47 protein-coding genes (1 of these 47 only partly in view) are annotated in these 55,550 nt (G+C 54.5%); 30 read left to right on the top strand and 17 right to left on the bottom strand.

The window, feature by feature from the left end; all coding sequences use genetic code 11:
• Positions 1–195: 195 nt before the first annotated feature.
• Genes ACR0EO_RS20020 through ACR0EO_RS20005 form a run of 4 tightly spaced genes read right to left on the bottom strand, consistent with a single transcriptional unit; the run spans position 196 to position 4,520 of the window.
• Positions 196–1,167 (bottom strand): 2-hydroxyacid dehydrogenase, encoded by a 972-nt coding sequence (locus ACR0EO_RS20020; RefSeq protein WP_480692580.1) that lies wholly within the window; start codon positions 1,165–1,167, stop codon positions 196–198.
• A complete protein-coding gene (gene sucD / locus ACR0EO_RS20015; RefSeq protein ID WP_480692579.1) occupies positions 1,167–2,054 on the bottom strand; it encodes a succinate--CoA ligase subunit alpha in 888 nt (295 codons plus the stop codon). The genes ACR0EO_RS20020 and sucD overlap by 1 nt, the downstream gene beginning before the upstream one ends.
• A complete protein-coding gene (locus tag ACR0EO_RS20010) occupies positions 2,054–3,250 on the bottom strand; it encodes a malate--CoA ligase subunit beta (RefSeq protein ID WP_480692578.1) in 1,197 nt (398 codons plus the stop codon). Before ACR0EO_RS20010 ends, sucD begins: the two co-directional genes overlap by 1 nt.
• 28 nt (positions 3,251–3,278) lie before the next feature.
• Complete coding sequence (locus ACR0EO_RS20005) at positions 3,279–4,520, bottom strand: pyridoxal-phosphate-dependent aminotransferase family protein (protein WP_480692577.1); 1,242 nt, start codon at positions 4,518–4,520, stop codon at positions 3,279–3,281.
• A gap of 218 nt (positions 4,521–4,738) precedes the next feature.
• Between ACR0EO_RS20005 and ACR0EO_RS20000 the strand changes: the two genes are divergently transcribed.
• Positions 4,739–5,368, top strand: a complete 630-nt coding sequence (locus tag ACR0EO_RS20000; protein WP_480692576.1) for a response regulator transcription factor — start codon at positions 4,739–4,741, stop codon at positions 5,366–5,368.
• A 15-nt stretch (positions 5,369–5,383) separates the two neighbouring features.
• Here ACR0EO_RS20000 and ACR0EO_RS19995 read toward each other — a convergent pair whose 3' ends face one another.
• Complete coding sequence (locus tag ACR0EO_RS19995; protein WP_480692575.1) at positions 5,384–6,313, bottom strand: LysR family transcriptional regulator; 930 nt, start codon at positions 6,311–6,313, stop codon at positions 5,384–5,386.
• 320 nt (positions 6,314–6,633) lie between these two features.
• Between ACR0EO_RS19995 and ACR0EO_RS19990 the strand changes: the two genes are divergently transcribed.
• Positions 6,634–8,286, top strand: a complete 1,653-nt coding sequence (locus tag ACR0EO_RS19990; protein WP_480692574.1) for a BCCT family transporter — start codon at positions 6,634–6,636, stop codon at positions 8,284–8,286.
• Between the two features lie 110 nt (positions 8,287–8,396).
• On the opposite strand, the gene ACR0EO_RS19985 is transcribed toward ACR0EO_RS19990, so the two are convergent.
• The 4 genes from ACR0EO_RS19985 to ACR0EO_RS19970 form a co-directional block, all read right to left on the bottom strand.
• Complete coding sequence (locus tag ACR0EO_RS19985; RefSeq protein WP_480692573.1) at positions 8,397–8,960, bottom strand: TetR/AcrR family transcriptional regulator; 564 nt, start codon at positions 8,958–8,960, stop codon at positions 8,397–8,399.
• 180 nt (positions 8,961–9,140) lie between these two features.
• Positions 9,141–9,809 carry a cupin domain-containing protein gene (locus tag ACR0EO_RS19980; RefSeq protein ID WP_480692572.1) on the bottom strand — a complete coding sequence of 223 codons (669 nt, stop codon included), beginning with the start codon at positions 9,807–9,809 and terminating at the stop codon, positions 9,141–9,143.
• 35 nt (positions 9,810–9,844) lie between these two features.
• Positions 9,845–10,465, bottom strand: coding sequence for a glutathione S-transferase family protein (locus ACR0EO_RS19975; RefSeq protein WP_480692571.1), 621 nt, complete (start codon positions 10,463–10,465; stop codon positions 9,845–9,847).
• 122 nt (positions 10,466–10,587) lie between these two features.
• Complete coding sequence (locus ACR0EO_RS19970; RefSeq protein WP_480692570.1) at positions 10,588–11,475, bottom strand: LysR family transcriptional regulator; 888 nt, start codon at positions 11,473–11,475, stop codon at positions 10,588–10,590.
• 115 nt (positions 11,476–11,590) lie between these two features.
• Here ACR0EO_RS19970 and ACR0EO_RS19965 point away from each other — a divergent pair, with 115 nt between their 5' ends.
• The 5 genes from ACR0EO_RS19965 to ACR0EO_RS19945 all read left to right on the top strand — a co-directional run bounded on the left by ACR0EO_RS19965 (position 11,591) and on the right by ACR0EO_RS19945 (position 20,122).
• On the top strand, positions 11,591–12,214 hold the full coding sequence (locus ACR0EO_RS19965; protein ID WP_480692569.1) for a glutathione S-transferase family protein: 624 nt from the start codon (positions 11,591–11,593) through the stop codon (positions 12,212–12,214).
• Between the two features lie 66 nt (positions 12,215–12,280).
• Entirely contained in the window at positions 12,281–14,338 is a 2,058-nt protein-coding gene (locus tag ACR0EO_RS19960; RefSeq protein ID WP_480692568.1) for an FAD-binding oxidoreductase, read from the top strand.
• A gap of 115 nt (positions 14,339–14,453) precedes the next feature.
• Complete coding sequence (locus tag ACR0EO_RS19955) at positions 14,454–15,557, top strand: asparaginase (RefSeq protein ID WP_480692567.1); 1,104 nt, start codon at positions 14,454–14,456, stop codon at positions 15,555–15,557.
• Between the two features lie 279 nt (positions 15,558–15,836).
• Positions 15,837–16,961 (top strand): efflux RND transporter periplasmic adaptor subunit, encoded by a 1,125-nt coding sequence (locus ACR0EO_RS19950; RefSeq protein WP_480692566.1) that lies wholly within the window; start codon positions 15,837–15,839, stop codon positions 16,959–16,961.
• 56 nt (positions 16,962–17,017) lie between these two features.
• Positions 17,018–20,122, top strand: a complete 3,105-nt coding sequence (locus ACR0EO_RS19945; protein ID WP_480692565.1) for an efflux RND transporter permease subunit — start codon at positions 17,018–17,020, stop codon at positions 20,120–20,122.
• Between the two features lie 12 nt (positions 20,123–20,134).
• Here the strand turns inward: ACR0EO_RS19945 and ACR0EO_RS19940 are convergent, their stop codons facing one another.
• Positions 20,135–20,770, bottom strand: coding sequence for a glutathione S-transferase (locus ACR0EO_RS19940; protein WP_480692564.1), 636 nt, complete (start codon positions 20,768–20,770; stop codon positions 20,135–20,137).
• A gap of 188 nt (positions 20,771–20,958) precedes the next feature.
• Here ACR0EO_RS19940 and ACR0EO_RS19935 point away from each other — a divergent pair, with 188 nt between their 5' ends.
• The 7 genes from ACR0EO_RS19935 to ACR0EO_RS19905 all read left to right on the top strand — a co-directional run bounded on the left by ACR0EO_RS19935 (position 20,959) and on the right by ACR0EO_RS19905 (position 28,918).
• Positions 20,959–21,558 carry a helix-turn-helix domain-containing protein gene (locus ACR0EO_RS19935; protein ID WP_480692563.1) on the top strand — a complete coding sequence of 200 codons (600 nt, stop codon included), beginning with the start codon at positions 20,959–20,961 and terminating at the stop codon, positions 21,556–21,558.
• A gap of 144 nt (positions 21,559–21,702) precedes the next feature.
• Positions 21,703–23,286 (top strand): ABC transporter substrate-binding protein, encoded by a 1,584-nt coding sequence (locus ACR0EO_RS19930; RefSeq protein WP_480692562.1) that lies wholly within the window; start codon positions 21,703–21,705, stop codon positions 23,284–23,286.
• 59 nt (positions 23,287–23,345) lie between these two features.
• Positions 23,346–24,287, top strand: coding sequence for an ABC transporter permease (locus ACR0EO_RS19925; protein ID WP_480692561.1), 942 nt, complete (start codon positions 23,346–23,348; stop codon positions 24,285–24,287).
• Positions 24,284–25,135, top strand: coding sequence for an ABC transporter permease (locus tag ACR0EO_RS19920; protein WP_480692560.1), 852 nt, complete (start codon positions 24,284–24,286; stop codon positions 25,133–25,135). The genes ACR0EO_RS19925 and ACR0EO_RS19920 overlap by 4 nt, the downstream gene beginning before the upstream one ends.
• A 3-nt stretch (positions 25,136–25,138) precedes the next feature.
• Entirely contained in the window at positions 25,139–26,131 is a 993-nt protein-coding gene (locus tag ACR0EO_RS19915; RefSeq protein ID WP_480692559.1) for an ABC transporter ATP-binding protein, read from the top strand.
• Entirely contained in the window at positions 26,128–27,126 is a 999-nt protein-coding gene (locus ACR0EO_RS19910) for an ABC transporter ATP-binding protein (RefSeq protein WP_480692558.1), read from the top strand. Before ACR0EO_RS19915 ends, ACR0EO_RS19910 begins: the two co-directional genes overlap by 4 nt.
• Complete coding sequence (locus ACR0EO_RS19905) at positions 27,119–28,918, top strand: aminopeptidase P family protein (protein ID WP_480692557.1); 1,800 nt, start codon at positions 27,119–27,121, stop codon at positions 28,916–28,918. Before ACR0EO_RS19910 ends, ACR0EO_RS19905 begins: the two co-directional genes overlap by 8 nt.
• Positions 28,919–28,936: 18 nt before the next feature.
• Here ACR0EO_RS19905 and ACR0EO_RS19900 read toward each other — a convergent pair whose 3' ends face one another.
• Positions 28,937–29,824, bottom strand: coding sequence for a LysR family transcriptional regulator (locus ACR0EO_RS19900; RefSeq protein ID WP_480692556.1), 888 nt, complete (start codon positions 29,822–29,824; stop codon positions 28,937–28,939).
• A 114-nt stretch (positions 29,825–29,938) separates the two neighbouring features.
• Between ACR0EO_RS19900 and ACR0EO_RS19895 the strand changes: the two genes are divergently transcribed.
• From ACR0EO_RS19895 to ACR0EO_RS19850, 10 genes are all read left to right on the top strand, one after another.
• Positions 29,939–31,489 (top strand): NADH-quinone oxidoreductase subunit L, encoded by a 1,551-nt coding sequence (locus ACR0EO_RS19895; protein ID WP_480692555.1) that lies wholly within the window; start codon positions 29,939–29,941, stop codon positions 31,487–31,489.
• 14 nt (positions 31,490–31,503) lie between these two features.
• Entirely contained in the window at positions 31,504–33,912 is a 2,409-nt protein-coding gene (locus ACR0EO_RS19890) for a YbcC family protein (protein ID WP_480692554.1), read from the top strand.
• Between the two features lie 569 nt (positions 33,913–34,481).
• Entirely contained in the window at positions 34,482–35,138 is a 657-nt protein-coding gene (locus ACR0EO_RS19885; protein WP_480692553.1) for a spermine/spermidine synthase domain-containing protein, read from the top strand.
• A gap of 241 nt (positions 35,139–35,379) precedes the next feature.
• The gene (locus tag ACR0EO_RS19880) at positions 35,380–35,718 is read left to right on the top strand and encodes a hypothetical protein (protein WP_480692552.1); all 339 of its coding nucleotides are present in this window, start codon (positions 35,380–35,382) and stop codon (positions 35,716–35,718) included.
• A complete protein-coding gene (locus ACR0EO_RS19875; RefSeq protein ID WP_480692551.1) occupies positions 35,711–36,937 on the top strand; it encodes an HlyD family secretion protein in 1,227 nt (408 codons plus the stop codon). Before ACR0EO_RS19880 ends, ACR0EO_RS19875 begins: the two co-directional genes overlap by 8 nt.
• A gap of 31 nt (positions 36,938–36,968) precedes the next feature.
• Entirely contained in the window at positions 36,969–37,295 is a 327-nt protein-coding gene (locus tag ACR0EO_RS19870) for an ion channel (protein WP_480692550.1), read from the top strand.
• A 394-nt stretch (positions 37,296–37,689) separates the two neighbouring features.
• Positions 37,690–38,895 (top strand): YcaO-like family protein, encoded by a 1,206-nt coding sequence (locus ACR0EO_RS19865; protein ID WP_480692549.1) that lies wholly within the window; start codon positions 37,690–37,692, stop codon positions 38,893–38,895.
• Complete coding sequence (locus ACR0EO_RS19860) at positions 38,892–40,205, top strand: TfuA-like protein (protein WP_480692548.1); 1,314 nt, start codon at positions 38,892–38,894, stop codon at positions 40,203–40,205. Before ACR0EO_RS19865 ends, ACR0EO_RS19860 begins: the two co-directional genes overlap by 4 nt.
• 43 nt (positions 40,206–40,248) lie before the next feature.
• Entirely contained in the window at positions 40,249–41,544 is a 1,296-nt protein-coding gene (locus ACR0EO_RS19855; protein WP_480692547.1) for a gluzincin family metallopeptidase, read from the top strand.
• A gap of 153 nt (positions 41,545–41,697) precedes the next feature.
• Entirely contained in the window at positions 41,698–42,276 is a 579-nt protein-coding gene (locus ACR0EO_RS19850; protein ID WP_480692546.1) for a hypothetical protein, read from the top strand.
• A gap of 73 nt (positions 42,277–42,349) precedes the next feature.
• Here the strand turns inward: ACR0EO_RS19850 and ACR0EO_RS19845 are convergent, their stop codons facing one another.
• From ACR0EO_RS19845 to ACR0EO_RS19820, 6 genes are all read right to left on the bottom strand, one after another.
• Positions 42,350–44,092 carry a tetratricopeptide repeat protein gene (locus ACR0EO_RS19845; RefSeq protein WP_480692545.1) on the bottom strand — a complete coding sequence of 581 codons (1,743 nt, stop codon included), beginning with the start codon at positions 44,090–44,092 and terminating at the stop codon, positions 42,350–42,352.
• Between the two features lie 117 nt (positions 44,093–44,209).
• Positions 44,210–44,854: a GNAT family N-acetyltransferase gene (locus ACR0EO_RS19840; RefSeq protein ID WP_480692544.1), complete on the bottom strand. Its 645-nt coding sequence runs from the start codon at positions 44,852–44,854 to the stop codon at positions 44,210–44,212.
• A 193-nt stretch (positions 44,855–45,047) separates the two neighbouring features.
• Positions 45,048–45,992 (bottom strand): substrate-binding domain-containing protein, encoded by a 945-nt coding sequence (locus ACR0EO_RS19835; protein ID WP_480692543.1) that lies wholly within the window; start codon positions 45,990–45,992, stop codon positions 45,048–45,050.
• A gap of 40 nt (positions 45,993–46,032) precedes the next feature.
• Positions 46,033–47,040 carry an ABC transporter permease gene (locus ACR0EO_RS19830; RefSeq protein WP_480692542.1) on the bottom strand — a complete coding sequence of 336 codons (1,008 nt, stop codon included), beginning with the start codon at positions 47,038–47,040 and terminating at the stop codon, positions 46,033–46,035.
• Complete coding sequence (locus tag ACR0EO_RS19825) at positions 47,037–48,563, bottom strand: sugar ABC transporter ATP-binding protein (RefSeq protein WP_480692541.1); 1,527 nt, start codon at positions 48,561–48,563, stop codon at positions 47,037–47,039. Before ACR0EO_RS19825 ends, ACR0EO_RS19830 begins: the two co-directional genes overlap by 4 nt.
• A 43-nt stretch (positions 48,564–48,606) precedes the next feature.
• Complete coding sequence (locus ACR0EO_RS19820) at positions 48,607–50,160, bottom strand: UxaA family hydrolase (protein ID WP_480692540.1); 1,554 nt, start codon at positions 50,158–50,160, stop codon at positions 48,607–48,609.
• A gap of 83 nt (positions 50,161–50,243) precedes the next feature.
• Here ACR0EO_RS19820 and ACR0EO_RS19815 point away from each other — a divergent pair, with 83 nt between their 5' ends.
• The 6 genes in view from ACR0EO_RS19815 to ACR0EO_RS19790 are tightly spaced (at most 13 nt apart) and all read left to right on the top strand, a layout consistent with a single transcriptional unit that may run on beyond the window.
• Entirely contained in the window at positions 50,244–50,981 is a 738-nt protein-coding gene (locus tag ACR0EO_RS19815) for a GntR family transcriptional regulator (RefSeq protein ID WP_480692539.1), read from the top strand.
• Positions 50,978–52,030 carry an aldo/keto reductase gene (locus tag ACR0EO_RS19810; RefSeq protein WP_480692538.1) on the top strand — a complete coding sequence of 351 codons (1,053 nt, stop codon included), beginning with the start codon at positions 50,978–50,980 and terminating at the stop codon, positions 52,028–52,030. Before ACR0EO_RS19815 ends, ACR0EO_RS19810 begins: the two co-directional genes overlap by 4 nt.
• Entirely contained in the window at positions 52,020–52,448 is a 429-nt protein-coding gene (locus ACR0EO_RS19805) for an RbsD/FucU family protein (protein WP_480692537.1), read from the top strand. The genes ACR0EO_RS19810 and ACR0EO_RS19805 overlap by 11 nt, the downstream gene beginning before the upstream one ends.
• Positions 52,445–53,275: an amidohydrolase family protein gene (locus ACR0EO_RS19800; RefSeq protein WP_480692536.1), complete on the top strand. Its 831-nt coding sequence runs from the start codon at positions 52,445–52,447 to the stop codon at positions 53,273–53,275. Before ACR0EO_RS19805 ends, ACR0EO_RS19800 begins: the two co-directional genes overlap by 4 nt.
• A 1-nt stretch (position 53,276) precedes the next feature.
• Complete coding sequence (locus ACR0EO_RS19795; protein ID WP_480692535.1) at positions 53,277–54,389, top strand: fumarylacetoacetate hydrolase family protein; 1,113 nt, start codon at positions 53,277–53,279, stop codon at positions 54,387–54,389.
• A 13-nt stretch (positions 54,390–54,402) separates the two neighbouring features.
• Positions 54,403–55,550, top strand: the 5' portion of a protein-coding gene (locus ACR0EO_RS19790) for an aldehyde dehydrogenase (NADP(+)) (protein ID WP_480692534.1). Its footprint extends 355 nt past the window's final position; the window shows 1,148 of its 1,503 coding nt (coding positions 1–1,148); its start codon is at positions 54,403–54,405; the stop codon falls past the right edge of the window.

Here is a 55,550-nt window from a genome sequence, read left to right as displayed (position 1 = left end):
CTCGATCTCATCGCGCTGGCGACCCAGCTCGGATGTAATCGAGCCAAAAAGCTCAGGATCACGATCCGAAAGGGACTGGGTGAAAAAACCGTCGGTGCGGTGCGGGGCATTCACGGTGCAAATCTCCTGTAGAAGAGGGGCCAATGCCGCCGTTTTGGCCGCATGGGTGTTCATTTCCTGGTATTTCTGGTGGTCTCAGATCACCCGGTCGCGTGGCTCGAAGCCTTGGAAAAAGTCGCTGAGGTTATCCAGAACGCGGAACCCCATCGCCTCGCGCGCTTCACGCGTAGCACTACCCAGGTGCGGCAGCATCACGAGGTTGTCGCATTGCAGGAGATCCGGGTTAATGCGTGGCTCACCATCGAACACGTCCAACGCAGCTCCTCCGATCATGTCGAAGGATAGCGACTGAATAAGAGCGCGCTCTTCGATGACTTCGCCACGCGCCGTGTTGATCAGGAACGCGTCGCGTTTCATAAGGTCCAACCTGCGTGCGTTGATCATATGTCGGTTTGCAGCGCCTCCGGGGCAATGCAGCGAGACGAAATCGCAGTGCGGCAACAGCTCATCGACCGTTTCCACCTGCGTCGCGTTGCACTTGGCCAAAACGTCTGGTGCAATCGGACTGCGGTTATAGACAAGGATGTCCATGCCAAACCCGTGATGGGCGCGGCGAGCCATTTCCTGACCGATGCGACCATAGCCGATGATGCCCAGCGTTTTGCCGCTGACCTTGGTGCCGATCAGATGTGTGGGACGCCAGCCGGTCCAGTTACCAGCGCGTAATTCACGCTCACCTTCACCGGCACGGCGGGCTACCATCAGAAGCAGGGTCATGGCGATGTCGGCGGTGCATTCGGACAACACGTCGGGCGTGTTTGTCACGGTCATACCCAGCCCACGCGCCGACGGCTCGCAGATGTGGCTGTAACCGACGCCGTAGTTGGCGAGGATTTTCGTCTGTGCACCGGGCACATCCAAAGCTTCGGCGCTTAGTATATCCGTAACGGTGGGAAGCACCGCGTCATAGGATTTCAGCGCTTGCCGGATTTCGGCCGGGGACATTGGTTTGTCCCCGGTATTCAGCACTGCGTTATAGTTCTCGGCCAGCTGCGCCTCGACGGCGGCGGGCCAACGACGGGTAACAAGAACCGAGGGTTTAACCATCACGCAGCCTCCATCACGCGGGCGATCGTTTCACCGATTACGGCAGGGTTTTCAGCCACGGTCACGCCGGCGGCCGACAGGATTTCAACCTTCTCGCTGGCGCTTTCGCCAAAGGCCGAAATGATCGCGCCCGCATGGCCCATGGTGCGGCCTTTGGGGGCGGTCAGACCCGCAACATAAGCCACCACCGGCTTGGAGATGTGGTCGCGGATGTATTCGGCCGCTTCGGCTTCCTGCGGGCCGCCGATCTCACCGATCATGGCGATGATATGGGTGTCGTCGTCCTCTTCGAACCGCTGCAGGATGTCCTTGAAGGAGGAGCCATTGATCGGATCTCCACCAATGCCAACGCTAGTTGAAACACCGATCCCGCGCTCTTTAAGTTGTGCAGCAGCCTCATAGCCCAGCGTCCCAGAACGTCCGATGATGCCCACGTTGCCCGGCAGGTAGATGTGCCCCGGCATAATCCCCAGCAGAGCTTTGCCGGGCGAGATGGTTCCCGCGCAATTCGGTCCGGTCAGAACCATGCGTTTCTCTTTGGGATAACGATACATGTACCGTTTCACCCGGATCATGTCCTGCGCCGGAATACCGTCGGTAATGCAGACGCAATAGCGGATACCGGCATCCGCGGCTTCCATGATCGAGTCGGCCGCAAACGGCGGCGGTACGAAGACAAGGCTGGCGTCCGCGCCAGTTGCCTCGACCGCCTGTTTGACGGTGTCAAAGACCGGAACGCCTTCGACGGTTTCCCCGCCCTTGCCGGGTACAACACCGCCGACAACGTTGGTGCCATAGTTCAGCATGTCCTTTGTATGGAACCGCGCCATACGGCCGGTGATGCCCTGTACGATGACACGAGAGTCACGATCGAGAAGAATGCTCATTACACAGCCCTCATCTTGGTGCCTTGAGTAAGGTCGTTGCGCCATGCGCCCACGGCGCGTTCTGCGGCTTCCATCAGTGTGGTGGCGCGAATGATCGGCAGGCCCGATTTCGCGAGAATTTTCTGGCCTTCTTCGACATTCGTACCAGCCAGACGCACGACCACCGGGATGTCGATATCCAGCTCTTTCAGAGCCTGCACGACACCTTCCGCAACCCAGTCACAGCGGTTGATACCAGCGAAGATGTTGACGAGGATCGCCTGTACGTTTTCATCCGACAGAACCAGACGGAACGCCTTGGCCACACGCTCGGGCGAGGCACCACCACCGATGTCGAGGAAATTGGCGGGCTCACCGCCGGCCAGCTTGATCGTGTCCATCGTCGCCATCGCCAGACCGGCGCCGTTGACGATACAGCCAATATTGCCATCGAGACCGACATAAGACAGGCCACGATCTCCCGCACGGCTTTCCCGCGGGTCTTCCTGGCTCTTGTCGCGCAATTCGGCGATCTGCGGGTGACGGAAAAGAGCATTGTCGTCAAAGCTCATCTTTGCGTCCAGCGCCAAAACGCGGTCGTCACCAGTAATGACCAAAGGGTTGATCTCAACCATGGTGGCGTCCAAATCGCTGAAGGCCGAATAGCAACCTTGCAGCGTGCGCACCATTTGCTGAACCAGCTTTGGCTCCAGGCCCAGTTGGAACGCGATTTCACGCGCCTGGAACTCTTGCAAGCCCACCGCAGGTTCAACGATTGAGCGCACGATGCTGTCCGGACGTTCCGCCGAGATCTCTTCGATCTCCATCCCGCCTTCAGATGAGGCTACGATCATCACGCGCTGGCTTGAGCGGTCGAGCACGAAGCCAAGGTAGATCTCCCGATCAATCGGAACAGCCGATTCAACATAGACACGATAGATGCCTTTGCCTTCCGGGCCGGTCTGATGTGTGACCAGCTTACGGCCAAACATGTCATCGCAGGCTGTGTAGATTTCATTCTCGGTGTTGCACAGCTTGACCCCTCCGGCCTTGCCGCGCCCACCTGCGTGAACCTGAGCTTTGACGATCCATTTGTCGCCACCAAGCTCGCGCGCCCTATAGGCCGCTTGCTCGGGGCTGTAGGCCAACGCACCCGAGGGCACATCGACACCAAAATTCGAAAGAAGTTCTTTCGCCTGATATTCGTGAATATCCATCTGCAATCCTCCCGTTCTTGCAGTTTGGTTAGGCAGCCATCGAGGTGCCGTAGCGGCTTTCCAGCAATGCCTCGATCGCATCCCGATCAATCTCTCCACCCAGTTCTCGAATTGCTTCGGCGAACAGGCGCACGATCCGGCTGACGGATTTGCGGTTCAGCTGATTCAGGATGCCGATCCGCACCTGCACAGGTGCGCTGAGTGTCGGCCAGATGCCAAAGCCCCGCGCGCGGCAGTTCTGTACCAGCTCCATCTCACGCCCAGCCAGTTCCGACGGCAGGTTGAGGACGATCAGGCTCGGCATGTCCGAGGTGACCGCGCATCCCATCTCGATCACTGCGTCGCGCAGTACCTTTTCGTGGATTCGATAGGACATCGCCCGTTTCGCCAGCCCTTCCTGCAGGGTCAGGCGCAGTGCTTCGTGGAAAGCGGCAACGGCGTATCCCGAATGCGTGCGGTGATAGGTGCCTTTTTCAACATCCTGGCCATCGACGATGCCCCAATGGCGGGCTTCAAAGATTGGATTATGGACATAGGAATAGGCGCCGGATGTCTTCAAGGTTTCAATATAGGCATCCGTGAAGCTGACCGGAGCGTAGGTCAGAGGTAGACAGCACAGACCTTTCTGTGGGCATGACGCCCAACCGGCGATTCCCGGATAATCATCGATCGAGAAATCGTCGACACCAAGCGACGAGACAGCGTCGATCAAGCCCATCGCCGCGTGGCGCTCGCAGGCGTCCGAGAAGCCGCGCACGTCGTTAATGCGGCCCGAGCCCGTTTCCCAATGTGCCATGAAGGCCCATTTTGGCTGATGCTCGGCCAAAGCGGCTTCGACCAATTCGCCAGTAACAGGCTGGCCATGCGGAACTTCAATCACGGTGACACTGGCGGCCTGAGGATCAAGAGGGTTGGCCGCGTGCTCTTCAGGTGTCGCGGCCTTGATCCGTAAGGTCAGCGCGTCAATTCCAGAGAAGGTTCCATTGGTGAACGCAACAACTTTGTCACCCGGCATCACGGCAGAGAACATGGTGTCCAAGGCGCTCCAACCGGTGCCGGCAACAGCGAATGTATATGTGTTCTGAGTGCCCCAGATCTTGCGCAGCATGTGCTTACACTCAATCATCCCACGCAGGACATCGCCTTGCATGTGGTCAGCAACACCCGCACTGGCAAAGGCTTGCAAAACTCGGGCATCGGTGTTTCCCGGCCCCGGTCCGGCAGCTAATGTCTCGGGGATCTCCAGCTGGGGGAAGATCTGAAAAGTCATGGTTGGCTTTCCTCGGCAGTTGATCGGGCAGAGGGCCCGTTTGTTACGTTGCCAGACAGAAAACCCGGACTTGTGCCATCACGCAACGTAACTTACTACTGCTTTAGGATGTCCATAAGTATGGTGTTTAACCTACCCATTTAGGTAAAAATACCAAGGTATACCGAAACTACACCTACCCATTCGGGTGGTTTTTGAGAAAATTAGGTTAAAAACAGATGGTTGAGGGCTCTAAACTTCCGATCGATGTCATGCTGGCCGACAGCAATCCGTTGGTTCTGTCGGCAATGTCCGAAATCTTTGAGCGCGACCCCCGATTCTCTCTTGTGGCGACGTCTGCTACCGCAGAAGGGTTTCTTGGAACTGTGATGCGGGTTCCTGTTCAGGTCGGAGTCGTGGATTGGAACCTGCCCGCCCTAGGCGCAGCAAAACTGATCGAAGTCCTGCGCGAACAGGCCAACGCCCCCAAGTTCGTCGTCTATGGCGAGGCGACCGGAGAGATACCGCGGCTGGCGATGCAAGCCGGTGCGGCCGGCTTTGCCGCACGCTCAGGAGAGGTCGACGGCCTGCTTGAAACCTGCGCCGATGTTGCCGCTGGTAAAATGGTTTTTCCGTTCATTGATGTTCGGAAAATGCAGCAGGACCCCATCCAAAGCCTATCACGTAAAGAAAGAGCTATTTTGGAGGCCTTAGCCCAAGGCATGTCGAATCGTGAGCTATCGAAAGAGCTTCAGATTTCGACCAATACTGTGAAATTTCATCTTTCGAACATCTATGAGAAGCTAGCGGTGAAAAACAGAACCCAGGCCATCGCATACTACTATGCGTCCCAAATGTCCGGAGGGTAGGGGGGATAGGGTTTGTCATGAAGACAGCGCAATTTCCTCTACGATCCAGTTACGCACATCATTCACAAGCTGTGACGGATTCTGCGAAGCATTGGAAATATAGTAGCCTCGTTCTGTAACGTAGGTTTCAGGCACAAGCTGAACCAGCTCACCGTTTTGCAGAAGATCGTCAACCAACCCCTTCCACCCAAGGGCGGCCCCTTGATTTGCAAGCGTCGCTTTGACGATCATCTCATAGTTTGAAAATGTCGTCCCTCTGCTTAGCCCCGAAGCGTCGACACCAAACTCTCTCAGAAACTCGGCCCAGCTGCACCAACTTGAGGATTGCAATGGTGTGACCAGGTGCAACAACTGAGACAGCTTTTTCAGGTCACTGGCCGTTGAGATTTCTGAATGAGTTGCCCTGAACTCAGGACTGCAAATGACGTTCACCTGCTCAGGAATGAGAAGAGTATCATCCGGGGACACCTGATTGTACTCGGCCATGCAGATGACCAGATCAGCGTCTGAAATGGCAGTAGCTTTTGGCTCTTGCGATGTCAGAACACTGATGTCGATCTCGCCTAGCCGGTCGCGAATTTTGGGAAGGCGCGGCAGCAACCAAAAGTACGCAAAGGCGTAATCGACCGAAATAAGCAAACGTTGCTGCCGATGCTTATCCACCACGTCGTGAAAACGGTTAGCCAGATCTGTCAGCGGCTCATACAAGTTCCGATACAGCGCAGCCCCGTCTCGTGTCAGCGAGACACCCTTGGATGTCCGCTCGAACAGCTTTTGGTTCAAAGCGGTTTCCAGATTGCGAATTCGTTGGCTGAGACTGGGTTGGGAAACTTTCATTTCTCGGGCCGCCGCAGAGAGCTGCCCATGACGACAAACCACCATGAACGCACATAGATCCGCCGCATTTCGGGCGAATTTGGTATAGGAATTTCCTTTATCAGCCATCAGACATTTGTTCTGTTGTCGTTTGGTTTTCTACATCATGGTTGTCCGAACATAGGAAATACCTACGGCCAGCCGTTATCCAATCAACTCAACCCCTGCGCTGCTACCAAGTCAAGACTGCATGAAAAACCCAAACAATCTGATGCTTATGTCCATTCAGCGGAAAGAACCCCTGATTGGCATCAGCTCAATAAACACATCGGTGCGTCTGCACCGCGGCACGCGTGGCAAAAGCGCAACCACACACAATTGAACGCGCCGTCAAGAAACCAACAGTACCTTCATAAAAAAATCCAAGAATGACATGGGAGGAAATCTAAATGTCAATCAAGCCACCCTTAACGGATCTGCCGATCAAAACGGCTGATCGGGGATTCTATTCGGGTTTCAGTATTGACGTCACGGTGACGTCAAAAATCATCGTTGGCCTCCTCGTAATATGGGCAGTTGCGTTTCCTGAGCAGGCAGGCACTGTATTGAGCGGCTTCAACAGCTTTATCCTGTCCAACTTTGGCACCTGGTACATCTACGTGATGGCGTCATTTGTGATCGTTTGTATCGGCCTTGCCCTTTGGCCGAGCGCGGGCCGCCTCAAACTTGGACAAGCCGAAGATGAACCGGAGTTTTCAAACTTTTCCTGGTTCTCAATGATGTTTGGTGCAGGCATCGGCGTTGGGATGCTGACCTGGGCGGTCGCAGAACCAGTTTACCACTTCCAAAACAATCCCGAGGTCATCCAGGGTCTGGCCGAAGGCGGAACGGAAGGCAACTTTCTGAATGCCTACCAGTACTCCTACCTTCATTGGGGCTTCTCGGCTTGGGCGTCCTACGCGATTGCTGGCCTTGCGCTTGCCTTCTTTGCGTATCGCCGTGGCCTTCCGCTGACGATCCGTTCATCCCTGACCCCGCTGTTTGGTTCCAAGCTTTCCGGACCGCTGGGCAGCCTGATCGACATCGTGGCCGTGATCGCCACTATTCTGGGTGTCGCTCAAACTCTGGGCTTCGGCGTTGAACAGTTTGTTGCAGGTATGAGCCGTATCGGTATCGGCAGCTGGTTGCTGAACAGCGAAGGCAATGCTTCTTCTATGGGCATCATCTTTGCGATCGTCGTAATTATGGGGGCGTCCACTCTGTCGGCGCTGTCCGGTGTGGGCAAAGGCATCAAGTGGCTCTCCAACTTGAACATGGGCTTGTCGATCTTCCTCTTGGGCTTCCTGATGCTGTTCGGATCAACATGGTTTGGCATTCAGGCGCTGTTCCTGGGCACTTGGGAATATCTGGTTGCATTGCCTTCGATGATGTTCACTGTCTACTCGGGTGACGGCACGGGCGGCGTTGCAGACAGCCTCGAAGGCTGGCAGGGCGCTTGGTCAGTCTTCTACTGGGCATGGTGGGTTGCATTTGCACCGTTCGTTGGCCTGTTCCTGGCACGTATCTCACGCGGCCGCACCATTCGCGAGTTCGTCCTGGGCGCTCTGATTGTTCCAGCGATCATGTGCTTTGTCTGGTTCTCCTTTGCTGGCGGTACCGCCATCGAAATGGAGCTGTCTGGAGCCGCAGGTGGCGAGATCTTTGGCGCAACTGATGGCGACAAGATCTTTGCAATGACCGGGCTGATCCTCGGCGAAGTTCTGGGCTGGGCAATGGCGGTTGTGATCGTTGTTCTGTTGATGACTTATCTGGTGACTTCGGCAGACTCGGCGGTCCTGATCGTCAACACCATCAACGCCGCGGGTGACGAAGGGCCAAAAGCTCGACCGCACATCATCTTCTGGGGCGTAGCGCTTGGCGCAGTTGTTGCTGCACTGTTGCTTGTTGGAGGTCTGAAAGCCATTCAAACAGCAATGGTTATAGGCGCATTACCCTTCTCACTGGTGATGGTCCTGATGTCGGTTTCGCTGGTTAAAGCCATCTATAGAGATGGCAAGCGCGAAGCGGCGGATATTCCAACAACGGCTCCGGCTGCAGAATAAACATGAAACACACCCAAGCCCGGCTTCAACCGGGCTTGGCATTCTGTTGAGTTCGAAAGAGACGCGGACTGGCACCAATTTCTTGTAGAGCCTGAAATCTTGATTAGTGTTCAGCAGCGAGATTTTAAGACCGCGACGGCTTCGTCGAATGTCTCTACATTCTCTTCCGCACGAGCGGTCAAATGAGCCCCTTCCAGCAATGCCAAAGCTCCTCGAGCTTCTGACTGTGGATCCAACACGCCCGCTATGGTTTTGTCTTGCTGACCCAAAGCAAAGATTGCCTCGATCTGACTGACCATCATTGCGCGGAAAGCTTTGATCTTGGCGATAACATCATCGGCCAAGCTCTCTCTGCTGCTGATAAGCGACACACATAGACACAGTGTTTTGCCGTTGTTCAACGCGTCTCGGTAGACTTCGATCAAGCCCAAAAGCTGCGCGGCAGCAGTGTCATTTGTTGCCCGGATTTTGTGGCACTGAGCTTCGAGCGTCGCGTGATACCTATCCATTAAAGCAGCCGACAGGGCCGCTTTGGTGGGAAAATGATAGTGGATGGATGCTTTGCGAATTCCCACAGCCTCGGCCAAATCGGCATAACTAAACCCATCGAAGCCGCGCGCCCGGGCAGCATGTTCGGCAACGTCCAGCAATGCTGTTCTGGTATCTGTCGTCATAAGCGCACATCCCCTTTTTGCAGCCCGCGCCAGAGCATGACCGTGACCACGTGCATTCTAGATTCGGGTATAGCTGTCATCCATTGCTTGGGGTAGGGGGCGCTGTAACGGCTTCTCCGCCCGATCAAACTTTGTTCGGACGGAGAGAAATCAAAAACGTCGATTTGCTACAGTACGTTTTCAAACCGCGGGCGGCTGTGCGAACGGTAGGTGCCCGGTCTTCATCCAAATCTTCGCACCCTCAGCTCCTGCGATGGCGCTCAGGCTTTCCCCTTCAGGCAAACGCAACCAATCATTTTTGCTCAGAACGTCAGCCCCGACTGTTAGCGATCCGCCGATGATCAACAGCTCAATTCCACCGGTGGCGTCAGACGTTAAAGTGGCCTGAGGATCGACATGGTGATAGGTGACAACCTCCCGCGCATCCTCGTGCAAAACGGCCGTGGCTATACCTCCGACAGTTGCACCTAGCTCCTCAGCCATATTTTTGCGGAATTGAGTGCGATCTTCCAAGTCGAACTGCCAGAGCTTGACAAAGATGGTACAGCCGGGCTCGGAACCGGGCGTATGTGACGATGTAGGGGGATTGCGGACATAAGTGCCTACCGGAAAGTCACCATGTTCATCCTGAAATACACCGTCCAATACGATGAATTCTTCTCCACCCGTATGCGTGTGGGCTGAAAACTTGCTGCCCGGAGCATAACGCACAATCGTCGTCGCCCGAGCAACCTCGCCACCCATCCGATCCAACATACGCCGATCAACACCTTTCATCGGCGAGGCTTGCCACTCCAACTGATCTGAATGAACGACGACGCGCGAGGAGAAATCCGAGTTTAGTTCCATGGGAAAGTATCCTTTTAACTCGAGGACAATTGAAGTTAAGCGGCGATAGAGGGGCGCGATGCCATTCTTGCACGCCAAGCGTGCAGGTTCTTCAGGTTTTCCGGGATTTCAATTTTAGCAAAATCGGCGAAGGCCAGGCCAGCGAATGCGGTGATGTCCGCAACCGAAAAGCTTTCTCCGGCAAGGTAATCGCTATTGGCCAAAACCGTATCCAAATAGACCATAGTGCGTTCGGCAACTTCCTTTTGCTTCTCGCCCCATTCGGCACATTGATAGGTTTCAAGATCAGGGCCCAATCCCGGAGTGGCGTGGTGAAAATAGGTGCTGACAGCGTTCAATAAACCATTTTCAGCACGCAGGTTCATCATTGAAATCGTCGCACGTTCCTTCGCTGTCACCCCGGTCAACGAAGGACCATCGAACTCAGCGTCGATATACTCCGTGATCGCATTGCACTGTGAAATGTGCGACCCGTCTGCTAGCTCGAGGCAAGGCACAACTGCATCTGGGTTCTTGGCCTTGAATTCCGGTGTCCGGTGCTCACCGCCCATGACGTCCACCGGAACGAATTCCACTTTGTCGGATGCCCCTTTTTCTGCAAGAGCGATACGGATACGAGCAGGGTTCGGGAAACCTTCGGTCTCATAAACTTTCATTTGGGTAACTCCTTTTTGCGACTACGTTGCACAACGACCTACCTATCGATAGGTAGTTTCGTGTGCAACCCTGTCCGCCCGTCGGTTTTTGAGAGATCACAGACTTGTGAGAATTAGCCGCGTCAGGTTCCGCGCAGTTGTTCAACCAAGTGGTCGATTAGGACCCGGATCCGCGCGGTTAGATGACGGTTTTGCGGATAGGCGGCGTAAAGCCCAAGTGTAATTGCTTCCTGATCCTCAAAGATCAGCTGCAAACGACCCGACCCTAAGAAAGGCCGGGCAGTATAGAGCGGTATACGTCCAATCCCAAGCCCGTCCGCCGCCATATTGGCCACCGCTCGTGGAGAGTTCGCCCGGAAGTTACCTGAAACCGCAATGTTCTTTACACCGTCCGGCCATTTGAAGGCCCAGTGATCTGTATTTGGACCGGTCGTTTGCAGCAGGCAGTTATGATTAGACAACGCCGTTGGATCCTCAGGCGTTCCGTGCAGCTCCAGATAGTCAGGAGAAACACAGCATACGATCCGCATATCCGTGAGTTTACGGGCGATCAAACTTGAGTCTTTGAGTGTCCCAAATCGAATGGCCAGATCATATCCCTCTTCGACCATCGACACGTGATGATCTGAAAGATGCAATTCAATAGAAACCTTTGGGTGGCTTGACTGAAAAGGCTTCAACAGGTGTATCAACTCTGCGGATCCAAACCCTGTTGGTGCAGTAATCCGAATCCGGCCTGCCAATTCCGACTGCCGTTGCTGAACAACGCCCTCCAGCTCATCAAATTGCTCTAACAACGGTAAGCAGCGTTCATAATATGCGCGACCGGTTTCAGTAAGAGTCACGCTGCGGGTTGTTCGGTTGAACAGTTGCGCATTCAGGCGGTCTTCAAGCTGCCCGACATATTTGCTGGCCAGTTTAGTGCTGATACCGATCTGGCGCGCGCCCTCAGTAAAGGACGAGTGTGCGGCAACCGCCGCAAATGTCCGCATGCCCTGTATAGTATCCATTATCTACGTCTTGTTCATAGTAATTCACTAAATGGGTATATTATCGCCCATCTGAAAGCAAACTAAGTCTGAAGCACACGAGCTGAACCTTAGAAAACGAAAAGTGAGCTTTCAGATGTCCAATACCATCCGCATACACAGCTTCCCCTTGTCGGGTCACGCACACCGAGCTGTTCTGTTTGCCAACCTTGCCGGCATTGAACACGAGGTTATTGATGTCGACCTTCCTGGAGGAGCGCACAAGAGCGACGCGTTTTTAGAAATGAACCCCGCCGGCCAAGTACCGGTGCTGGAAGACGACGACGTCGTTATCAGCGACAGCAACGCCATTCTCGTCTACCTAGCCCGCAAATACGCTCCGTCGTTTCTGCCCTCAGACCCAGTCCTTGAGGCCGAGGTGCAGAAGTTCCTGACCCTTGCTGCCGGCGAGATCGCCTTTGGCCCAGCTGCGGCACGACTGATTACCGTTTTCAATGCGCCTTTGGACGTGGACTTTACCCATGCAACGGCCGCAAAGGTTTTGGCAAAGCTCGACGCACACCTCGAGGGGCGCGAGTGGCTGGTTGGCGGGCAACCGTCGATCGCTGATATTGCGATCTACAGCTATACCGCACACGCCCCAGAGGGCGGCGTGTCGCTAGAACCTTATCCTAACGTCCGACGCCTCCTGTCGAACATCGAGGGTCTTGAAGGCTTTGTACCTATGCCCCGTACCGCAGCAGGATTGAACGCGGCCTAACCGCAACGCTGCCCACGGCCAGTTGCGCGTCAGCAACTGGCCACATCAAACCCATTGAGGTCTGCTATGAGCGCTCCATTCAAATCGGAAGAGTCCCCGTTTCACTCTGGTGAACGAGCAATGCAATCCCGTGTTGGAAAGCGGGACAAATTGGAAAAGATGGGTCGCGCTTTTATCCGCTCCTACATGCCCGATCAGCATCGTGAATTCTTCGGCAAGCTTCCCTTCATCGTGCTTGGCAGTGTCGATCAGGAGGGATGGCCTTGGGCGTCGATGCTATCGGCAAATCCTGGGTTCCTAAGTTCTCCGCATGACAAACAGCTGGATGTGAATGCGTGGCCTTTGGAGGACGACCCCCTCACAAAGGCGCTCAAAACCAACGCTCCTGTTGGTGCCGTCGGCGTTGAACTTTCGACCAGGCGCCGAAACCGTATGAACGCGATTGTAGATCAGGTCGGCGACAAGAGCTTTTCTCTGGGTGTGGTTCAATCCTACGGGAACTGCCCACAATACATTCAAACCCACGATGTCGACTTTGTTCGGGATCCGCAGGACTTTGTTGCTCACCAAACAACTGACCGATTTTTTGAACTGGATGAAAAAGCCCGTGGGGATATCGCCCAAGCGCATTCGTTTTATGTTTCCAGTTATAATGACACGCCGGGCCACAAAGGCGTGGATGTCTCGCATCGCGGTGGGCAAGCCGGATTTGTAAAGGTTGAAGGCAACAGCCTGCTGGTGCCTGACTTCTCGGGGAACAATTTTTTCAATACCTTGGGCAATTTTCTGGTGACTCCAAAAGCGGGACTTCTGTTTCCAGACTACCAAACTGGAGACCTGCTTATGTTGACAGGGACGGTCGAGGTTTTGTCAGAAAATCATCCTGACATTGCAGAGTTCCAAGGAGCAGACCGGGGCTGGCGGTTTGAGCTTGATCATGGTCTGAGGCTGTATGACGCCTTGCCGTTCAGAGCAGAGTTTCAAGAGTTTTCGACCAACAGTTTGATGGCAGACAGTTGGCAAGCAGTTGAAGATCGGCAAAAGGCCGAGGCGCAACGCAATCAGTGGCGATCTCTGCGCGTCACTTCCATCAAAGATGAAAGTGATGTGATCCGATCGTTCACACTCGACCCAACCGACGATCTGCCACTGTTACCTTTCGAGGCGGGCCAGTTCCTGACGGTCCGAACCAAGCCCGACGGCAAAACACCCGTCAGTCGTACATATACTGTTTCGTCCGCGCCACGAGATTATGGGTATCGGATATCGGTAAAGCGAGAGGATGAGGGTTTGGTATCCTCACACCTGCACGACAATTTAAAGGTCGGCGATCTGGTTGAAGTCAAAGCACCTAAGGGGCAATTCTACCTGAACGCCACCGAAACCCGCCCCGCAGTGCTGTTTGCTGGAGGGGTAGGGATCACGCCAATGATCTCAATGGTCCGCCACGTTTTGCACGAAGGCACAAGGACGCGCCACACGCGGCCGATAACGCTGTTTCATGCTGCGCAAACTGTTGGGCAACGCGCATTCTACAACGACTTACGCGAAGCCGAAATCAGCAGCGGCGGCGCGGTTCGCTATGTTTCGATCATCGAACGACCGGAAGAAACCTCAATCACCGGGGAGGACTTTGACTTTGCCGGTTACATCACGTCGGACTTGGTCCGCGATACTCTGGCGTTCGATGACTACGACTTCTACCTTTGCGGCCCGCCGGTTTTCATGCAGGCCGTGTATGACTTGCTTCTCGATCTTGGCGCACGTGACGAGCGGATATTCGCAGAGGCCTTTGGCCCGGCGTCGCTAAAGCGTCGCATGAGCGGCACCGCCACGTACAAACCAGAACCTGAGGCCGAAGAAGTATCGGTTACCTTCAAAGCATCCGGTCAAAAAGTGCAGTGGGAAAAGGGCGATGCTACACTTCTGGAAACTGCTGAAGCCCAAGGTTTGGCACCCCCGTTTTCGTGCCGCTCCGGATCATGCGGCAGCTGTCTGACACGCAAAATTGCGGGTACTGTATCCTACCGAACGCAGCCAACGGCAGATCATTCCGAGGACGAGGTTCTGATCTGCTGTGCCGTTCCAGCACAGGGTTCTGATCCGGTGGTTCTGGATCTTTGAGCGTACGACTGATTGGTACGTTTAGCGCAATCTTATAGCGACTGGAAATCGCACCGAGGGTTGAAATGACATGATCGCCGGGTAAGAGTTCCCGGAGCAATTTAAGAGAAAGATCATGGCTTTACTTCGGTTTTTGTTGTCGACCTTCGCCAGCGTGACACTGCTGGTGCCCGGTTCTGCGAGCGCCGACCAGGCCTCGAAGCTCGAATTTGCCTCCCAACGGCCAGAACTGCCTTCGGTGGCTATCGTCGCCACCGGAGGAACGATAGCCGAGCGAACAGACCCCAAAACTGGCGGAGCAGTTCCCGCTGTCTCAGCCAAAGATCTTGTTGAAGCGGTGCCAAATTTATCAAAGTTGGCCAACGTCGGGGTACTGCAAGCCAGTAACATTGACTCGTCTCAAATGACCCCGATGGATTGGGCTCGTCTAAGTGTGTCTTTGGACGAAATCCTGGCCCGTCCTGATATCGGTGGCGCCGTTGTAACACATGGAACAGATACCATGGCCGACGGCGCTTTTTTCGTGGATGTAACGCTAAAAAGTAATAAGCCCGTAGTGTTCACCGGGGCGATGAATGATGCTTCAAGCCCTAACCCAGACGGACCGGGCAACATCAACGACGCCGTGGTTCAGGTGCTGTCGCCTAACGCGCAGAACTGGGGCGTTTCTGTTACATTGAACAGATATGTCAACTCAGCACGACACGTGCGCAAAACCCAGACGACCAATGTCCAGACGTTCAATTCAGGCGAGAAGGGGTATCTTGGGTATATCTTCGACGACCAGGTTCAGCGGATCAACGATCGCCTGAACCGAGTACGGATGCCCTTACCTAACCCGCTCCCCCAGACCCTACCGGACGTACCTCTGATCATGGCTTATGCGGGATCTGACGGGCGGTTTCTACGTCACGCAGTCGATACCGGGGCCAAAGGGATCGTAGTGAACGGCGTAGGTGCGGGTAACGTAAACTCGGAGATGTTTGATGCGATCAAATACACTTTGAGCAAAGATATTCCCGTCGTCATCGCGACGCGGGTGTATCACGGTAATGTCGAACCAATCTACGGGGATGCCGGCGGAGGGGACACACTTGAAAAAGCTGGCTGTATTTTAGCCGGCGACCTGCCTGCCGCCAAAGCACGTTTACTGTTGATGATTGGGCTGTTGCACCATGAAGGTAATCTAGACGCGCTGCGGGACCTGTTTAAAACCTGACAAATTTGTACTGAGCACCAACGGCGACGCCACGCCAATGTGCTAAACTGTCGAACACAAACACGTGTGGCAGGAGTTTTTTACACCCAAAAAGTAAATTAGCTATTGCAATTTGTGCTTGGAAATCTCAGGGAAGGGCTATGCAGTGATAGCGCATGACATTTCTACCTGACCTGCATTGCGCTTTCGATGAGATCTGTCAAAACTTGCCCGCTCTGGTTAACGGTGGTCCCTGCAATTCAGTACTTGCTATTAGCCGTACAAAACGGAGATGCGAAAATGTTCAAAACCCGACGCTTCCTTTTGATGTCGATGGCAGCACTGCTTTCCGGCTTCGCATCTAACGCAGTCGCTCAATCAGCCGCACCCGTTCCCGTCACCGTCGTGACACTGGAAGCCAAAGACGTCACCTTGTTCTCTGAACTGCCAGGCCGCGTTGCAGCGTTGGGTGTGGCGGAGGTAAGACCGCAAGTATCCGGCATCATCGTTGAACGCATGTTCCAAGAAGGTGGCACAGTCGCGGAAGGCGACGCAATGTACCGGATCGATGACGACATTTATGACGCTCGTGTTCAGCAAGCCTCGGCTAGCGTAACGCAGGCGGAAGCGCGTCTGACGGCCGCTCAAAAAGAAGAAAAGCGGGTTGCAGAACTGCTACTTCGAAACGTCGCCAGCCAGCAGGCAGTGGATAGCGCGGTTGCTGAAAGAGACTCGGCTCAGGCCGCATTGCTGGTGGCCAAAGCGCAACTACAAGCCGCCAAAATCGACCTGCAACATACCGTAATCCGTGCGCCTCTGTCCGGTCGCGTCGGACGTGCACTCGCAACGCAAGGTGCGCTGGTAACCGCGCAGCAAGCGGAACCGCTGGCCGTAATTCGACAAATCGACAAGGTTTACGTGGACGTCGCAGTTTCAACTCAGGATGTGCTGCGTTTTAACCGGGCCATTGCGGATCAACCCGCGACCTTACAGTCGCTGGATCCTACTGTTACGGTAACGCTGGCTGATGGATCGACTTTTGATCAGACCGGAACCGTTCTTGCGGCTGAACCGCAGGTCGACCCTCAAACTGGCGTGTCGGTTCTGCGGATCGAATTCCCGAACCCCAAGCAAATTGTCCTTCCCGGCATGTATGTTACCGCGCATCTTCCGTTCGAAGTACTGCAAGGCGCCATACTCGCCCCGCAACAGGGCGTCGCGCGTAACCGACGCGGGCAACCTACTGCCATGGTTGTCGACGAGAACAACACCGTGGCCGAGCGTATCCTGACAGTCAGAGGCACAGAAGGTGACAAATGGATCGTCACAGATGGGCTTAAGGCGGGTGACCGACTGATCGTGGCCGGGCTGCAAAAGATAGGAATTGGGGCGACTGTAGCCCCAACCGAAGAACCTGACGCCTGAACCACGCTTCCTAAGTGAAACGTTCGGCTTCCTGCAACTGAATGTGAAAGCAATCCATGGCACGCTTCTTTATTGATCGACCTGTTTTCGCGTGGGTCATCTCGATTTTGCTTATGGGCGTCGGTGTCCTGTCCGTCCTAAGTTTGCCGGTGTCCCAGTACCCGCAAATTGCCCCGCCCACAGTAGATGTAAATGCATCCTACTCTGGGGCATCTGCCGAGACGGTGAACAACACTGTAACTCAGGTCATCGAAGAACAGATGACGGGATTGGATGGGTTGCGCTACATCAACTCCTCCTCGACATCGACAGGGGCGTCATCGGTCACGCTGACTTTTGAAACGGGCACAGACCCTGATATCGCGCAGGTCCAAGTTCAAAATAAACTGAGCCAAGCCACTCCGTTGCTTCCCGAAACGGTGCAAAGGCAGGGTGTCACCGTGCAAAAGTCCTCAGGTGGCTTCCTGCTCGTTGCGGCGCTTGTGTCGACAGACAATCGTCTGGATGCAGTCGATTTGTCGGATTACCTTGTTTCGAACATGGTCGACGAATTCAGCCGCCTTAGCGGTGTGGGCAATGTTCAGGTCTTTGGCGCGCAATACGCAATGCGGATATGGCTGAATCCGGAACAGCTGGCTGCCTTTGAGCTGACCCCATCTGACATCGTACAAGCCGTGTCTCAGGAAAACGCACAGGTGTCGGCAGGTTCTTTTGGCTCGCTTCCAGCAGTCGAAGGGCAGGCATTGAATGCGACGATTACAGCACAGTCGCTGCTATCCACCCCGGAAGACTTTGAGCAGATCGTCGTTCGCGCCGAAACCGATGGCGGCCTTGTGCTTTTGCGAGACGTAGCACGCGTTGAGATAGGGGCTGAAAGCTATACAACTTCGGCTTGGTACAACGGCAACCCAACAGCAGGCTTGGCCATTCAGCTTGCCTCAGGTGCAAACGCGCTGGATACGGCCGAAAGGGTGAAGCACAAGCTGGAAGAGGTCTCAGCCTATTTCCCTGAGGGTGTGGAATACGTCATCCCGTACGACACGACTCCGTTCGTCGAAATTTCGATTGAAGAAGTACTCCACACACTGATCGAAGCGATCGTCTTGGTCTTCTTGGTCATGTTCCTTTTCCTGCAAAACCTTCGCGCGACAATCATTCCGACGCTCGCCGTACCAGTTGTTTTGCTCGGGACCTTCGGGATCATTGCGGCTTTTGGTTTTACCATTAACACGTTGACTATGCTGGCAATGGTTCTGGCCATCGGCCTGTTGGTGGATGACGCCATTGTCGTTGTCGAAAACGTTGAACGCATCATGGAAGAAGAGGGGCTATCCCCATACGAGGCCACAAAGAAATCGATGGGTCAGATTACTGGCGCCCTGGTCGGTATCGCCCTTGTGTTGTCTGCAGTGTTCATTCCGATGGCGTTTTTCGGTGGCTCAACCGGGGTTATTTACCAACAGTTTTCGATCACCATCGTCTCGGCCATGATGCTGTCCGTTGTGGTGGCGCTGACACTTACGCCCGCCTTGTGCGCCACGATGCTGCGCAAGCCAGATCACGACAAGCGCAATCGCGGACTGTTCGGATGGTTCAACCGAGGCTTCGACAACCTGACTGAGCGTTATTCTTCACTCGTAGGTTTCTCGATCAGGCGCCCGGTGCGTGTTGGACTGATCTACCTTTTGATTGGCGTTGCGATGGTTTTCCTTTTTGCCCGCACTCCCACCGGCTTTTTGCCCGAGGAAGATCAGGGCATCCTGTTCACGCTTGTTCAGGGCCCCACTGGTTCGACCGCCGAGTCGACCGAAGCGGTGCTTGAACAGATCGAGCAGTATTACATGGAAAACGAGGCTGAGAATGTAGCTTCGGTCTTTACCGTGCGCGGCTTTAGCTTTGCCGGGCAGGGGCAGAACATGGGTCTGGCATTTATCAGCCTAACAGACTGGGACGAGCGCAAAACGCCTGATCGCAGCGTTCAGGCCATTGCCGGTCGGGCATTTGGTGCGTTTTCGCAAATTCAAGAAGCGCTGGTCTTCCCTATCGTACCGCCGGCGGTGATTGAACTTGGTAACGTCAGTGGATTTGACTTCTACCTTCAGGCACGCGACGGCCAAGGTCATGAAGAGTTGATCCAAACAAGAAACCAACTGATGGGCCTTGCTGCGCAAAGCGAAAAGATTGCCTCGATCCGCCCAAACGGGCTTGAAGACGCTGCGCAGTTCAACATCAACCTAGATTGGCGAGCCGCAGGCGCAATGGGGTTGTCTGCTCAGGAAGTGGGTGAGCTATTGTCAGTTGCTTGGGCAGGGCGATACGTGAACGACTTCTTGGATCGGGGACGGATCAAGCGAGTGTATGTTCAAGGCGACGCGCCTTACCGCATGGTCCCCGAAGATATTGGAGCATGGCGGGTGCGCAATAATTCCGGCGGGCTCGTTCCGTTCTCAAACTTCTCGACAACGAACTGGCAGTACGGTCCGCAAGGGTTGTACCGATACAACGGGGTTTCGGCCATTCAGCTTCAGGGCAGCCCGGCAGGCGGCTTTACAACCGGCGAGGCTATGGCAGAGATTGAAACGCTGGCCGAGCAACTTCCGCCGGGTTACCAAATTGCCTGGACAGGCTTGTCTCTGGAAGAACGAGAGTCTGGCGACCAGGCAGGGATGCTATACCTTCTGTCTCTTGCGGCAGTGTTCTTATGTCTCGCAGCACTATATGAAAGCTGGACCATTCCATTCGCCGTTATGCTAGCCATGCCGATTGGCATAACCGGGTCACTGACCGGGGCCTGGCTTGGCGGGTTTGAGAATGGCGTGTATTTTCAGGTTGCGCTGCTCACAGTCATTGGCCTGACAGGCAAAAACGCCATTCTAATCGTGGAATTTGCGCGCGATAAAGTCGAAGCAGGGGAGCCTCTGTTCCAAGCGGTTCGAGACGCGGCGCATCAGCGGTTCAGACCCATCTTGATGACGTCGATGGCCTTCTCGTTAGGAGTGCTGCCGTTGGTATTGTCCACAGGCGCCGGCGCCGGTGGACGCACAGCGATGGGATCGGGCGTTATGGGAGGCGTGATTTCGGCCACCGTATTGGGCGTTATCTTTGTTCCGGTCTTCTTTGTCGTGATCTATCGATTGGTAAGACGCGTGGCTGCGGACTAACACCGCAGCCAGTTATTCTCCGAACAAAACTTGCGCGCCGTCTTCAGACCACGGCGCGTACTTGTTCATTATACCCACGAAAAGCGCGCTGTCTAAAAAGCGGCCCAACCAACCGCGCAAATGTGGCCAAGGCTGCGCGTCGAACCACGCTCGGTCGATGTGAGCAAACTGCCGAACAAATGGCAGCAAAGCCAGATCGGCTATCGTCGCGCGCTCACCAAACAGCCACATGCGACCGTTCAGACGATCATCCAAACGCCTAAGGTGCATGGCCGCCTTTTCCCGTTCCTCTGTCGCGTCCAGATCTGGATAGCGGGTAGAATACTTCGTGTGGTCCAACGCATCCTTAAATGGGCCATCGTTAGTTGCGATCAATTCCCAACCTTCTGCAGGCATATCCAAAAGACCCAGCGGATCATTTTGTTCCAGCGCCCAGATCATGATGTCTAGGCTTTCATCCAGAACCCGGTCGTGCAGTCGCAGGGCAGGCACTGTGCTTGAGTCTGAAGTTTCCAAAAACGCCTTAGGCTTGTCCCGCAACAGGATTTCGCGCAACTCTACAGCTGTCCCTGAGCTGGCAATGGCCAGCCGTGCACGCATAGCATACGGACAACGACGAAATGACCAGAGGATCGGGTGTTTGCTCATGTTCGGATCAGACCTTTTTGATTAGTTATGAAATGTCGCGCGACATTCGCAACATATGAATACTCTTTCCCACACCTCCTGAAAACAAAGGCTAATAGCCTGATTTTAGCATGACTAAAAAATTTTTTGATCTTTCTGCAGTTTTTATATTCAATGGGTGAGATAACTAAAACCGCAGGAGACACCACATGTCAGCTCCAACCGAGCGTGCCAAATCCAAATCAAAAGGCAAGCCGACCGAGCTAGGGCAAGCCATTCGCAGACGCCGAAAAGCCATGAGCATGACGTTGGAACAGGTGGCCAAGTCTGCCGATCTTACAACGGGTTTCCTATCGCAGGTGGAGCGGGGGATAAGTTCACCTTCGCTGACTTCTTTGATGGCGATCGCAGCAGCGCTGCAAACCAGTATCGAACAACTTCTGAGCGTACCCAAGGTATTCTCGGAATACGTTCCCAAAGATAAGCGCCAAACTTATTCTCTTGGAACGCGCGGGCGTTTTTATGAAAAGCTGGGCCCTGGCTTTTCAGGTGCGTTGTTTCATCCGCAGATCGTTCACCGGCCCGCTGGTCACGTTTCAGAAAAGATGTGCCATGACGGTGAGGCATTCTGCTATTTGCTCTCTGGACAGCTGGAATATCACCTCGGGGACCAGATTTTTATCATGTCCCCCGGAGATGTCGTTCATCACGATACCTCAGCGCGGCATTATTCCGTCGTATTGGGTGAAACAGAGGCGGTCGAGTTGTGGGTCACAACTTCACCGATAAAAGACAGCGGGACTTCTTAACCTACTCTGGAAGGTGAAAAAACTGTCACCTTGAACGTATTAGTAAAATTTTTTCATTCTTTACTAAAATTTTCTTTAGTAAATTTAAGAATCACTTATTGTCTCTCGCAAGTTTGACAAAGATTTTTGCGGGAGGAGAAAAGAATGAAGCTCAAGACGGTATTGGGATTAACCGTTGCTGCGGCTCTGGCAGTGCCGGCTATGGCGCAGGAAAGAGGGGGCACGCTCAACTTTGCCCGTTATGACGGATCACGGCTGATCGACCCCATTTATGCAGATCGCAATCCGGATATCTGGATGGTTGGCAGCCTGTTCGATACCTTGCTTCGCGGTAGTGCCGACGGAAATTCAGTCGAACCAGGTTTGGCCGAAAGCTATTCGGTTTCCGACGACGGGAAGACGGTCACTCTAACCTTGCGCGAAGGTGTCGTTTTTGCTGATGGGACACCCATGTCTGGTGAGGACATTGTTTTCTCGTTGGATCGCGCCCGCAACCCGGACCTAAGCCCTTGGGCAGGTTTGCTGGGTTCGATTGACTCAGTGTCAGCAGACGGAAACGCGATCAATATTGCGTTGAACGCGCCGGATCCAACGATCCTGTCGATGTTGGCCACCTTCAACACGGCTATCGTGTCTAAGGCTGCTTTTGATGCGGCTGCTGGTGATACCGATCAAGACAAATCTGCTGCTATCTTTGCTGCAACGACTGCCGGGGTCGGCTCTGGCCCTTTCTATCTTTGCGGTTTCGAACAAGGCGCCTCGATGGATTTTTGTGCCAACGAAAATTACTGGCGCATGGGTTCGGACGGCAAAGCCCTTCCGTATCTTGATGGTGTGCACTTCGAGATTGTGCCCGATGACGCTACCCGAATTCTTCGACTACAGGCCGGAGAGGTAGATGCGGCCGAGTTCATCCCCTTCAGCCGTGTGGCAGAGCTGGAGGCCGATCCAAATATCGACATGCAGCTTTATCCGTCGACGCGGATCATTTACTCGCCGATCAACACGCGTGACGCCCGCGCAGACGGCTCACCCAACCCGTTGGCTGACCCACGCGTACGGCAGGCACTGAACTACGGCACCAACAAAGACGCTCTGATCGGTGTGGTTCTTCACGGAGCTGGGCAGCCCATGAGCTCACCGCTTATGGCAAAGGCGACGCAATACGCCGCCGACCTGGGCCCGCTTTATTCCTATGATCTGGAAAAGGCCAAAGCGCTTATTTCAGAAGCGGGCATTCAGCCGGGAACCGAGGTGACTCTGACTACTCTGGCTGGATCGGCGGATGATGCCACGATCTTTGCCGCTCTTCAGCAGATGTGGGGCGAGTTGGGCATCAACCTTGTCGTAGAACAGGTGGACGGTGCCACTCGCGGTGCCAAAAACCGGTCTGGTGAGTTCGATATTCACACTTATGGCTGGGTGAATGACGTAAACGACCCAAGCCAGGTTGTGGGTTGGCTAGGATATACGCCAACCGCCAAAGCTGTTGGCACGGGCTGGGAAAACTCCGAGTTCAACGCCCTGTTCGAAGAAGCTGCGAACGAGATGGACCCCGAGGCCCGCAAGGCCAAATTTGCCAAGATGCAAGAGATTTATGCCGAAGCAGCACCATTGCTGTTCATGTATGAGACGCCTTTTGCCGTGGCATTGGGGACCGCCGTCGACGGATACGTACAAACGCCTCTGGGCAATAATATCTTCGACGAAGCGACTATAAGCCGTTAACCTCTGACCCCCTCAACCCGTCGCCTACGGGCGGCGGGTGAATTTTGCGGAGCCAGCGTTTGTCCAGCCTATCCTATATATTCAAGCGTCTACTTCTGATGATCCCGACCTTTATTCTGGTCATGGTGATCATCTTTCTTTTGGTACGTATGTTGCCCGGCGATCCAGCAATTGCCATGGCTGGCGACCGTGCCTCGGACGCTGATATTCAAGCCATTCGCGAACGGCTTGGCCTGACACAGCCTATGTTTGTGCAATTCTGGCTGTTTCTTACCAATACGCTACAGGGGGATTTGGGGCGGTCCATCCTGATGCGCACTGATGTCACAACGGTCATCGCTGATCGACTGCCCATTACCGTGTTTCTGACGATCTATTCGGTGGTTTTGTCTCTCTTGATTGCCGGGCCTCTGGCCTTTGTGGCGGCACTGAACCGCGGACGTTGGCCTGACGCAGTGATCCGCACTGTTTTCCAGATCGGTCTGTCGATGCCAGTCTTCTATATCGGATTGGTTTTACTGACCTTTCTCGCCGCCCAACTGCGCCTGTTTCCTGTCGGCGGATATGGGGACACCTTTGGAGAGCGGCTCTACCACCTGTTCCTGCCGTCAGTGACCGTGGCGCTCTATACTTCGGCCATCATCATGCGGAACCTACGCAGCGCGATCATTGAGGTTCTGGACGCCGAATATGTCCAATTCGCCCGCGCCAAAGGATTGCCCGCGCGTCTGATCTTGGGGCGGCATGTGCTGCGGAATGCCTTGATCTCAACCGTAACTCTGTTGGGCCTGTCCATCGGCAACCTGATGAGCGGCACTCTGGTCACCGAAACGGTATTTGCTGTTCCAGGGATGGGACGTTTGATGCTCGAAGCCATCTTTGCCCGTGATTACCCCCTGATCCAGGGGCTGACCCTTACCTTCGCCCTGCTGGTGTCGCTGGTCTTTCTCATGACGGACCTGTTCCAGAGCCGTCTTGACCCAAGGATGCGCCTACAATGAGTGATGCGACCTTCACCCCCACACAGCCCACGTTTTTACAGAGGGCCCTGCGCAAGCCCGGGTTTGTTGCCGGACTGATCATCATTGGGTTCTCGATCCTTTTGGCCATCTTTCCGGGCTTTTTTGCCCCGTATGATCCCAACGCGATTGATTACCTTGCGGTCCGGCAACCACCCTCATGGGCGCATCCCTTCGGCACGGATTTGTTGGGGCGGGATAGCTTGTCTCGCGTGATCTGGGCCTATCAGGTGAACATGCAGATGGCTATTTTCGGAACAGTCTTCGCGCTTGTGACTGGCGTCATTATTGGGGCTTTAGTCGGATACTATCGAGGTATCGCTGACCTGATCTTTGGCCGGATTGTGGATGCAGTGATCACCTTCCCATTCCTTGTTCTGGTTATCGCCGTTGTTGCGGTTCTAGGGCCGGGATTGGTCAACATGTATATCGCGATTTCGGTCGTCTACTGGGTGTACTACGCACGCCTGATGCGAGCTGAAGTGATCGCGCAAATGGGCAACGACTATGCCGCCGCTGGTGTTGTCATGGGCTACTCCGACAAGCGCATCATCTTTCGCCACCTGCTGCCCAACGCGATAACTCCTGTAATCGTCTACTGGATGACCGATATGGCGTTGGTGATCCTGCTTGGCTCATCGCTAGGCTACCTCGGCTTGGGTGCTCAGCCACCGCAGGCAGAATGGGGTGTTCTGATCGCCGAAGGTCGCAATTTTATCTCAACAGCATGGTGGCTGAGTCTGATGCCCGGCGTTGCCATCGTTTTGACAGGGCTGGGCTTCTCGCTTTTGGGCGACGGGCTGGCCGATTTACTGAGACCGCGAGGGTAGGGGATGGAGCATCATACACCGATACTCGAAGTTGACGGCCTGAACACTACTTTTCATCGCGCTGGCCGGCCCCTTCCGGCCTTGCGAGATGTCCGTTTCTCGGTTGCGCGTGGAGAAGTTCTGGGGCTGGTTGGTGAAAGTGGATCAGGCAAGAGCGTCACCTTACGGTCTATCATAGGGCTCGCACGGCGTTACGGCGACGTCACCGGCGAAGTACGCTGGCAAGGGCGCGACCTAGTGGGAATGCCAGATCGAGCCTTGCGCCAAATCCAAGGCCGCGAGATCGCAATGATCTTTCAGGAGCCGATGACTTCTCTCAACCCACTCCTCACGGTTGGTCTTCAACTCGAAGAAACTCTTCGCGCGCATACAGATTTGTCCCAATCTGCGCGCCGCGACCGAGCCATTGAGATGTTGGATCTTGTTGGCATCCCTTCGGCTGCACAAAGGTTAAAGGACTACCCGCACCAGTTTTCAGGCGGGATGCGGCAACGCGTGATGATCGCCATTGCGCTTGCTGCAAATCCCAAGCTGTTACTGGCGGATGAGCCCACAACGGCCTTGGATGTGACCATTCAGGCACAGATCCTCGATTTGATCCTGCGGTTGGCTCAGGACATGGATATGGGCGTTGTTTTGGTGACCCATGATCTGGGCGTAGTGGCCCAAACGTGTGACAACGTTGCTGTTATGTATGCCGGTCGGATAGTCGAACAGGGTTCGGTTCGCGGTGTGCTGAAAGACCCACGCCATCCGTACACGGTTGGGCTAATGCGGTCCGTACCGGAAAATCTCCCCCCACGCACACCTCTTTATTCGGTGCCGGGTGTTCCGCCCAGCCTTGATGCTCTGCCGCAGGGATGCGCCTTTGCGCCACGCTGCGCCACCTGCATAGCGGCCTGTACTGAGGACCGCCCGCCTCTGACAATCGTTACAGAGGGTCGAAACGTTGCATGCTTTAACCCGGCCACCAATTCGCAGGGGAATGCCGCATGACAGAGTCCGTGCTTCAGATTCGCGACCTGCATCTGCGGTTCCCGCTTGGGCGCAGCATGGCCGATGTGGCCATGGGGCGTCCGGGCCGTGTCGTCAATGCGCTGAACGGTGTCAGCCTTGATCTGAGCCGCGGCGAAACGCTTGGCGTCGTCGGGGAATCCGGCTGTGGGAAATCCACTTTGGCGCGCTGCATCGTTCGCCTCTACAAGCCGAGCAAAGGCGAGGTGCGTTTTGATGGGCAGAACATCTTTGACGCAAAACAACAATCGGATCGCAGCTATAACCGCCGTGTCCAGATGATGTTCCAGGACCCATATTCCTCACTCAACCCACGCATGACGACAGGCCAAATTCTGGCCGAGGCGCTTCGGGTCCATGAAATGCGCCCTGACGCACAAATTCCTGCACGAGTAGCCGAGCTTTTGGAGCTGGTTCGTCTACCACAAGACGCGCAGCACAAACTGCCCCACGAGTTTTCCGGTGGGCAACGTCAGCGCATCGCAATTGCCCGAGCTTTGGCGGTTGAGCCAGAAGTGCTCATAGCCGACGAACTGGTTTCTGCATTGGACGTCTCGGTTCAGGCGCAAGTAGTCAACCTGCTGCTGGAGTTACAGCAAGAGCTTGATCTTACAATCCTATTTGTCGCGCATGACCTGCGTCTTGTCAGACACGTGTCTAATCGGGTGGCCGTGATCTACCTCGGCCGTATTGTTGAGATCGGAGACAGCGAAACACTGTTTTCAGACCCAGCTCATCCCTATAGTCAGGCGCTTTTGTCTGCGGCTCCATCGCTGGACCCGGATGATCGTGGTAGGGCAACGAAACTCGAAGGGGAACTTCCTTCGCCGCTAAACATGCCATCCGGTTGCCCGTTCCACGTTCGCTGTCGATACGCGAGCGAAATTTGCAAAAACCAGGTTCCAACCTTGCTGCCTTACAAAGGTAGAGGGGATGTGGCCTGTCATCACGTTGAAGAGATCAATGCACATGCTTGATGCCCCCAATTCCAATCGTGGCCCCATCGTCGCTGCCTTGCGGGCAGAGTTGCAGGCCCAAGGATTGGACGCATTCATCCTGCCCCGCTACGATGCTTATCAAGCAGAGTATGTGGCACCCCATGACGAACGCTTGGCCTATGTCACTGGCTTTACCGGTTCCGCGGGCATGGCGATTATCACAATGGAAACGGTCGCAGTTTTTGTCGACGGCCGCTACGTCGTCCAGGCAACCAACGAATGCCCTGCGCCCTTGTTCACACACAAACACCTGTACGACGATCCGCCGGAACACTGGCTTTCTGAACAGGCGCAGGTTGGATGGCGTGTCGGCTTTGATCCAATGCACCTACCGCCGGTTTTTCTTGATAGGTTCATGAGTGCATTGCCAAAAGCAGCATTGGTTGCGGTGAAAGAGAACCCTGTTGATGCGGTTTGGACCAATCAGCCTCCGGCACCGATGAACAAGATAGAACCTTTCCCCCTTCAGTTGTCCGGCAAGACGGCACAAGACAAAATCGCAGACCTCGTCCAAGAAATGCAAAGAATGGGGGCTGGCTTGCTGGTTGAAACGCAACCGGACAATATTGCCTGGTTGCTGAATGTCCGAGGCGCAGATGTCGCTTTTAACACGGTGCCGCAGTCATTTTTGCTGCTGGATGCATTCGGGCAGGTGCAGTGGTTTGTCGCTGCGCAAAAGCTGGACCAGAACGTCATCGACCATCTACCCGAGAACGTTCGCGTAAGTAAGCCCGCGGACTTTTTGTCGACGCTTGAAGCCAGCAGCAAGCCGGGGCAGGGGGTTTTGTTCGATCCCGCATTTTCACCAGCTGCGGTCCGGATGACCCTGGAACACACCACTGCCGACCAGATGCCACATCCTAGTCTGCTAACGTCGGCCAAGGCACACAAGAACCCTGTTGAAATAGAAGGGATGCGTGCCTGCCATATCGCGGACGGCATCGCCTGGACCGAGTTCTGCGCCTGGTTGGCGACCGAGGTGCCAAACCGGGCCAAATTGGGTGATCCATTGACCGAACGCGTTGCAGAGCAGGCAATGCACGATTTTCGGCAAGCGCAGCCCGGTTTTCTGGAAGAGAGCTTCAACCCGATCTCAGCAGCAGACGGGAATGCCGCGATGTGCCATTATGCGACACAAGAAGGCAACACAGTGCCGCTCCGTAAGGACGGCACATACCTTCTGGATTCAGGCGGACAATATGAAACTGGAACAACGGATGCTACGCGTAGCTTCGCCTTTGGCGCTGAGCGGCCTGAGGGATACGATCGTGCATACACGGCTGTTTTCAAAGCCTTTCATGCACTTGCTACCCTGCGTTTTCCACCCGGCACTCAGGGACACCACATCGACGCGATCTGCCGCCGCCCATTGTGGGATCTAGGTCTGGACTACGATCACGGAACTGGTCACGGAGTCGGCCATCGCCTGTCGGTGCATGAGCACCCTCAACGCATCGGAAAACCCTATAACCCTGTAGATCTGGCACCCGGCATGATCCTGTCCATTGAGCCCGGATATTATGAGACCGACTGCTTTGGCATTAGGATCGAAAACCTGTTCGTAGTCACGAAGGCTGAAGACGGGTTTCTAGAGTTTTCAAATCTCACTTGGTGTCCGATTCAGACCGATATGCTGATACCCGACATGCTGACCTCAGCTGAACGTGAATGGTTGAATACGTACCACGCGAACCTGTTAGATCTTATTGGCCACGGCCTTTCGGCTTCTGCTTTGGAATGGGCAAAACGGGCATGTACACCGCTGTTGTGAGGGTGACTTGCGGAACTCTTACGACAGCAGAGACTCGTGGTTGAAGGACAACAGGGAACGCACCAAAGGATTGGGGAACCTCCGCCGCAGAGTTATTGCATAAAAGGTTTCCTTTATCCGAGGATGTTCCTTTGCCTCCACAAGTCGGCCAGACGTCAATTCATCAGTCACGACGATCGGAGCCACCAACGCAAGACCGATGTCCTCTCGGGCCAGAAGGCGCATCATGGCCATATCGTCCACTTCGGCGGCGACTTGGGGCCGCTCTGACATGCGGCTGGCCATCGCATCAAAAGCTGTTCGCACGCTGTTGTCAGTGGTCGGTAAAATAAAGGGTTGTTCACCAAGCAACTCTTTGATCGGCTTCTCCGGGTCAAGTCGCTGTGGTGTCCCAACAATACTGACAGCTTGTTCGGCGATCTGGTGTGTTTCGTATGGCGTCAGGCTATCATCAGGCGGTGGGCGATTCATTAGAACCAAGTCAAGATTCAGCGTCTCGAGCCCCTCCAACAGTTCCGCCGGGCTTCCGGAGCGCAGGATCACCTCGACATCCAACCGAGATAAAATCGGCCTCAGAAACCCTATCTGAAAGTTGCGTGATAAGGTCGACAGGGCCCCAACACGCAATGCCTTACGATCCTGCACCGCCTCGTTCAGCGTAGCGACAAGCTCTTGCCCCGTTGAAAAAATCGCATCTGCATGGTCCAGAGTAATCCGCCCAGCCTCGGTCAGATAAAGCTGCCGGCCCCGCCGTTCAAAAAGCGCATGCCCCAAGCGTTCTTCCAACTGTTTGATTTGCACAGATAGCGCAGACTGAGACAAGTTTAAGCGCTGCGCAGTTCGGGTCAGATTTCCGTCATGCGCAACCGCCCAGAAATAACGCAGATGATGATAGTTCAGTGGCATATCATTCTATTTATTAGAACGAAACATCACAAACAATGTATTTTTAATGGCGTAATTTCTGTCCTAACTGGATGCCCCAAGGCACTTGCCCACAAGAACCAAGGGACATTCCTCATGCTGTATCTCTATCTCCCCCTACTCAGCCCGTTGGTGCTGATTGCGGCCGCTCTTTATGCGTCACGCCACCCCGGAATTCGGCCGGGTCGCATCCCACAGCTGGTCGAAGCCGCTGCATTCGTCGCCTTTATGACCTCAGTGCTGTCAGTTACTGCCTTAATGCTGAACGGTCCCGGCACGTCTGGATTGATAGGTGCATTCGGGCTCGGGATCTCAGTCCGGTTGGATGCCGTAAGCGCTGTGATGCTGACATTGGTCAGTTTTATCGGCTGGGTCGTTCTGCGCTACTCAGCGACTTATATGGACGGAGAGGCAAGGCAGGGAATGTTCACAAGTTGGATGGCCGCAACCCTGGCTTCCGTCCTGATCCTGGTGATGTCCGGCAACCTAGTTCAACTGCTTGCTGCGTGGATAGCGACCAGTGTTTTCCTTCATCGATTGCTGCTGTTCTATCCAGATCGCGCAACCGCACAGCGCGCAGCGCGCAAGAAAACGGTTGTCGCAAGGTCGAGCGAAGTGTTGCTGGCTGTTGCCCTCATTCTGCTGGCTGCAACAACGGGCACCACAGATATCCAAACGATCCATGGAACCATTCAACCCGGTTGGACGACAGCAATTGCGGCGCTTTTAATTGCCTTCGCAGCAGTCTTAGCCTCGGCGCAATTTCCTGTTCACGGCTGGCTGACCGAAGTGATGGAGGCTCCGACCCCAGTCTCAGCCTTGTTGCACGCCGGAGTAATAAACGCGGGCGGTTTCTTGTTGATCCGGTTTGCGGATGTGATGCTCGTCGCACCAGGTGTGATGGCATTGTTAGTTATGTTGGGCGGTTTCACTGCACTGTTCGGCGGGTTGGTGATGCTGACGCAGCCTGCTGTCAAAACCTCGCTTGCATGGTCCACGATCGCTCAGATGGCCTTTATGATAATGCAATGTGGGCTGGCCCTGTTCCCATTGGCGCTGCTGCATATCGTGGCGCATTCGCTATATAAGGCGCACGCCTTCCTGAGTTCCGGAGAAGCCGTAAAAAATGTGGCTGCCATACGTCGGCCCGGCCCAGTCGCCGTTCCCAGCGCAAGCAACGTACTAAGGGCCTTCGCCACGGCCATTGTAATCTATGGCCTTGTGGGTTTCGTGCTGGGCTTTGATGGTAAATCCGTGCAAGCTATCGCCCTCGGTGTGATCCTTATCTTTGGCGTTGCATACCTTCTGGCACAGGGTTTTGCCGACGCCGCCCCGCGGGAATTGACACGAAGGACAGTGACTTACGCATTGGTCACCTCAGTCAGCTACTTCGCGCTGCAGGTGATCGCACAGCACGTCACCGCAGGGACACTACCCGCCGCCCCAACACCCGGTCCGTTGGAGTGGGCCTTGATTGTGCTCGCTCTTTGCAGCTTTGGCATGGTCGCCGTAGCGCAGGCTACTTTCCCGCTTTGGGCGTCGCACCCAGCGGCCGCAGGACTGCGGGTTCACCTTTCCAACGGGCTCTATGCCAACGCAATTTTCGACAAGCTTCTGGACGGTTGGTCCAAACGCTCGGCAGTCTGAAGAGGAACAGTTCCATGTTTGCCAAACTCGAAGCCTATCCCGCCCCGCTACTAGAGCTTGTCAGTCAGGCCAAAAACGCAGCAAATGAAATCCCACCAATGTTTCCACTGTCATCGACAGTCGCTGTCAATCCATTCCTTGGCCAATCGACTGAACCATTGGCCGTTGCGGCGGCGCGTCTTGCCCGCGTCGCCGGAACTCGGGTCCTGCCAAACCGCGCGCACTGGAAGCAAAAGTTGGCATCCGGAAAACTCACTAAAGCCGACATCTTGGATGCGCTGACGGCAAAAGAGGATCAGTTCACAACCCTTACCCTTGATGACGTTCTAAGTGCCTTGGACCATCCCACAAAATCACCCAAAGCCATGCCTACTGTTGCTGAACTTGCGGCCGACGTTTCGGGAATTGATTGGCCGGGATTGATCGAAGACCGGATCGGAGTTTGGGCCGCCAGCCACTTTGATCAGGGCCAAGCCCTTTGGCAGCAAGCACGAGCTGGAGGTGTATTCAGTGCATGGCGCGAGTTTGCCTCGCGGGATTTGACGCCAGAGATCCATGGCCTTTCTGGATTTGGGTCGTTTGTTGCGAGGACCAACCGGTCTCATTGGCGGGCGTTGGGTCGGGCCTCAGAACGGCTAGGGATCAACACCGATGCTGCTACAACGGCATTTCACCGCTGGCTGATCACACTAGGCGGGTGGGCTCAATATGGGCGCTACCTGCAATGGCAGGCGGAACTAAACGGTGACCAGGACCATACCGTAACCGAGCTTTTGGCCATCCGAATGGTCTTCGACGAGGCCTTGTTCAATTTGTACGAAGACCAGATCGCCGCGCGTTGGACCGAAGTTGTTGCATCACATGAGCTGCCCATAACCCCAACCTCTGACCTCATTATCGATGCGGTGATGCAAGAAGCAACCGAACGCGCGGGACAACGCCTTTTGTCCGGCAGTCTAGGGCGGGGCGTACCACGCCAAGCCAAACAACGTCCGCAGGTTCAGGCTGCTTTTTGCATTGATGTTAGGTCTGAGGTTTTTCGCCGCGCTTTGGAAACACAAGGTGAGGGGATCGAAACCATCGGCTTTGCAGGTTTCTTCGGTCTGGCCAGCGCACATAGAGCCGCAGGATCAGATGTGATAGAACAGCGTGGCCCCGTTCTTTTGCAGCCGGGTGTAACTTCGCAGGTGAATGAGCCGCAAAAGACCGACCTCGGTCGCCGGTATTCAGCCCGCGCCAAAAGAGCCTGGGGTCGGTTCAAGTTGGCGGCCGTTTCGTCCTTTGCTTTTGTCGAAGCGACCGGACCGCTTTATGCCGGCAAACTAGTGCGGGATGCTTTGGGATTGGGTCACCACGCCAAAACTGACCCTGCACCTCGGCTAGACCCGGAAATCAGCCTTGAAAGCCGTGTTGAGATGGCCCGATCGGTGCTGACTGCCATGTCTCTCACGGAAAATTTCGCTCCAATCGTAATGCTAGCAGGACATGGGGCCGACGTAACCAACAACCCGCATGAAAGTGCACTGCAGTGCGGCGCGTGTGGAGGTCACGCGGGCGACGTTAGCGCCCAACTACTTGCCAGCTTGCTAAATGACCCCGAGGTGCGGTCAGGGTTGAGAAATTTCGGCATCAATGTTCCCCCAGACACCATTTTCCTTCCCGCATTGCACTACACAACAACTGACCGCGTCACTCTTTTCGAACAGGATGTAGCGGGTGGGGTTCCGGGCGACAGCATCGAACAGCTGAAAAAGTGGTTGGACGCAGCTGGTGAATTGGCACGGGCGGAACGCGCCCGTCGATTGCCAAGGGCCAGCGGAGCCGCTGCTATTTCCGACCGCGCCCGGGATTGGGCCGAGACACGCCCCGAATGGGGACTGGCTGGATGCAGCACCTTTGTAGCAGCACCAAGGCATCGCACTGAAGTAATCGATCTTTCCGGCCAGGCTTTTCTGCACAACTATGATTGGCGCCGGGATAACGAGTTCGCTGTACTCGAACTTATCATGACGGCTCCGGTGGTCGTCGCTAGCTGGATCAGCTTGCAGTACTATGGCTCGACCGTAGCCCCAAGCCTGTGGGGCGGAGGTAACAAGCTACTGCACAACGTTGTGGGGGGTATTGGCGTTCTGGAGGGCAACAATGGCGCTCCGCGCCCCGGCTTGCCTTGGCAATCTGTCCATGACGGCGAAGCCTTCCAACACGATCCCCTGCGGTTGTCCGTCATCATCGAAGCCCCAAGAGAAGCAATGTTGGACGTCCTCAAGCGCCATCCAGAAGTCCGCGCTCTGTTTGACAACAACTGGCTGCATTTGATCGCCATGGATGATCAAGGCAAACTGGCCTGGCGTTATGATGGCGATCTGAAATGGGTTCCGTTCGGGCAAAACGCCGATAGTCAGCGTGCAATAGCTGCTGAGTAACAAAACACTGCCCTGCACGGCTTTCTGGACGCGCGGGGCATCTGTTGGGCATCACCCGTTCAACGTGAACATGGGCAACCTGGAAACACTTTTAGGGCTATTTACCTACTCCTCACATTCTCCGCTTGAACTCTGTGAAACTGTGCACGACGTGAGCGTATGAACGCTCTGAATTGCCCTAATTGTAGCATGCAATGCCCGGTAACTCTGAAGGTCGCCAAAGTGGTGGCTTGCGCGTCGTGCGGCACCACTTTGTTTATACAGGGCAAACACGTTGAGGGTGCGGGCGAACAAAGGATTATGCACGATACTCCCATGCTATTTGGCATCGGTGACACCGTCGTTCTGGGCGAAAGTGCGGTTCGAAGACGATGTCATCCTATCCGAAGCGACGCCATATCAGCAGATAACCGTCACACGTTACCGAGATCGAGTACGTCTGTTTTTGAACTACTCAATCCAGTTCGATTCACTCGATGAACATCGCTACCACGAACCTCTTGTACACCCAGTCATGTCGCTAGCTCCGCGCAGGGCAGACGTCTTAAATTTTAGGGGGTGGGGATGGAATGGCCGTACGCGAAGTACTCCGGTATCGGGATGTTGAAAACGTCACGCTCGTTGATCTGGATCCACGAGTAACTGAGGTCTTCCGCGAGAATTCTATGCTGTCGGCTCTGAACGCTGATGCGCTCAATGATCCTCGGGTTGTGGTTATCAATGAGGATGCGTGGGAGTATCTGGAACGCAACGACACGGTTTTTGACATCAATATCATCGATCTGCCGGACCCAAAATCCATCGCGCTATCAAGGCTTTATACGCGCCAATTCTATGGATTGGTGGTCGAAAGACTGTCGGCGCATGGCTTGTTCGTTACGCAGGCGGGATCACCGTTTTTTGCCAGGCAGGCGTTTTGGTCAGTTGTGGAAACGTTAGAGGCAACTCGAAATCCGCAACGGTTAGGGCAGGGGCTCAACACTATTCCTTATCATAGCTACGTCCCAAGTTTTGGGGAATGGGGATTTGTGCTCGCCTCTCCGGAACCTGTCCGGGATAGGAACATAGATCCGCCGCAGTCAGTCCGCTATCTGACGAACGCAGTGTGGCATGCTACGCAAGAGTTCGGTAAAGACATTGACCGGGTAGGCGCAGAACCCAATACCCTTCAGTCACATATTTTGACCGAGTATTACTTGGATGGCTGGGACTACTGGTTCCGCTGACGATTAATCATTTTCTCAACTGTACTCCGAACAGCACTTTAGAACACGTACGTGGCGTAAACGTGCAGTTGATGAACAATATGCGGCTACAGAGAGCCAAGGCTTGGCATAAAGGGCAGGGGGCTCGGGTCGTGGTCGCCTTAGAATGGCGTGCCCCCGTTTCGTAGAAATCGGCGGATTTGATCTTTGAGAATTCAATCGCTTATCCTTGTAGAGGATCATTAAGAAACAGGAGGTTCATATGAACAGCTCTATTTCTGATGAAGCGATGGCTAGACTCCCATTTTGGGTGACACCGCCGGGCGAGACGGATGGCTTTCTCATCGTGGTTGGCGTGGTGCTCGTTATGGTACTGCTGGGTTTCGGTGCCCTCTATTTCACCGTGCAATCCATTCCTGACCGAATGGCGACCGGCGCTCACAAGGTCCAAATGCAGTTGGTCGGCGTGTTGGGGTTGATCTCTCTTTTTACACTCAATAATTCATTTTGGATTGCAGCCATCCTGATAGCCGCTGTGCCGTTGCACGAAATCTTCCCTTTGAAAACCGAAGCGGACCTCTCGGAGAACCGCGATGCTTGAGTTGCTGTTCTCTGCTCTGATCACAATTGTACCTGATTACCTGTACCGGAGATACAAGCAGGGCAAGAGATGGGGCCATGAAATAACCCTGTTCAATGTATGGTACGAACTACGCTGGGGTTTGACCGCATGCGCAATCCTCGCAGTGACGTTGATCACTGTGATCTTCTATTTTCACCCGTCAACGCGGAATGTTTCAGCTGTGTTTCGTACAGTTACCGTCTTGTCCGATCGCGGTGGTCGAGTCTCAGAAGTCTTTGTTGCCAATAACGCATCTGTAAAAGCCGGCGATGCTATTTTTCGATTGGACACTACACGACAGGAAGCAGCAGCTGAAACCGCGCAACGCCGCATAGAGGAAATAGAAGCTGCACTTGGGCTAACTGCGACTGAGATCGCGGGCGCTACCGCACGGGTCCAAGCGGTTGAAGCTGATCTAGCCCAAGCCACTAGCGACTTGGAACGACGCCTCGAGCTTGCTGAGCGCAACGACACCGTGGTGAGCGAACAAGAATTGGAGCGTTTGCAGACCGCCGTTTCAAGCGCCACAAGTCAGCGTGCAGCCGTGCTGGCCGAACTTGATGGCGCAAAACTGCGCCAGAGCACTCTTCTTCCCGCGCAACTTGAAAGCGCACGCACTGTGTTAAGAGAGGCTGAGAATGAAATCTCAAAATCCACAGTGTTCGCCGAGGTTGATGGAACCGTCACACAATTTCTTTTGAAACCCGGGGACATCGTGAACCCAATTTTACGCCCCGCCGGGATCTTGGTTCCCGATGTCACGGGGCAAGGGCGCTTTGTGGCGGCATTCGGTCAGATTTCTGCAAGCGTTGTAAAACCCGGCATGTTGGTAGAAATAACGTGCGCCTCTAAACCGTTAACCATCATCCCGATGGTTGTCGACGAAGTGCAAGGCGCCATAGCTGCCGGGCAATTTCGACCAGGTGATGCCCTGCTTGATCCACAGGACCGGGCGCGCCCAGGTACTGTTACGACCTTCCTCGCGCCGATTTTCCCCAAGCACCTTCAGGGTATCCCACCAGGTAGCTCGTGCGTTGGTGTCGCCTATACAAGCCGCGCAAAAGAAATCGAAGCAGGAGAAATAACAGGTCTATCGGCATTCCTTGCAAGGATCGTCGACGGGATGGGTATTGCCAATGCCATTGTATTGCGTGCGCAAGCCATTTTGCTGCCCGTGAAGGCTTTGGTATTTAACTAGTTTTCGGCTCGCGAAGAAGGAGAGCTTCGCCATGGATTGCGACGTCAGCTATATTTGCACGTTTCTCTCAGTCTTTCTTTGGGACCTGATTCATCTTTCACCGATACTGGTATTTTTGTTGGTATCAGTCTGCACGCTTGGGGTGTTGATCGGCCGGATCGAGGGCTGGTCAACCGGGGTGAGCCTCTATCATGCGTTTATAAACGCGACCACCGTGGGATACGGCGACTATAAGCCAGTAAAATCCACAAGCCGGTTTTTGGCAGTCATCAACGCGTTTGTCGGGTTGATTTTCGCCGGAATTGTTGTCGGCATTGGCGTCCATGCTGTTGAGTCCGCGATGACGGCCGAGTTTTAGTCTTCGCCTGGTTGGAGTTTGATAGGAACGTTTCCTAACCACACGAACAATACACCGTTGAAGTCTAGAAGGCGGAAGTCTTGGGTTTTGGAGGGGTTAACATCATCGGTTTTGTATCGCTATCATATCTCGCGTAATCATGATTATGTTAAATTATCTTAAGAGGCGTTTTAGCTTTCCCGATTATACAGCCCACAAGTACAAAACCGGCCGGGTATTTACCGACGCAGTGCCAAAACCCTACAACGCAAGTTCTCCGCCAAAGCAAACCGGCGCACGACGCCGATGTTGACGCATGCCACGTGATACATCATCCTGCCTGTAACCATCTGGCCCAGCGAAGTTATTTCAACGTTGTGGTTAGCTTCTCTTTTTGAACCGCAAGGCCTTCAGAATGCCCAACACATCCCAAAAGAAATATGTGCTGGACACACACCGATTACGTGATCCTGAACAAACCCTGGAAATCGTCAAACCTTACCTCCGGGAAATGGGAATTACCCGAATTGCGAACCTTACGGGATTGGATCGTATCGGTTTGCCCACCGTAATGGTCTCGCGGCCGAATTCGCGATCTGTTGCAGTTTCACTGGGGAAAGGTTTGTCATTACGCGCGGCCGAAGCCTCTGGCGTGATGGAGGCCATAGAATCTTGGCATGCAGAGCGGGTGCAGTTACCGCAGCGCTTGGCGAGATATGATGATTTGACCAACGTTGCTTCGGTGGTTGACGTATCGGGGCTGCCGTCTGTGACAGGTCGAAGCTTTGATCCTTATGCCAACATGCTCTGGGTCGAGGGACAGGATCTGGGAACCAAACAGCCATGCTGGGTTCCGCTAGAAATGGTCGATACCGATTACACTACTGCCCCTGTCGGAGGACAGGCAGCCTTCTCAAGGACAACGAATGGGCTGGCATCCGGCAACAACGTGGTTGAGGCCAGCTGCCACGCAATCTGCGAACTGATAGAACGTGATGCCATAACGCTGTGGAGCCACCAACCACCGTCTCATCGTCTTGATCCCAACAGTATTGATGATGCGCGTTGTCTGCAGGCTATTAACATGATGGTCGATGCCGGGCTTGAGATCGGATTGTGGAACACGACCTCGGATGTTGGCATCGCATGTTTTCGTTGTGTGATCTGCGAAGGTGGCGGGCAACCGGGGCACATAGGAATTGGAGATGGGTGTCATCCAGATCGCTCCATCGCTCTGCTAAGAGCATTAACCGAAGCAGCTCAAACACGATTGACGTATATCTCCGGCGCTCGCGACGATCTGGATCCAACAGAATTTACAGATCAAGCGAAAACGGATCGCGGGCAGTATGTACGCGATCTAATTGACGGCGCGAAAGCAGAGCAAAGCTTCGGGGAATGTCCAACACATGAAACCGGGTCCTTTGATGAGGACTTGGGGCTGCTACTGTCACGCTTATCGGCTGTTGGATTACCTCAGGTCGTTACCGTTAATCTCTCCCGCCCGGAATATGATGTGGCGGTGGTTCGGGCTGTCATCCCAGGTTTAGAGGCACCACATGACGAGCCCGACTATGTTCCCGGTGCAAGGGCGCAGAAAGCTAGGGGAACATCGGCATGACAATCGTTGTTTTTGTGGGGCCAACCCTAAAGTCCAGCGAAGTATCCGATTGCGTGGATGCTGCTATTCTACCCCCTGTACGGCAAGGCGACGTGTACCGCGTTGCACGCGAGAACCCCAAGGCGATCGGGATCATTGACGGTTTCTTTGAAGGTGTTCCGTCGGTGTGGCACAAGGAAATCCTATGGGCGATGGAGCAAGGTATCCCAGTTTTCGGCAGCGCGAGTATGGGTGCGCTGCGGGCCGCCGAACTGGCCGATTTTGGAATGATCGGTGTCGGACGAATTTTCGAAGATTATTACAATGGCGTTCTTCAGGACGATGACGAAGTTGCAGTGCTGCACAGCCCTGCTGAGCTGGGTTTCAAACCACTCAGCGAGCCCATGGTGTCAATCCGAGCAACCATAGAGAGCGCCGAAAAAGCTGGGCTGCTACCCCCTGAAATCGCCGCTGAAATGGTTCAACAGGCCAAGTCAATGCACTACCGAAACCGCAGGTGGAACGACATAACCGGCGCAATGGAAGGTCGGCCGGGGGTTTCAGAGTTTGAGAAATGGCTGCCTACAGGTCGTGTTGATGCCAAAGCCACAGATGCCCGCGAAATGCTGACGCGCATGTCGGCGCATCTGAGCGTCACCCCCCTACCCTCGTCTGACCCGGTTCGAACCGAACCCACTTTGATGTGGAAAGCTCTGCGCGCACGCGTTGATACGAACGAAACCTCTGACCACAACGCGGTTGTCGATGAACTGCGACTAAACCCAAAACTGTTTTCCCGCTTGCGCGAGCGGGCAGTTCTTACGCTTCTTTTACGCAAAGAAGGTTCAAGACAGGACCGACAGCCTGATCGCGACGCATTGGTCAAGCAAATGGTAGGCCACAAGGCCGATATCGGTTTAGTGCGGCAAAGCGATTTGATGGAGTGGATCGAAACCAACGACCTAACACCCGAAAGCTACGAAGCAATGTTGGCCGATTGGGCTAGGCTGGAACAAGGCACAACTCTCCATACGGGGAAACTAGACGCCCTTTTGCTTTCCGAACTACGCCGAACAAACCAATACGCAGAGCTCCGCGACCGGGCGCTCAACAAGGCGCAAAACGTTGGCTCCCCTACGAATGCAAGTGCAGACCGGCTTCGCATGCTAATGTGGTACTTTGAAACTTGTCTTGACCGGGACATTCCTGATGATCTTGAATCATATGCAGTCTCGCTTGGTTTAGACGGGCGAGATGCGTTTTATAAACTGATAGAAGCAGAATTTTCATATTGTCAAAATGATGAGGCGCTGAGTTCCTCTGCCGAATAATCAGCTACAGATGTGAACCAGAGCCATGACGGGAGGGCGCTTCGTGAGCTTACACGATCACACCGGAGAAGAGGAACCTGGAACACGGTTTCTTCTGTTCCCGCAGTCACCATTTCTGGAACCGGACGCCCCGTTGGAATTAGTGGAGATTTCGGCCCCCCAAGGAACCATCGGCCCGGGGCCGTCCGGGCCGCGTATGTACACCGTAAACCCGGTTGGAAAGACCACCCCATATGGTGCAATAATTCCCGGCCCCGGTGGACCCGAGATGTACCTGCCACCCTGGAACGGTCAGATTAACCCCCCTGCCATGCCTGATGAATTCGGGAATTTCATTCACATAGACCCTACCGACCCCTCATTTGAGGCCGCGCATCTGTTTGGGTCTGCGCATTTCACTATGGACGTTTGGCAGGGCTATTTCGACCGGCCTATCCCCTGGCATTTCGCCCGCGATTTTGACCGGCTGGAACTGTCACTTTTGCCCAGTCTCGACAACGCACATATCGGCTGGGGTTTTCTGGAAACCGGTGGCACACACGAGCACGGAGGCGAATACCGTCCCTACAGCTTGAACTTTGACGTAGTCGCGCATGAGATCGGACATGCGATCATCTATTCAGTCATCGGAATGCCATCAAACGGGGATGCCTCGGGCGAGTATTACGGCTTCCATGAATCCGCGGCTGACTTAGTTGCGCTTCTGGCGTCGCTCCACTTTGGATCAGTGGTCGACACGTTGCTCGAAAATACACGTGGCAACCTCTACACATTCAACCGGCTGAGCCGCTTCGCTGAATTGTCTGAAAACGCACAAATCCGTATTGCCGCCAACGACCGCTCTCTCTCTGAGTTCGCCGCCGGATGGTCGAGTGAACACGACCTGTCCGAGCCGCTGACAGGCGCTATGTTCGACATCTTTGTTGATATCTACCATGAACGTTTGCTGTTGCACGGTCTGATCACGCCCGAAGAAGAAGACCTTTCGGACAAATTGGAAGACTCGCCGGAATACAGCAAAGTCATGCAGGGGATTTTCGATACCCGCTATGCAGAGAACCCCGAAGGGTTCCGCATCGCGTTGTTGGAGGCCCGGGACTATTTGGGCACCTACCTTGCTGACACGTGGGAACGGCTGGACGCCGACATGCTCAGTTATTTCGGAGTGGAAAAAGCACTGCTCGCAGTTGATCAGGAAATCACCGGTGGTGCGTTCCAACGGATTATCGAAGGAAACTTCCGAATGCGCGATATCGGACTCACAACCGCAGGACCGCGTTTACCTGACCCAAATGAGGACAGCCATTCGAATTCCGTCAGAACCCAGGTTCCGGGTTAACCCCTTGTAAACTTCTTTTTTTTTACGCCAAACTGTGGCATCAAGTCGGGGGATGATTTTTTTGGAATTTCTGGTCCGGATCTCTGCCGGATCGTGGTGATAAGGGGGCAAACGGTTATGCAACCGTCGGACCCACAAACGGGAGATGAGTTTATGTCAGAGTCATTACTCAGTTTTTCAGAAGTGCTTATATACGGACGCGTTATTGACGATCTAAAATACCAGGACAAAGACAAAAAAGGCCTCGGCAACAACAAACAGCTGAGTAAGCAGTTTAAGGAAGAGAACAGCGTCAAACCCCAGTTCGCAAAGATTTATGGCTTTGCATACGAAGGGACCTACTACGACCTTCCAGAGCCTGCGATTTTCCTTGTCCACGGGCCGGGAAAACCCGTCAATGGTGAGAACAACGATCCACCAAAAGATGCCGCTCGCGCGCCCAAAAATCCATCCATAAGCGGTGTCGCTGCAGCAGATTACCAGGTGTCAAACGACATTATGGTCTGGAACTACGACAAGGCCGATCAGACCATGCGTATGGATGTAACAACGGGTATGTTTGAACAGGTTCTTCTGGACATCTATTTCGGCTTTGACAGCCCGGCAATCAGTGGCGCCCGCGTAAGCGGTGCTCGGGTGAGTGGTGCTCGTGTAAGTGGCGCCAGAGTCAGCGGCGCACGTGTCAGCGGTGCCAGAGTGAGCGGTGCGCGGGCTCGGGGCTCAGAAGACTAAACCCGAACGAAGCTAAGAATTCACATCCGAATAGAAACGTGACAGGCCCGTGCAAAGCAGGGCCTGTTTCGATTTAGAACCCTGCTTTTTTCAGGCCCTCGACAAAGTGCTGAGTGTCCTCAGCCATGCGGTCCGGCTGTACGCTTTCCCAACGTTTCAAAGAGAAATTGGGATGCGCTTTTCGATGCCGTTCTGCGATATCGCGCGCCATATCCAATTTATCCAAGTGCGCGAAACTCGCCGCTAACAAACGTTGCCCTTCAGTCGGGTTGTTCATCTTGTTAACGGTTTCAATCACATCATCATACCGTTGCAAATTGAAGTAAGCGCCACCCAAGTGCCACAGGTACTGATCCGGGAAATATGGATTTAATCGCATTGCCTGTTGGAGATGCGTGATTGCAGTTTCGTTGTCACCATAATGCGCCAAAGCGTCAGCAAAATCCGAATGCATGTCGGCATCGTTCGGATTCAACGCCAGAGCCCGCCGGTAGGATTGCAGCGCAGCGTCATGCTCCTTGCGATACAGATGCACATAGCCCAGCTCGCCAAACCCCCTTGCGTCGGTGGGATCCAGTTCGATCGAGCGTTGCGCAAAGGTCAGCGCCTGATCCAGTGCAGTAGAGGGGTCTTCGCTCCAGGAATAGCGCCAGTCGATATTCAACGTTCGTGACAGCGCTGCAGCAGCGCGGGCATAGCCTTCGTCCCGATCAAGCGCGGATTGATAAAAGCTCTGCGCCTTTCGGTTATCGCTTCTGGTGTATTTGAAAATATGGTGCTGGCCCTGAAGAACCGACCCGTAAGCTTCAAGATCAGACGGAATCGCTTGAATCGTGCGCTGCTTTTCATGGGACTCGATCATCACAGCAGTAGCCGCGACAATGCACTCGGTCACCTCATCGAGAATGTCGAAGATATCGTCGATTTTGCGGTCAAATCTCTCAGCCCAGATGGTGCGTTCAGTATTGGCATCAACCAATTCCGCTGTGATGCGGATACGGCTGCTGGACCTACGTACACTCCCACGTGCGACATAGCGAACATTCAGCTTCCGCGCTGCCTCTTGCGGCGGCATGGATTGTGTCTTGAAGAAAAACGAAGAGTTCCGGGCAATCACAAACAGGTTCCGGAACTTCGACAAACTCATGATTATGTCGTCGGTCAAACCTTCGGCAATCCAACTGTCAGATTCGTCTCCTCCATTGCTGGCGAATGGCAGGATAGCAACGGACGGGGTATCAGGGCGCTCAAGAATGTCGCCGAGTAAATCTGGCCGCATCGTGCCAGCCATGGTCGCACCGGCGACTTCACTGCGGACGCAGTACGTTGATACAGGGGATAGGATGTTCTTTAACTGTTTGGGCCCAAGGAATTCGTATCCGTAACGCAACCGGTTACAGACCTGGTCGTAAACTGCTGCGCTGACGTAAACTCTTTCAGGCTCGGCAATTTCCTGTAACCTCGCGGCAATATTGACGTTATCACCGTGGATGCCGCGTTCATCTATCAGAATTTCTCCCAAATGAACGCCAGCACGAAACTTGATTCGCAAACTATCTTCGCGCGATTGATTGTGCTCGCTGGCGATCCGATGCAGTTCGATCCCGAATTCAACCGCACTGGTGGCGGTATCAAACAGTGCAAGAATGCCGTCGCCTCGTACTTCAACCACACGGCCTTGAAATTGAGCGCAGGTTTTTTCGAGATGATAAATTAATGTTTTCAATGTGTTGTATGTATCGAGCTCGTTCTCGCTCATCAAGCGGGAATAGCCGACAACATCGGCGAACAGAACTGCGCCCAGCTTCTGTGTCATAGGTGGGTTTGGACTGGTAATGCTCACAGGCGATACTCGATTAACGGGTTCTCTTCGAACCCAATGTCTACTCTATAGCAAAATTGGCTGTAACAAACTGGCTGCAAACGAAGCCCTTTACTCACACCCATCATTATTAGGAGGCCAAGACCACTTGGGACATGAGCCTGATCCAAAAGTGACAATCGTTTCGTTGCCGAGTTCTTTTGCCAATCTCATGCGGTGTTCGGTCCAGTCTTGCTTTAATAACCCAACTACAACCATATCTTGAAAACTTCCGTCCGCATACCACGCTTGACGCATGGTTCCTTCGATTTGGCAGCCTAGTTTTGCAACAAGATCTCGACTGTTGTTGTTATCTGACCGGTAGTACGAGGTCATACGGTTCAGGCCGAGTTGGCGAAACCCGAAGTCGATCAGCAGAGCCGTGGCCCTGATACCGACCCCCAAACGACGCGCGGATTTTTCCACAAACATGGCGATAACCGCGTCCCGGTTGATCTGGGAAATCGCTTCCAGCCCTGTCATTCCAAGAATCTGACCACTATCGGACTCGACAACAAACCAGCACTGGGTGCAGTTTCCCGAAGCGCTGATCGCCTCGCTCCAGAATTCCTCAGCTTTCGCAAAATTGAGAGGGATCCGTGATGTGCGATCAAACCGTGCAAGATCCTCGACGTCCTGAAACCATGGGGTGACAGTCTCCAAGTCCTCCTTTGCAAGGGGGCGTAGCCTAAACGTGCTGTTAGGTTTGTCGGTCAATGGGATAACTACCTTTAATCTATATAAAAATAATACGCTGACCGGACATTAACACGAAAACGGCAAAAATACGAAACGAGAAACCACATTGTTTTGGCGAATTTCGACCAATAAATGGGAATTGGTATACTCAACCTAAAGAAAACCGGCCCGCCTAATGCAGGCGAGCCGGAAGAGCGTGAGTGGTATTGTCTTAGTCGTAAAGAACGGCTGAGATTTTCGGGTCGTCCATGTTCGACGCATCGTAGAAATAGAAGCCCGTATCGATCAGAGCAGGAACTTCTTCACCGTTTAATGCTGAGACGGCAGCTTTGACTGTCTCATAGCCGATCCCGACAGGGTTTTGTGTAATCGCGCCTGCCATCAGGCCGCTCTTAATCGCGTCTTTCTGCGCCTTGCCGCTATCGTATCCGATGATCACAAGACCTTCGGTTCCAAGCTCTTGCACACCGTTTACAACACCGATCGCTGAACCTTCGTTTGTACCGAAGATACCGTTCAGGTCAGGGTTCGCAGTTAGGATGGCCTTGGTAACCTCGGTCGACTTCAGGTGATCGCCCTGTCCGTATTGAACGGTTACGACCTCAATATCCGGGTACTTTTCGGCCATACGGTTCACGAAACCATCACGACGATCAATGCCGGTGCGGCTTGTCTGGTCGTGCGCAACAACAGCAACTTTGCCCTTACCACCGAGAATTTCGGCCATTTTATCTGCGGCCAAACCTGCGGCGGCCAGATTGTCCGTAGTTGCGGTCGAAACCGGAATGTCACTATCTACACCGCTGTCGAATGCGATGATCGGAATACCTTTTTCGTCGGCCTGCCTTAGCAACGGAATAGCGGCCTGGCTGTCCAGTGCAGCAAATCCGATTGCCTTGGGATTGTTGGCCAGCGCCGCGGCCAGCATGTCAATTTGACGGTCGACCATGGTTTCATTGTCAGGACCTTCAAAGGTAATAGTAACACCATACTCGTCTGCCGCTTGTTCCGCACCGGACTTAACCGCTTGCCAGAACTGGTGTTGGAAGCCCTTTGACACAAGCGGGATATAGATATCCTCGGCCGCAGCCATCGAGGCCGGTACTGCAAAGGTGGCCGCGCTCAGCGCCCCCAGAATGAAACGACGTGTAAACATGTTTTCTCCTCCAGTTGGTCGTTCGTTTTTCGTAGTTTGTTCAGCCGGTCTTTTTGCGGCGTGCCATGTCGGCATAGACTGCAAGAATGATGATCGCGCCGGTTACAACGGTCTGCCATTCCTGTGCGACGGAAAGCACTCGCAGACCGTTGGTCAGCACAGCCATGATCAATGCACCAATCAGGGTACCCAAGATCGTGCCGCGTCCACCGGACAAAGAGGTGCCACCGATCACAACCGCAGCGATAGCTTCAAGCTCATACCCCAGACCCAATGCGGGCTGTGCTGAGTTAAGACGCGATGCGATCAGAATGCCCGCGATACCGCAAATCGCACCGGCCAGAGCATAGATGCGCATTTTCCAAAGGTCCGTGTTCACGCCGGACAAGCGAACCGCCTCTTCGTTCGACCCCAGCGCAAAGGTGTAGCGCCCCAGTACCGTGCGGCCCAAAATGTACGAAGCTGCAATAGCAACGAGGAACAGGATTAATACGCCGTTCGGGATGGGCAGTGCCGGAAAGATTTCTCCGATCAACGAACCGCGCGAAATTTGGTCAAAGCCGGGCGTATCGTTGAAATAAATCGGCCGCGTACCTGAGATCACCAGAGACAGGCCCTTGAGGATCAGCATCATGCCCAGCGTCGCGATGAAAGGGGGAATTTTCATCTTGGCGACGAAAGTACCTGAACAAAGTCCGCACAGAGCCCCTGCCCCAATGGCAGCCGCAACGCCTAACAGTAAAGGCAGCCCAAGATAGGTCAGCGCCACCCCCGCGATCACCGCACAAAATGTCATCAGCGTACCTAGGGATAGGTCGATGCCGCCGGTGATAATGATCAACGTCGCTGCCACCGCAAGTACGCCATTAACCGAAGTCGCCTGCAAAATGGCAATCATGTTCGAGGTCTGCATAAAGTTCGGCGACGCGATCGAGAACCCGATCAGCAAAGCTATCAAACTGGCAAATGCCAGCAGCTTTTGATAGGCACCGCTTTCCGACAGTCCCGCTAAGGGTTTCTTTTTGTCGATATCCGTTGCTGTTGTCATTGTACTGTCCCTGTTACCTGCATCGCCGCCTTGCGTTGGGTGGCCAGATGCATGATGTCTTCTTGAGTGGTGTCTTTTCCGCCAGGCAGAATGCCGGTCAGTCGGCCCTCGCACATCACGGCGATGCGGTGGCTGAGGCGCATGATTTCGGGCAACTCAGACGAGATCACGATGATTGTCTTGCCCTGCTCAGCCAGCTCTTCGAGTAGTTTGTAGATCTCAGACTTCGCGCCCACATCGATACCGCGGGTGGGCTCATCAAAGATTAGAATATCGCAGTCGCGCAGCAGCCATTTTGCTATGACGACCTTTTGCTGATTTCCGCCAGACAAAAGCCGAACTTCTTGGACATCAGATGGGGTTCGGATGCCCAACTGATTGATATAGCTTTTCGCAGTTGTACTGATTTCGCCATCGTTCAGAACGCCGCCTGCACCAGTGAACAGGTCCATCGAAGCCAGAGCGATATTGTCCCGTACATTCATACCTGTCGCGAGACCAAAATGTTTACGGTCTTCGGACAGGTAGCCAATCCCCGCGCGTACAGCATCCTTAGGTGACTTGATCGACACCTCTTTCCCATGCACTCGGATTTCACCGCTATCCTTAGGGTCGGCCCCAAAAATGGCGCGTGCAACTTCGGTCCGCCCTGCACCCATCAACCCGGCGAAGCCCAGAATTTCACCTTTTTGCACCGAGAAACTGACTTCATGGATGTCTTTTCCGCGCGTTAGGCCCGAAACCTGCAGAGAAACTTCAGCATCACCTAAATCGGGAACTTCCAAAGGTTCTTCGTTAACCTCACGCCCGACCATCATTGCGATGATCTGACTAATCGGTGTGTCGGCCGCATCAACTGTGCCAACATACTCGCCGTCGCGCATCACCGTGACGCGGTCGGCGATTTGTTTCAGCTCGTCCATCTTATGGCTGATGTAGACTATCCCCACACCTTCGGCCTTGAGGCGACGGATGATGACGAACAGCTCGGCAATCTCAGCGTCATTCAGCGCAGCTGTCGGTTCGTCCATGATCAGAACCTTCGATCGGTAGGAAAGCGCTTTGGCGATCTCAACCATCTGCTGCTTCGCAATTGTCAGGGTGCCAACCAGCGTCTTTGGATCGAGAGAAAGGTTCATCGAGGCGAAAATCTCAGCGGTCTGCGCGTTCAGCGCCGCCTCATCAAGTCGGCCAAAGCTTTTGCGCGGTTCGCGTCCGATAAAGATGTTCTGTGCGACGGTCAGGTCGTTCATCAGGCTGAGTTCCTGATGGATGATGCCAATTCCCAGATCCTGCGCCTCGCGCGGGGTGGTCGGACTAACCGACTTACCTTCTATAACGAGATCACCGCCATCGCGCTGGTATATCCCGGAAAGGATTTTCATCAGCGTACTTTTCCCGGCGCCGTTTTCACCCATCAGCGCGTGCACTTCACCCGGGAACAGATCGAACTGCACGGATTTTAGTGCGTGCACGCCGGGAAAGTGTTTGTCGATCCCCGTCATGTCGACCAGTTTTGTCATTTTTCCTCCCTTATGCCCTTTTCCTCTTGGGCATCGCGCGGGGTTACATCACCGCGCCAATTTGCCAGGGAACGAATTCAACGCCCCCAAAGCCAAGTTCCTCACTTTTGGTTTTCTCACCTGATGCGACACGGATCAGAATTTCGAACAGCTCTTCGCCTTTTGCTTCGATGCTGACACCGCCCGAGACGATGTCGCCGCAGTTCAGATCCATGTCGTCGGCCATTCGTTCATACATTTCCGAATTGGTCGCCAACTTGACGCAAGGCGTTGGTTGGTAACCGGAAACTGAGCCCCGCCCAGTCGTGAACACAATCAAGTTTGCACCCGAGGCGACCTGTCCGGTGACTGAACACGGGTCAAAACCCGGGCTGTCCATGAAGACAAAACCCTTTTTGTCGATCATCTCGCCAAACTTGTAGACATCACGCATCGGAGCAGTTCCGCCCTTGGCGACAGCACCCAGTGATTTTTCCAAAATAGTCGTCAACCCGCCGCGCTTGTTACCGGGGCTTGGGTTGTTGTCCATCTCCCCACCGTTACGAGCGGTGTAGTCTTCCCACCAATGAATACGCTCGATCAGCTTGTGGCCGACTTCGGGCGTTTCAGCGCGTCGCGTTAGTAGATGTTCCGCGCCGTAAATTTCGGACGTTTCCGACAGGATTGTTGTTCCGCCGTGGCGCACCAACAGGTCGGAGGCATAACCCAGCGCCGGATTGGCCGTGATGCCAGAGTATCCATCGGATCCTCCGCACTGCATTCCAACCGTAATTGCACTGAGCGGCGCCGGCTCCCGAGAAACCTGGTCGGCCAATTCAGCAATGCCGCGCAGCTCTTCCAATCCGCGTTCGATTGTACGCTTAGTGCCGCCTTCGTTCTGGATGGTCATGTACCGCAGAGCACCGTCCTTTCGGATCGGTCGGCCACCTACCAGATCAGCGACCTGCATAACCTCGCAGCCAAGTCCAATCAAAAGAATACCCGCAAAGTTTGGATGCTGGGCATAGCCGGCCAAAGTTCGGAACAAAGTGGCATAGCCCTCGTCCTTGCCCGACATGCCACATCCCGTGCCGTGCACGATCGGCACCACCCCGTCGACATTTGGAAATTCTTCCAAAAGCCCGGATTTCTCGGCTGCTTCGGCAATGAAACGGGCTACGGAACCAGAGCAATTCACTGTTGTAAGAATGCCAATGTAATTGCGCGTCCCCACTTTACCGTCCGCGCGATGGTAGCCTTGGAAAGTGCGCCCGTCGTTGATTCCTGACAACGGTGCATTTGCGCTGGCATGCGCATAGTCCTGTTGGTGCGCGCCCATTCCAAGGTTATGAACATGGACATGCTCACCCAAAGCGATGTCCGCCTTTGCCTGCCCGATTATCTGCCCGTATCGAATTACGTTTTCACCCGAAGTGATCGGAACAACAGCGATCTTATGTCCCCTTGCAATTGCCCCCTTCAACTGAACGGACAAACCAAACGGTTGCTCGCCAGCCTGCAAATCACGCAGTGCAATCACAACATTGTCATCCGGGTTAAGCTTCACCGTATCCCGAACCGCGGTCTTTGGGGCCTTTGTTTTATGGTCTGCTTGCATCGTTTCCCCGCTTGCTTGAAGAGATTGCTAAACATCGATCACTCACTTGTCAACTAACATGTTAGTATGCTAGGCCAAGAAACATGAACAAACCTCAAGACATCAACGCACAGCTGTTAAGAGACATCTCCTCGACCGAGGGATCGCTTGCACATCGGGTCTACCAAGAGATGAAGCAGGCGATTCTGTCGCTGGACTTCCCACCTGGTGCGAACCTTAGAAAAGCGCCTATCTGCGAAAGACTCGGGGTTTCACGCGCGCCTGTGACCGAAGCGATTGCTAGGCTTGCAGCCGAAGGACTTGTGGACGTCGTCCCGCAGTCCGGCACACGTGTTTCTTATTTCTCAATGTCTGAAATCCGCGAGGGGGCTTTCTTGCGTGAAGCTCTGGAACTGGCAACCGTTGCCAAAGTTGCGCGCGATCTAACCGAAGATCAGCGGAAGAAACTAAGTCGCAACATGCGCTTACAAGAACTGCTGATCGAAGACGAAGACATTGCAGGTTTCTATCAGGCGGACGAAGAGTTCCACGCGCTTTTAATGGAATTCACTGGCTTCAAACGTTTGGGCGACGTTGCACAGACTGTTTCCTTGCAAGTCAGTCGCGCCCGCATGCTCCTGTTGCCGACTCCTGGTCGCATATTAGAAACGCTCGAGGAACACCGGGCGATTTTCGACGCCATTCTGGATCATGACGAGCAGGCCGCACAGGCGGCGATGCGCCGTCATCTCGGCCAACTGATGCCTCGGATCGAAGTCCTGCATCAGGAAAAACCCGAATTATTCAACACACCCACGCAACCGACACGAGAAGCAGGATGACCGTTTCACAGACCGAACTTCTGAACAATCGCACCGCACGGCCCGTCCCACTGACACGCATGGGCTTTGGCGGTGCACCACTGGGCAACCTGTACCGAAAAGTGTCAGATGAGGATGCTCAGGCGGCACTGCAAACAGCATATGATGCGGGCATCCGGTTTTTCGATACTGCCCCTCAGTACGGCCTCGGTCGATCCGAACGGCGCTTTGGTGAAGCGATCAAGCGGTTTGGGCGCGAGAACATTCAGCTCTCTACCAAAATTGGGCGCCTTTTGCTGGATTGCGAGCCGCACGAGGTGACGCCCGAAGCCTTTGTCGATGTGCCGCAGAAACGAATAGTCTTCGACTACACCTACGACGGCGTAATGCGGTCTTACGAAGCCAGCCGCGAGCGAATAGGTGTCAAAAATACGGATATCTTATTGGTTCACGACGTTTGCGTATTCAGTCAGGGCAGCCAGGAAATGTCCGACGCCAAAGTACGCGAACTTTTCGACGGAGGCGGCTACAAAGCGTTGGTAGAACTACGCGACGCCGGAGAAATCGCGGCAATTGGCGCTGGCGTCAACGAATGGCAGGTCTGTGAAAGATTGCTCGGCCTAGGTGATTTCGACGGGTTCCTTCTGGCTGGTCGATACACGTTGTTGGAACAAGAAGCCTTAGACAGCTTTCTGCCTCTTTGCGAGAAACGCGATGTAGGGATCATTCTGGGCGGGCCCTATAACTCTGGCATTCTGGCAACTGGCGCTGTCGAAGGGGCCAAATACAACTATGCTGACGCTCCGCAAGAAATCCTGGACCGCGTGCGTAAGATCGAAGCCGTTTGCGCCGCGCATGACACTCCTCTTATCGCGGCTGCCCTGCAGTTCGTTCTGGGGCATCCTTGTGTCAAAACAGTTGTCCCTGGCGCAGTTAGTGCCTCTGAGGTCCAAGCCAACGTCGCGCTTTTAGATCGCGATATCCCGCCCGGCCTTTGGTCTGACCTGCACAGCGAAGGCTTAATCCGCCCGGATGCGCCGCTACCTTCAGAGGCTGCCGATGCTGCGTAACATTGACCCTATCCTCTCACCTGAGCTGCTGCACGCGCTGCGGGCAATGGGTCATGGGGACGAAATTGTGATAGCAGATGCGAACTTTCCGGGCACCAGCACGGGTCCAACCTGCATTCGTGCCGATGGCTCCACGGCCAGCGAAATTCTAAGGGCAGTACTGTCGGTTATGCCGCTGGACACTTTCGTGCCCGATCCCGCTCTGACCATGCAGGTTGTCGGTGATCCGAACGCAATCCCCGAAGCAGTCGCGGATTTTCAGAACATCATCAACGAAACAGCCGACGCGCCCAGACAGATCCAAGGCTTGGAACGGTTCGCATTTTACGACCGCGCGGCTACCGCGTTTGCCATCGTCCAAACAGGTGAGCGAAGGCTCTATGGCAACATCATTCTAAAGAAGGGCGTGATCGGATGAGGATCGACGCCCATCAGCACTTTTGGTCATTGGCACGCGGGGACTATGGATGGCTAACGCCTGACCTCGAACCAATCTACAAAGATTTTGGCCCAGACGACCTTGCCCCTTTTCTGCATTCAGCGGGTATCGACGGCACTGTTTTGGTGCAAGCAGCGCCTACTGTTGCTGAAACGGAATACATGCTGTCGCTCGCCGATGAGACACCCTTCATCAAAGGCGTGGTTGGTTGGGTCGATTTCGAAGCAGCGAACGCCCCAGCGCAGATCGAAAGGTTGGCCGGCCATCAAGCATTGGTTGGTTTGCGCCCAATGATTCAGGATATCTCAGATCCTCTTTGGATGATTGACGATGTGCTGACCCCGGCCATCGATACTCTTCAGATCCATGACCTGACCTTCGATGCGCTGACCCTTCCCCAACATCTTGGTCCTCTGCGGCAACTTTTGGCAAGACACCCAAAGATGCGTGTAGTTATCGATCACGGCTCCAAGCCTTTCATCCGGGACGGCGTTTTGGATGGATGGGCAGACTACATGGCCGCGCTGGCGCGCGACACGGATGCGTGGTGCAAATTGTCGGGGCTGGTAACCGAAGCTTCACCCGAATGGAAAACAGACGATCTGCGCCCATACGTTGATCATTTGCTTAACACATTTGGCCCGTCCCGCCTGATCTGGGGTAGCGACTGGCCAGTTTGCACCTTGGCAAGCAGTTACACGCGCTGGTTGGAAACCACAGACGCACTGTTGAGCGGGCTGTCTGACACCGAACGCAATGCGGTTCTGGGAGGCAATGCCGCCCAAGCCTACAACCTCAGGGATTGAAATGACTTCTCCGAATCTGGATTCCGCCGGGCTTTGGCTCGGGCGTATCGAACGCCCGGGGGTTGGCCCATCAGTTGTAACTCTGCGCGACGGGGCGGTCGTGGACATTACGTCCAAAGCGGCCCCAACTGTGCGTGACATTCTCGAACGCGACGATGCCGCAGATTATGTCCGATCAGCACAGGGTGAAAACTTGGGGCCTGTGATAGGTGACCATCATTGGCTCGCTCCGTGCGACCTGCAATCAGTCAAAGCATGCGGCGTCACTTTCGCCGGATCGATGGTTGAACGGGTAATCGAAGAACAAGCTGCTGGTGATCCCGCCAAGGCTGACGCGATCCGAGCGCGCATTGGTGAGCGGATCGGCGAAAGCCTATCCAACATTGTGCCCGGTTCGGACGCAGCCGCGCAGGTCAAGGATGCACTTATCTCTGAGGGACTGTGGAGTCAGTACCTAGAGGTTGGCATCGGCCCGGATGCCGAAGTCTTTTCCAAAGCACAGGTTCTGTCGTCAGTTGGTTTCGGCGCTGATGTGGGTCTCCACCCAATCTCGACCTGGAACAATCCAGAGCCCGAAGTGGTTCTGGCCGTCACCTCTAAAGGGCAAATCAAGGGTGCGACCCTTGGCAATGATGTCAACCTGCGCGACGTCGAGGGCCGTTCGGCCCTGCTGTTGAGCAAGGCCAAGGACAACAATGCGTCTTGTGCGATTGGGCCGATGATCCGACTGTTCGACGATACCTTTTCCCTGGATGACGTACGATCTGCTGAATTGACTTTGACGGTTACGGGGCCAGACGGGTTTGTCTTGAATGGCCATTCCTCAATGTCAAAAATTAGCCGCGACCCGACCGATCTGGTCCGGCAAACGATCGGTCGTCACCACCAATATCCAGACGGTTTCATGTTGTTTCTCGGAACCCTCTTTGCGCCAACGCAAGATCGCGATACTCCGGGCGGTGGGTTCACCCACAAGCTTGGCGATATCGTCACGATTTCAAACGATAAGCTGGGCGCGCTGACCAATACCGTGCGCCTGTCTACCGAATGCCCTGAATGGAAATTTGGGGCATCCCACCTGATGCGAAACCTCGCCCAACGCGGCCTGATTTAAGAGAGATTTAAACATGTTGACCGGAAAACACCTGATCGCTGGGGAATGGGTTGGCGGAGAGTCCACATTTGCTTCGGAACCGGCTCACGGCCCAAGTCACAACTTTGCGGTCGGCTCGCCAGCGCATGTAGATGCGGCGGTCGAAGCCGCCGAAGAAGCGTTTGCAACATTTGGCTGGACCACGCGAGCCGAACGTGCTGCGTTGCTCCGCTGTATCGCAGATGAGATCGACGCGCGTGGCGATGCAATAACCGAGACCGGCACACAGGAAACGGGCCTCCCCGAGGCTAGATTGCAGGGTGAACGCGGGCGCACTGTTGGCCAGTTGCGCCTGTTTGCAGATCACATCGAAAAGGGCGACTACCTTGACCTGCGGCACGATCCCGCCATGCCAGATCGAGCGCCTTTGCCGCGTCCGGATCTGCGTATGATCCAACGCCCTTTGGGTCCGGTTGCAGTGTTCGGCGCATCGAACTTTCCTCTGGCGTTTTCCGTTGCAGGCGGAGACACCGCAGCAGCATTGGCCGCAGGATGTCCGGTCGTAGTCAAAGGCCATTCCGCGCATCCCGGAACCGGCGAGATCGTTGCCCAAGCAATTGACGCTGCGGTCAAGGCATCGAACGTTCACCCCGGCGTGTTTTCCCTGGTTCAAGGTGGCAAACGCGACGTTGGCACGCGATTGGTTCAACACCCTCTCATTCGCGCTGTTGGCTTTACCGGCAGCCTTGGCGGAGGCCGCGCGTTGTTCGATTTGTGTGCGCAGCGTGACGAACCCATTCCTTTCTTTGGTGAGTTGGGTTCGGTAAACCCGATGTTCATCCTGCCCGAAGCCGCTGCGAAACGCGGGGCTGCAATCGGTGCTGGTTGGGCAGGTTCGCTGACAATGGGAGCAGGGCAATTCTGTACCAATCCTGGCATTGCTGTGGTCCTTGATGGCCCCGACGCTGACGCGTTTCAAACTGCAGCCGAGGAAGGTCTTTCAGCCATCGCTAGCCAGACCATGCTGACCGATGGCATCGCAGATGCCTATCGTGATGGCGTTGCCCGTGTAGCGGCCGGAACTGGCGTGACCCAAGTCATAGGAACAAGCTGTGACACCCGCGATGCGGCACCTTATCTATTCACTGTTTCAGGCGACGACTGGCTGGCAGATCACAAACT

Source organism: Ruegeria sp. BE9, from assembly GCF_056538765.1.
Note: the sequence above shows the minus strand (reverse complement) of the source record. Positions and strands in the feature narration are given on the sequence as shown.

Bases quoted from the DNA above. Each gene is read 5' to 3' on its own strand.
- ACR0EO_RS20020 (WP_480692580.1), bottom strand. From the start codon at position 1,167: ATGGTTAAACCCTCGGTTCTTGTTACCCGTCGTTGGCCCGCCGCCGTC.
- sucD (WP_480692579.1), bottom strand. From the start codon at position 2,054: ATGAGCATTCTTCTCGATCGTGACTCTCGTGTCATCGTACAGGGCATC.
- ACR0EO_RS20010 (WP_480692578.1), bottom strand. From the start codon at position 3,250: ATGGATATTCACGAATATCAGGCGAAAGAACTTCTTTCGAATTTTGGT.
- ACR0EO_RS20005 (WP_480692577.1), bottom strand. From the start codon at position 4,520: ATGACTTTTCAGATCTTCCCCCAGCTGGAGATCCCCGAGACATTAGCT.
- ACR0EO_RS20000 (WP_480692576.1), top strand. From the start codon at position 4,739: ATGGTTGAGGGCTCTAAACTTCCGATCGATGTCATGCTGGCCGACAGC.
- ACR0EO_RS19995 (WP_480692575.1), bottom strand. From the start codon at position 6,313: ATGGCTGATAAAGGAAATTCCTATACCAAATTCGCCCGAAATGCGGCG.
- ACR0EO_RS19990 (WP_480692574.1), top strand. From the start codon at position 6,634: ATGTCAATCAAGCCACCCTTAACGGATCTGCCGATCAAAACGGCTGAT.
- ACR0EO_RS19985 (WP_480692573.1), bottom strand. From the start codon at position 8,960: ATGACGACAGATACCAGAACAGCATTGCTGGACGTTGCCGAACATGCT.
- ACR0EO_RS19980 (WP_480692572.1), bottom strand. From the start codon at position 9,809: ATGGAACTAAACTCGGATTTCTCCTCGCGCGTCGTCGTTCATTCAGAT.
- ACR0EO_RS19975 (WP_480692571.1), bottom strand. From the start codon at position 10,465: ATGAAAGTTTATGAGACCGAAGGTTTCCCGAACCCTGCTCGTATCCGT.
- ACR0EO_RS19970 (WP_480692570.1), bottom strand. From the start codon at position 11,475: ATGGATACTATACAGGGCATGCGGACATTTGCGGCGGTTGCCGCACAC.
- ACR0EO_RS19965 (WP_480692569.1), top strand. From the start codon at position 11,591: ATGTCCAATACCATCCGCATACACAGCTTCCCCTTGTCGGGTCACGCA.
- ACR0EO_RS19960 (WP_480692568.1), top strand. From the start codon at position 12,281: ATGAGCGCTCCATTCAAATCGGAAGAGTCCCCGTTTCACTCTGGTGAA.
- ACR0EO_RS19955 (WP_480692567.1), top strand. From the start codon at position 14,454: ATGGCTTTACTTCGGTTTTTGTTGTCGACCTTCGCCAGCGTGACACTG.
- ACR0EO_RS19950 (WP_480692566.1), top strand. From the start codon at position 15,837: ATGTTCAAAACCCGACGCTTCCTTTTGATGTCGATGGCAGCACTGCTT.
- ACR0EO_RS19945 (WP_480692565.1), top strand. From the start codon at position 17,018: ATGGCACGCTTCTTTATTGATCGACCTGTTTTCGCGTGGGTCATCTCG.
- ACR0EO_RS19940 (WP_480692564.1), bottom strand. From the start codon at position 20,770: ATGAGCAAACACCCGATCCTCTGGTCATTTCGTCGTTGTCCGTATGCT.
- ACR0EO_RS19935 (WP_480692563.1), top strand. From the start codon at position 20,959: ATGTCAGCTCCAACCGAGCGTGCCAAATCCAAATCAAAAGGCAAGCCG.
- ACR0EO_RS19930 (WP_480692562.1), top strand. From the start codon at position 21,703: ATGAAGCTCAAGACGGTATTGGGATTAACCGTTGCTGCGGCTCTGGCA.
- ACR0EO_RS19920 (WP_480692560.1), top strand. From the start codon at position 24,284: ATGAGTGATGCGACCTTCACCCCCACACAGCCCACGTTTTTACAGAGG.
- ACR0EO_RS19915 (WP_480692559.1), top strand. From the start codon at position 25,139: ATGGAGCATCATACACCGATACTCGAAGTTGACGGCCTGAACACTACT.
- ACR0EO_RS19910 (WP_480692558.1), top strand. From the start codon at position 26,128: ATGACAGAGTCCGTGCTTCAGATTCGCGACCTGCATCTGCGGTTCCCG.
- ACR0EO_RS19905 (WP_480692557.1), top strand. From the start codon at position 27,119: ATGCTTGATGCCCCCAATTCCAATCGTGGCCCCATCGTCGCTGCCTTG.
- ACR0EO_RS19900 (WP_480692556.1), bottom strand. From the start codon at position 29,824: ATGCCACTGAACTATCATCATCTGCGTTATTTCTGGGCGGTTGCGCAT.
- ACR0EO_RS19895 (WP_480692555.1), top strand. From the start codon at position 29,939: ATGCTGTATCTCTATCTCCCCCTACTCAGCCCGTTGGTGCTGATTGCG.
- ACR0EO_RS19890 (WP_480692554.1), top strand. From the start codon at position 31,504: ATGTTTGCCAAACTCGAAGCCTATCCCGCCCCGCTACTAGAGCTTGTC.
- ACR0EO_RS19885 (WP_480692553.1), top strand. From the start codon at position 34,482: ATGGCCGTACGCGAAGTACTCCGGTATCGGGATGTTGAAAACGTCACG.
- ACR0EO_RS19880 (WP_480692552.1), top strand. From the start codon at position 35,380: ATGAACAGCTCTATTTCTGATGAAGCGATGGCTAGACTCCCATTTTGG.
- ACR0EO_RS19875 (WP_480692551.1), top strand. From the start codon at position 35,711: ATGCTTGAGTTGCTGTTCTCTGCTCTGATCACAATTGTACCTGATTAC.
- ACR0EO_RS19870 (WP_480692550.1), top strand. From the start codon at position 36,969: ATGGATTGCGACGTCAGCTATATTTGCACGTTTCTCTCAGTCTTTCTT.
- ACR0EO_RS19865 (WP_480692549.1), top strand. From the start codon at position 37,690: ATGCCCAACACATCCCAAAAGAAATATGTGCTGGACACACACCGATTA.
- ACR0EO_RS19860 (WP_480692548.1), top strand. From the start codon at position 38,892: ATGACAATCGTTGTTTTTGTGGGGCCAACCCTAAAGTCCAGCGAAGTA.
- ACR0EO_RS19850 (WP_480692546.1), top strand. From the start codon at position 41,698: ATGTCAGAGTCATTACTCAGTTTTTCAGAAGTGCTTATATACGGACGC.
- ACR0EO_RS19845 (WP_480692545.1), bottom strand. From the start codon at position 44,092: ATGACACAGAAGCTGGGCGCAGTTCTGTTCGCCGATGTTGTCGGCTAT.
- ACR0EO_RS19835 (WP_480692543.1), bottom strand. From the start codon at position 45,992: ATGTTTACACGTCGTTTCATTCTGGGGGCGCTGAGCGCGGCCACCTTT.
- ACR0EO_RS19830 (WP_480692542.1), bottom strand. From the start codon at position 47,040: ATGACAACAGCAACGGATATCGACAAAAAGAAACCCTTAGCGGGACTG.
- ACR0EO_RS19825 (WP_480692541.1), bottom strand. From the start codon at position 48,563: ATGACAAAACTGGTCGACATGACGGGGATCGACAAACACTTTCCCGGC.
- ACR0EO_RS19820 (WP_480692540.1), bottom strand. From the start codon at position 50,160: ATGCAAGCAGACCATAAAACAAAGGCCCCAAAGACCGCGGTTCGGGAT.
- ACR0EO_RS19815 (WP_480692539.1), top strand. From the start codon at position 50,244: ATGAACAAACCTCAAGACATCAACGCACAGCTGTTAAGAGACATCTCC.
- ACR0EO_RS19810 (WP_480692538.1), top strand. From the start codon at position 50,978: ATGACCGTTTCACAGACCGAACTTCTGAACAATCGCACCGCACGGCCC.
- ACR0EO_RS19805 (WP_480692537.1), top strand. From the start codon at position 52,020: ATGCTGCGTAACATTGACCCTATCCTCTCACCTGAGCTGCTGCACGCG.
- ACR0EO_RS19800 (WP_480692536.1), top strand. From the start codon at position 52,445: ATGAGGATCGACGCCCATCAGCACTTTTGGTCATTGGCACGCGGGGAC.
- ACR0EO_RS19795 (WP_480692535.1), top strand. From the start codon at position 53,277: ATGACTTCTCCGAATCTGGATTCCGCCGGGCTTTGGCTCGGGCGTATC.